This window comes from Sphingomonas sp. LH128, from assembly GCF_000293195.2.
Lineage (GTDB): Bacteria > Pseudomonadota > Alphaproteobacteria > Sphingomonadales > Sphingomonadaceae > Novosphingobium > Novosphingobium resinovorum_A.
Window position 1 is genome coordinate 1 of sequence record NZ_ALVC01000239.1, and the last position, 50,425, is coordinate 50,425.

45 protein-coding genes and 1 tRNA gene are annotated in these 50,425 nt (G+C 66.3%); 30 read left to right on the forward strand and 16 right to left on the reverse strand.

The genetic code is table 11. The annotated features are described in order from the left end of the window. The 3 genes from LH128_RS18815 (at position 1) to LH128_RS18825 (ending at position 1,380) form a co-directional block, all read left to right on the forward strand. Positions 1-75: transfer RNA gene (locus LH128_RS18815), tRNA-Asn, on the forward strand. Positions 76-161: 86 nt separating this feature from the next. Beyond that, positions 162-560, forward strand: a complete 399-nt coding sequence (gene apaG, locus LH128_RS18820; protein WP_008831267.1) for a Co2+/Mg2+ efflux protein ApaG — start codon at positions 162-164, stop codon at positions 558-560. 37 nt (positions 561-597) lie between these two features. After that, positions 598-1,380, forward strand: a complete 783-nt coding sequence (locus tag LH128_RS18825) for a LysR family transcriptional regulator (RefSeq protein WP_008831268.1) — start codon at positions 598-600, stop codon at positions 1,378-1,380. Between the two features lie 148 nt (positions 1,381-1,528). On the opposite strand, the gene rlmN is transcribed toward LH128_RS18825, so the two are convergent. Continuing rightward, positions 1,529-2,857, reverse strand: a complete 1,329-nt coding sequence (gene rlmN, locus LH128_RS18830; RefSeq protein ID WP_008831269.1) for a 23S rRNA (adenine(2503)-C(2))-methyltransferase RlmN — start codon at positions 2,855-2,857, stop codon at positions 1,529-1,531. Positions 2,858-3,147: 290 nt separating this feature from the next. Between rlmN and LH128_RS18835 the strand changes: the two genes are divergently transcribed. Further along, complete coding sequence (locus LH128_RS18835) at positions 3,148-3,819, forward strand: outer membrane protein (protein WP_037520291.1); 672 nt, start codon at positions 3,148-3,150, stop codon at positions 3,817-3,819. Between the two features lie 53 nt (positions 3,820-3,872). Here LH128_RS18835 and LH128_RS18840 read toward each other — a convergent pair whose 3' ends face one another. From LH128_RS18840 to LH128_RS18860, 5 genes are read right to left on the reverse strand one after another with little or no spacing between them, the layout of a single operon-like run. Further along, positions 3,873-4,367 carry a hypothetical protein gene (locus tag LH128_RS18840; RefSeq protein ID WP_008831271.1) on the reverse strand — a complete coding sequence of 165 codons (495 nt, stop codon included), beginning with the start codon at positions 4,365-4,367 and terminating at the stop codon, positions 3,873-3,875. Beyond that, the gene (locus LH128_RS18845; RefSeq protein ID WP_248005939.1) at positions 4,368-5,144 is read right to left on the reverse strand and encodes a TSUP family transporter; all 777 of its coding nucleotides are present in this window, start codon (positions 5,142-5,144) and stop codon (positions 4,368-4,370) included. Next, the gene (greB, locus tag LH128_RS18850) at positions 5,141-5,620 is read right to left on the reverse strand and encodes a transcription elongation factor GreB (protein WP_036523799.1); all 480 of its coding nucleotides are present in this window, start codon (positions 5,618-5,620) and stop codon (positions 5,141-5,143) included. Before greB ends, LH128_RS18845 begins: the two co-directional genes overlap by 4 nt. 30 nt (positions 5,621-5,650) lie before the next feature. Continuing rightward, positions 5,651-5,947, reverse strand: a complete 297-nt coding sequence (locus LH128_RS18855; protein WP_008831274.1) for a hypothetical protein — start codon at positions 5,945-5,947, stop codon at positions 5,651-5,653. A gap of 19 nt (positions 5,948-5,966) precedes the next feature. Next, on the reverse strand, positions 5,967-7,958 hold the full coding sequence (locus tag LH128_RS18860) for a lytic transglycosylase domain-containing protein (protein WP_008831275.1): 1,992 nt from the start codon (positions 7,956-7,958) through the stop codon (positions 5,967-5,969). A 100-nt stretch (positions 7,959-8,058) separates the two neighbouring features. On the opposite strand from LH128_RS18860, the gene dapA reads away from it, so the two are divergent. Then, positions 8,059-8,940 (forward strand): 4-hydroxy-tetrahydrodipicolinate synthase, encoded by an 882-nt coding sequence (gene dapA / locus LH128_RS18865; RefSeq protein WP_008831276.1) that lies wholly within the window; start codon positions 8,059-8,061, stop codon positions 8,938-8,940. A gap of 49 nt (positions 8,941-8,989) precedes the next feature. On the opposite strand, the gene LH128_RS18870 is transcribed toward dapA, so the two are convergent. Continuing rightward, positions 8,990-10,942 carry an alpha/beta hydrolase family protein gene (locus LH128_RS18870; protein ID WP_008831277.1) on the reverse strand — a complete coding sequence of 651 codons (1,953 nt, stop codon included), beginning with the start codon at positions 10,940-10,942 and terminating at the stop codon, positions 8,990-8,992. A gap of 225 nt (positions 10,943-11,167) precedes the next feature. On the opposite strand from LH128_RS18870, the gene smpB reads away from it, so the two are divergent. The 7 genes from smpB to LH128_RS18910 all read left to right on the forward strand — a co-directional run bounded on the left by smpB (position 11,168) and on the right by LH128_RS18910 (position 20,747). After that, positions 11,168-11,650, forward strand: a complete 483-nt coding sequence (gene smpB / locus LH128_RS18875) for an SsrA-binding protein SmpB (RefSeq protein ID WP_008831278.1) — start codon at positions 11,168-11,170, stop codon at positions 11,648-11,650. 6 nt (positions 11,651-11,656) lie between these two features. After that, positions 11,657-12,244: a DUF2062 domain-containing protein gene (locus tag LH128_RS18880; RefSeq protein ID WP_008831279.1), complete on the forward strand. Its 588-nt coding sequence runs from the start codon at positions 11,657-11,659 to the stop codon at positions 12,242-12,244. 13 nt (positions 12,245-12,257) lie between these two features. Continuing rightward, on the forward strand, positions 12,258-14,693 hold the full coding sequence (locus LH128_RS18885; RefSeq protein ID WP_008831280.1) for a hybrid sensor histidine kinase/response regulator: 2,436 nt from the start codon (positions 12,258-12,260) through the stop codon (positions 14,691-14,693). Positions 14,694-14,815: 122 nt separating this feature from the next. After that, positions 14,816-15,886 (forward strand): recombinase RecA, encoded by a 1,071-nt coding sequence (gene recA, locus LH128_RS18890; protein WP_008831281.1) that lies wholly within the window; start codon positions 14,816-14,818, stop codon positions 15,884-15,886. Between the two features lie 682 nt (positions 15,887-16,568). After that, positions 16,569-19,217 (forward strand): alanine--tRNA ligase, encoded by a 2,649-nt coding sequence (alaS, locus tag LH128_RS18900; RefSeq protein ID WP_008831283.1) that lies wholly within the window; start codon positions 16,569-16,571, stop codon positions 19,215-19,217. Further along, entirely contained in the window at positions 19,214-19,708 is a 495-nt protein-coding gene (locus tag LH128_RS18905) for a hypothetical protein (RefSeq protein ID WP_008831284.1), read from the forward strand. Before alaS ends, LH128_RS18905 begins: the two co-directional genes overlap by 4 nt. Positions 19,709-19,814: 106 nt before the next feature. Continuing rightward, on the forward strand, positions 19,815-20,747 hold the full coding sequence (locus LH128_RS18910; RefSeq protein ID WP_008831285.1) for a glutaminase: 933 nt from the start codon (positions 19,815-19,817) through the stop codon (positions 20,745-20,747). Positions 20,748-20,780: 33 nt separating this feature from the next. Here LH128_RS18910 and LH128_RS18915 read toward each other — a convergent pair whose 3' ends face one another. After that, complete coding sequence (locus LH128_RS18915) at positions 20,781-21,719, reverse strand: DMT family transporter (RefSeq protein ID WP_008831286.1); 939 nt, start codon at positions 21,717-21,719, stop codon at positions 20,781-20,783. A gap of 113 nt (positions 21,720-21,832) precedes the next feature. Between LH128_RS18915 and LH128_RS18920 the strand changes: the two genes are divergently transcribed. Further along, positions 21,833-22,309: an Lrp/AsnC family transcriptional regulator gene (locus LH128_RS18920; RefSeq protein WP_008831287.1), complete on the forward strand. Its 477-nt coding sequence runs from the start codon at positions 21,833-21,835 to the stop codon at positions 22,307-22,309. Here LH128_RS18920 and LH128_RS18925 read toward each other — a convergent pair. After that, positions 22,306-24,084: a cation:proton antiporter domain-containing protein gene (locus LH128_RS18925; RefSeq protein WP_008831288.1), complete on the reverse strand. Its 1,779-nt coding sequence runs from the start codon at positions 24,082-24,084 to the stop codon at positions 22,306-22,308. The genes LH128_RS18920 and LH128_RS18925 overlap by 4 nt on opposite strands. 100 nt (positions 24,085-24,184) lie before the next feature. On the opposite strand from LH128_RS18925, the gene LH128_RS18930 reads away from it, so the two are divergent. From LH128_RS18930 to ligA, 5 genes are all read left to right on the forward strand, one after another. Next, positions 24,185-24,979: an outer membrane protein assembly factor BamD gene (locus LH128_RS18930; RefSeq protein WP_008831289.1), complete on the forward strand. Its 795-nt coding sequence runs from the start codon at positions 24,185-24,187 to the stop codon at positions 24,977-24,979. A 443-nt stretch (positions 24,980-25,422) separates the two neighbouring features. After that, entirely contained in the window at positions 25,423-27,960 is a 2,538-nt protein-coding gene (locus LH128_RS18935; protein ID WP_008831290.1) for a TonB-dependent receptor, read from the forward strand. Positions 27,961-28,218: 258 nt separating this feature from the next. Continuing rightward, entirely contained in the window at positions 28,219-28,371 is a 153-nt protein-coding gene (locus tag LH128_RS33585; protein WP_156799812.1) for a hypothetical protein, read from the forward strand. 74 nt (positions 28,372-28,445) lie between these two features. Next, on the forward strand, positions 28,446-30,110 hold the full coding sequence (gene recN / locus LH128_RS18940) for a DNA repair protein RecN (RefSeq protein ID WP_008831291.1): 1,665 nt from the start codon (positions 28,446-28,448) through the stop codon (positions 30,108-30,110). A 509-nt stretch (positions 30,111-30,619) separates the two neighbouring features. Next, entirely contained in the window at positions 30,620-32,767 is a 2,148-nt protein-coding gene (ligA, locus tag LH128_RS18945) for an NAD-dependent DNA ligase LigA (protein WP_008831292.1), read from the forward strand. A gap of 114 nt (positions 32,768-32,881) precedes the next feature. On the opposite strand, the gene sciP is transcribed toward ligA, so the two are convergent. Then, positions 32,882-33,184: a CtrA inhibitor SciP gene (sciP, locus tag LH128_RS18950; protein WP_008831293.1), complete on the reverse strand. Its 303-nt coding sequence runs from the start codon at positions 33,182-33,184 to the stop codon at positions 32,882-32,884. 231 nt (positions 33,185-33,415) lie between these two features. Between sciP and LH128_RS18955 the strand changes: the two genes are divergently transcribed. Further along, entirely contained in the window at positions 33,416-33,691 is a 276-nt protein-coding gene (locus tag LH128_RS18955; RefSeq protein WP_008831294.1) for a hypothetical protein, read from the forward strand. 19 nt (positions 33,692-33,710) lie between these two features. On the opposite strand, the gene LH128_RS18960 is transcribed toward LH128_RS18955, so the two are convergent. Both LH128_RS18960 and bla read right to left on the reverse strand, forming a co-directional pair. Next, entirely contained in the window at positions 33,711-34,613 is a 903-nt protein-coding gene (locus tag LH128_RS18960) for a 50S ribosomal protein L11 methyltransferase (RefSeq protein ID WP_008831295.1), read from the reverse strand. After that, the gene (gene bla, locus LH128_RS18965; protein ID WP_008831296.1) at positions 34,610-35,506 is read right to left on the reverse strand and encodes a subclass B3 metallo-beta-lactamase; all 897 of its coding nucleotides are present in this window, start codon (positions 35,504-35,506) and stop codon (positions 34,610-34,612) included. The genes LH128_RS18960 and bla overlap by 4 nt, the downstream gene beginning before the upstream one ends. 150 nt (positions 35,507-35,656) lie before the next feature. On the opposite strand from bla, the gene sdhC reads away from it, so the two are divergent. The 6 genes from sdhC (at position 35,657) to LH128_RS18995 (ending at position 41,322) form a co-directional block, all read left to right on the forward strand. Next, entirely contained in the window at positions 35,657-36,052 is a 396-nt protein-coding gene (gene sdhC, locus LH128_RS18970) for a succinate dehydrogenase, cytochrome b556 subunit (protein WP_008831297.1), read from the forward strand. 12 nt (positions 36,053-36,064) lie between these two features. After that, a complete protein-coding gene (sdhD, locus tag LH128_RS18975) occupies positions 36,065-36,451 on the forward strand; it encodes a succinate dehydrogenase, hydrophobic membrane anchor protein (RefSeq protein ID WP_008831298.1) in 387 nt (128 codons plus the stop codon). Next, on the forward strand, positions 36,451-38,259 hold the full coding sequence (gene sdhA / locus LH128_RS18980) for a succinate dehydrogenase flavoprotein subunit (RefSeq protein WP_008831299.1): 1,809 nt from the start codon (positions 36,451-36,453) through the stop codon (positions 38,257-38,259). Before sdhD ends, sdhA begins: the two co-directional genes overlap by 1 nt. A gap of 209 nt (positions 38,260-38,468) precedes the next feature. After that, on the forward strand, positions 38,469-39,056 hold the full coding sequence (locus LH128_RS18985; RefSeq protein WP_008831300.1) for an HdeD family acid-resistance protein: 588 nt from the start codon (positions 38,469-38,471) through the stop codon (positions 39,054-39,056). 56 nt (positions 39,057-39,112) lie between these two features. Next, positions 39,113-39,511 (forward strand): BlaI/MecI/CopY family transcriptional regulator, encoded by a 399-nt coding sequence (locus LH128_RS18990; protein ID WP_008831301.1) that lies wholly within the window; start codon positions 39,113-39,115, stop codon positions 39,509-39,511. Continuing rightward, positions 39,508-41,322 carry a M56 family metallopeptidase gene (locus LH128_RS18995; protein ID WP_008831302.1) on the forward strand — a complete coding sequence of 605 codons (1,815 nt, stop codon included), beginning with the start codon at positions 39,508-39,510 and terminating at the stop codon, positions 41,320-41,322. The genes LH128_RS18990 and LH128_RS18995 overlap by 4 nt, the downstream gene beginning before the upstream one ends. A gap of 49 nt (positions 41,323-41,371) precedes the next feature. Here LH128_RS18995 and LH128_RS19000 read toward each other — a convergent pair whose 3' ends face one another. Genes LH128_RS19000 through ypfJ form a run of 3 tightly spaced genes read right to left on the reverse strand, consistent with a single transcriptional unit; the run spans position 41,372 to position 43,734 of the window. Further along, positions 41,372-42,109: a hypothetical protein gene (locus LH128_RS19000; protein WP_008831303.1), complete on the reverse strand. Its 738-nt coding sequence runs from the start codon at positions 42,107-42,109 to the stop codon at positions 41,372-41,374. A 10-nt stretch (positions 42,110-42,119) separates the two neighbouring features. Beyond that, a complete protein-coding gene (locus tag LH128_RS19005) occupies positions 42,120-42,848 on the reverse strand; it encodes a hypothetical protein (protein WP_309141564.1) in 729 nt (242 codons plus the stop codon). A gap of 10 nt (positions 42,849-42,858) precedes the next feature. Further along, positions 42,859-43,734 (reverse strand): KPN_02809 family neutral zinc metallopeptidase, encoded by an 876-nt coding sequence (ypfJ, locus tag LH128_RS19010; protein ID WP_008831305.1) that lies wholly within the window; start codon positions 43,732-43,734, stop codon positions 42,859-42,861. Positions 43,735-43,937: 203 nt separating this feature from the next. Between ypfJ and LH128_RS19015 the strand changes: the two genes are divergently transcribed. The 4 genes from LH128_RS19015 (at position 43,938) to LH128_RS19030 (ending at position 49,006) form a co-directional block, all read left to right on the forward strand. Continuing rightward, positions 43,938-45,491 carry a M28 family peptidase gene (locus tag LH128_RS19015; RefSeq protein WP_008831306.1) on the forward strand — a complete coding sequence of 518 codons (1,554 nt, stop codon included), beginning with the start codon at positions 43,938-43,940 and terminating at the stop codon, positions 45,489-45,491. A 194-nt stretch (positions 45,492-45,685) separates the two neighbouring features. Next, positions 45,686-47,143 (forward strand): IMP dehydrogenase, encoded by a 1,458-nt coding sequence (gene guaB / locus LH128_RS19020; RefSeq protein ID WP_008831307.1) that lies wholly within the window; start codon positions 45,686-45,688, stop codon positions 47,141-47,143. A 141-nt stretch (positions 47,144-47,284) separates the two neighbouring features. Continuing rightward, complete coding sequence (locus LH128_RS19025) at positions 47,285-48,451, forward strand: RsmB/NOP family class I SAM-dependent RNA methyltransferase (RefSeq protein WP_008831308.1); 1,167 nt, start codon at positions 47,285-47,287, stop codon at positions 48,449-48,451. Positions 48,452-48,463: 12 nt separating this feature from the next. Then, positions 48,464-49,006, forward strand: a complete 543-nt coding sequence (locus LH128_RS19030) for a tetratricopeptide repeat protein (RefSeq protein WP_008831309.1) — start codon at positions 48,464-48,466, stop codon at positions 49,004-49,006. A 180-nt stretch (positions 49,007-49,186) separates the two neighbouring features. Here the strand turns inward: LH128_RS19030 and LH128_RS19035 are convergent, their stop codons facing one another. Further along, complete coding sequence (locus LH128_RS19035) at positions 49,187-49,669, reverse strand: RNA pyrophosphohydrolase (protein WP_008831310.1); 483 nt, start codon at positions 49,667-49,669, stop codon at positions 49,187-49,189. Positions 49,670-49,922: 253 nt separating this feature from the next. On the opposite strand from LH128_RS19035, the gene LH128_RS19040 reads away from it, so the two are divergent. After that, positions 49,923-50,425 (forward strand): 2-oxoacid:acceptor oxidoreductase family protein (locus tag LH128_RS19040; RefSeq protein WP_008831311.1); only part of this gene is annotated, 503 nt, incomplete at its 3' end.

A 50,425-nucleotide genomic window follows, 5' to 3' on the forward strand; every position in this document is an offset into this window, starting at 1 on the left:
TCCCCGATAGCTCAGCGGTAGAGCATTCGACTGTTAATCGAATGGCCGTAGGTTCGAATCCTACTCGGGGAGCCAAAGTCCGATAGCGGAGCAGATTGCCGGAACCTGCTCACTTCTACACGGTTGTAGCCTGAAAGAATCGTGGTTAGGTTGCCCGTGTCATGAAGGAACTGTTCCAGCACTCCGCGATCACCGACGGCCTCACCGTGCGTGTGGCCGTCAATTTCCTGCCCGAGCAATCGCGTATCGAGGCGGGTAAATGGTTCTGGGTGTATCACATCCGGATCGAGAACGAGACCGACCACACGCTGCAACTGATGACCCGTCACTGGCGCATCACCGATGCCAACGGCAAAGTCGATGTGGTCGAGGGTGAGGGCGTCGTCGGGGAACAGCCGTTGCTCGAACCGGGCCGGAGTCACGACTACGTCTCGGGATGCCCGCTCTCGACGCCGCAGGGTTCGATGGAGGGGTATTACACCTTCCGCCGCGATGACGGCACCGAATTCCGCGCCAGCATCCCCTTCTTCCCGCTTGCTGCGCCCGCGACCGCAGGCTGATATTGCCCCGCGCGACTGTGGCGCTTAGGGAAGCGTCATGAAGCGCACGCACCTGCCCCTCAACGCCCTGCGCGTCTTCGACGCAGCGGCGCGCCATCTCTCCTTCACCCGCGCCGCCGACGAACTGGCGGTGACGCCCGCCGCCGTCGGCCAGCAGATCCGCGCGCTGGAAGACCTGCTCGGCGTGGTGCTGTTCCGCCGCACCAGCAAGGGGCTGGAACTGACCGAAGAGGCGGGTGCCGGTCTTGCCGCGCTGCGCAGCGGGTTCCTCCATTTCGAGGACGCCGTGCAGGCGATGCAGGCAGGGCAGTCGAGCCACGTCTACACCATCGCTTGTCCGCGCGAGTTCTTCGCCGCCTGGCTGGCGCCGCGCCTTGCCGCATTTCGCGCTGCTAATCCGCAAGTGCGATACGTGCTGGTCGATGGCGAGATGACGGATTTCACAGAAGCTAACCTCGACCTCGCGGTGCGCTGGACGGATGGGCCGGGCGATCTTGAGGGAGTGGCGCTCGGTAGCGCCGAATGGGTCGAAGTGGGCTCGGGCGACTGGATCGGCTGGCCGGGCGACCCCGAGCCGGACGGTGAGGGAGAAGAGGCCAAGCCGCCGGTCGTGGTGAGCGATGCCGGGCAGGCGATCGCCGCCGCGCTGGCCGGGATCGGCCGTGCGCGCATTCCGGCGCTGCTTGCGGCGGGCGTCGCCGGGCGCGATGCGGCTGTGGGTGAGCCAACGCCGAGCCGTCGTGGCTATTGGCTGGTCGCGCCGACGCCGCAGTGGCGGCAGAAGAAAGTCAAGGAACTCGTCGCGGCGCTGACGGAGTGAGTTGCCCACCCCGTCCGACTAACTCGCTGCGCTCGTAAGTCTCCCGGCCCTCCCGCAAGCGGGAGGGCAGAACAGACCTCTCATTCCCCTCCCGCTGGCGGGAGGGGGCAGGGGTGGGCTTTCATCATTCATCAGCGGTGGGCTTCCCTCAGCCCAGCAGCGCCGCTTCCTTCTCCGCCAGCAGGCGGTCGATCTCGGCGCGGCTCTTCTTTTCCGCTGCCGTCTTGAGCTGGCCGCAGGCCGCATCGATGTCGCGTCCGCGCGGGGTGCGCACCGGCGCGGAAATGCCGCCCTGGAACACGATCTCCGAGAACGAACGGATGCGCTCGGGCGTCGAGCATTCGTAAGGTGCGCCGGGCCAGGGGTTGAACGGGATCAGGTTCACCTTGGCGGGCAGCTTGTAGTGCTTGAGCAGGCGGACCAGTTCGCGCGCGTCGTCGTCGCTGTCGTTCTTGTCCTTGAGCATCACGTACTCGAAGGTGATGCGCCGGGCGTTGGAGGCGCGCGGATAGTCGGCGCAGGCTTGCAGCAGCTGCTCGATGCCGTACTTCTTGTTCACCGGCACGATCTCGTCGCGCACTTCCTTGGTCACCGCGTGAAGCGAGACGGCAAGGTTCACGCCGATCTCCTCACCGCAGCGTTCCATCTGCGGGATCACGCCCGAGGTGGAGAGGGTGATGCGGCGCTTCGACAAGGCGAGGCCGTCACCGTCCATCACCAGCTTGAGCGCATCGCGCACGTTGTCGAAGTTGTAGAGCGGCTCGCCCATGCCCATCATCACGATGTTAGTCAGCAGGCGGCCGCTAGGGTGGTAGCCGCCTTCCTCGTCATCGTCGTCACCGATGTCGTCCATCAATGCGGCGAGGCGGCGACTGTCTTCGGCGTTCTTGGGCCACTCACTGAGCGAATCGCGCGCCAACATGACCTGGCCGACGATCTCGCCCACGGTCAGGTTGCGCACGAGGCGCATGGTGCCGGTGTGGCAGAAGCGGCAGTTGAGCGTGCAGCCGACCTGCGAGGAGACACAGAGCGTCCCGCGATCGGCGTCGGGGATGAACACCATCTCGAAGTCGTGCGCGTCTGCCGTGCGCAGCAGCCACTTGCGGGTGCCATCGCTGGAATGCTGCGCCTCCACGATCTCCGGGCGGCCGATGACGAAGCGTTCGGCCAGCCAGGGGCGCATGGTCTTGGCGATGTCGGTCATCGCCTCGAACTCGGTCACGCCGCGGTGGTAGAGCCAGTGATAGACCTGCTTGGCGCGCAGCTTGGCGGCCTTCACGTCCAGCCCGGCGCCTTGGAACAGTTCGGCGATGCGCTTTTTGGGCAGGCCGATGAGGTCGATGCGCCCGTCTTCGCGCGGGGTCACGCCGTCCACCAGGGAGGGACGCGCCACGGTCATCGGGTCGACGTTGCCCGGGATCGGCGTGAGGCCGGCGGCGGTCGAGACCGCTGCGGTGGAGATGTGCTGCTCTGACATGATCGGCGGGCATATAGTGCATATCGCCCCGAAACGGAAGATGCGCGCCCGCGCGAGCCTGCGCGAACGGCGAGCGCTTTGTCAGGTTCCCGTCACACATCGCGCCACATACTCCATCCATCGACGCAGTGTTGCCGAAAAACATCAACGTTTTCGTTGTGTTAGGTTCAGGAAACTCCGGGCGGTCCATCCGCTTTTGACCAGTCCAAGGCGGGGCGACCCGCTTGCTGGAAGCCCGATGGGCAAGCGGGAACAGCCCGCCTCACGGGATCGTTTTTGGAGTACCGTTTATGAAGAAGATCCTTGTTTGTCTCGCCGCAGGAACCGCCATGGCCTCGGCCGCTCCGGCTTTCGCGCAGAACGTCGCACCGGTCGATCCGTTTTCGCAGTTCCACGTCGAGGCGCTGGGCGGCTACGACGCCACCAAGGCGGGGAGCAGCGTTGACGACGACGTCAACGAGGACAACAACAAGACGGTCGACGGGTTCACCTACGGCGTCGGCGCGGGCTACGACTTCCGCGCGGGCAACCTTGTGGTCGGCCCCGAGGCGGAAGTGACTTGGTCCACCGCCAAAACCCGCTTCAACGACGGCGAGTTCGAGGGCTTCGGCCTCGGCAACGTCAAGGCGAACCGTGATCTCTACGTCGGCGCGCGCGTCGGTTACGTGATCAGCCCGAAGACGATGCTCTATGCCAAGGGTGGCTACACGAACGCCAAGTTCGACGTTCGCAGCACCTTCGGCACGGTCGACACCAATCGCGACATCGATGCCGACGGCTGGCGCATCGGTGCGGGCGTCGAGCAGGCGGTGACGAACAACGTCTTCGCCAAGATCGAGTACCGCTACTCGAACTACAGCAAGGGCGAGATCGACTACACGAACGAGATCCCCGACAGCCAGCGCTTCAACCTCGACCTCGACCGTCACCAGGTCATGGCGGGCGTGGGCGTGCGCTTCTAAGGTTTCACGACCTCATGGCGAGGGAAGGGCGGGGCCGTGGCTCCGCCCTTCTTCTATCTGAGCCGGGCGCAGCCGATCAGCGCGGCGTCCATGGCTGAAGCCGCGCCGGGCAGGACATACGTATCGCCGAAAGGCAGCCCCCGGTCGTCGCGCGAACCGATGGTCATCGAGCGGGCCGAGCGCATGGCGGCGGTGATCGCGGCGTTGTCGGCATCGCTGCGCGGCCATGCGTCGCCGCCGCCGCCGGTCAGTTGCAGGCGCCTGTCACCGACGCGAAGGGTGATCACCGCATTCTGCGCGAGCTTGCGCGACAGCCGGAAATGCACCTGCCCCCGCGCTCCGCGACTCGGCCATGTGCCGATCGCCGCGTAGGGCTGGTAGTCACGCCGCTTTGCGCTCGGCTCGGCCTTGGCGATGGCGTAGCAGCGCGGGACGAGCGGATCGCGAAAGGCGCCCCATGTGCCGTAGAGGCCGAGGCTCTCGCGGGCGTGTGCCGAGGGGGCGAGCGCAAGGCATGACAGGGACAGGAGAGCCGCGAAGCGAAGCATTCAGAACAAGCTCCACAGCGGGTTCTTCGGGTCGGAGAGCAGCTTCACCGTTAGCGCGAAGGACATGACGACGAGCAGCGGCCGCACGCCCTTGCCGCCGTAGCGGATCGCGAGGCGCGCACCGACCTGGTTGCCCGCGACGTTCGCCGCCGCCATGCCCGCGCCCAGTAGCCACAGCACCTTGCCGCCCGCGATCATCGCCAGCAGCCCGGCGACGTTGGTGGACAGGTTCAGGAACTTGGTATTGGCGATCGCGCGCACGAGGCCAAGTCCGCCCAGCGCCACCAGCGCCGTCGTCAGGAACGAGCCGGTGCCGGGGCCGAAGAAGCCGTCGTAGAAACCGATGCCGGTGGTGATCAGCGTCAGCCCTAAGCGGCCGACGCGGGCGTGGCGATCGACCTCGCTCATCGGCGGGGCGAGCAGGAAGTAGAGGCCCATCGCGATCAGCAGCACCGGCACGAAGGCGGCGAGGAACTTGGGATCGACGAACTGCACCGCGGTTCCGCCCGCCACCGAGCCGACGAAGGCGCCGAGCGCCGGAAAGGCGAAGGCCTTGAGGTCGACATGCCCGGCGCGGTGGAAGGTCAGGAAGGCGGAGGACGTGCCGATGGTGCTCTGCAGCTTGTTGGTCGCCAGCGCAGAGACGGGCGGTATGCCCGCTGCCATCAGCGCTGGGATCGTCAGCAGCCCGCCGCCGCCCGCCAGCGCGTCGACCCCGCCCGCAAGAAAGGCGATGGCGATGAGGAAGCCGATCGCTTCGACGCTCAACTCCATCATGGGTAGCTCACCGCCATGATCTCCCACTCCTTCTCGCCGGACGGCAGGCGCACGATGCGCAAGTCGCCCACGCCTGCGCCGCGCAGGGCGCGGGCGATCGGGGCGCTCCAGCCGATGCGGCCGGTGGAGGCGTCCTGTTCGTCGTCGCCGACGATGGTGATGGTCAGGCGCTCGTCGTCCTCGTCGGCGAGTTCGACGGTGGCGCCGAAGAAGACCTTGCCGCGCTCGGTCTGGTCGGCGGGATCGACGACCCGCAGCGCCTTCATGCGGCGGGCGAGGAAGGCCAGTTCGCGGTCGATCTCGCGCATGCGCTTGCGGCCGTAGAGATAGTCGCCGTTCTCGGAGCGGTCGCCGTTGCCCGCCGCCCACGAGACGATCTCCACGATCTCGGGGCGCTCCTTGCCGAGCAGGTGGTCGTAGCGGGCGCGCAAGGCGGCCATGCCAGTGGGAGAGATGGGAGGACCGGCGGGTTTCATGTCGCCGCTGATAGGGCGAGTGCGGCTCGATTAGAAGCGGCGTTTGCGCGTCATCAACCATGCCAGCGCGCAGGTGCCGACGAGCGGGCCGATCCAGTCGATCCACTGGTCCAGCTTGGGCCAGACGCGTAAATCGAACGGTCCCCACCACGGCATGTTCGCGCGCAGGCCGTGGCCGAACTGCTCGATCCAGCGATACTCCGCCTGCGCTGCCTCGCGCCCGATGAAATAGGCGCTTGCGAGCGCCGCGCCGGTCCACCAGTTGCCGGTCAGGCGGGCGACGAGGACCTGCACCGCCAGCGCCAGCAGCAGATGTTCGAGGTACATCACCGGGCGGGCGTGGCGATCAGCCCGGCGCGCGCTTGCCCGGCATCAGCCGCGAGAGCTTGTTGGCGCCGTTGTAGTCCGACTTCTCCGGATACATCGTCTCGTAGACCACGGCGTTTTCCAGCACGCGCTGGACGTAGTTCTTGGTCTCGTAGATCGGGATCTGCTCCAGCCAGTCGAGCCACTCGACGGAGCCGGTGCGCGGATCGCCGTTGGCGCGCAGCCACTTGTTCACGTTGCCGGGACCGGCGTTGTAGGCGGCAATGGCCAGCGGCAGGGCACCGCCGAAGTAGTCCTTCACGCGGCGGAAGTAGGCGTCGCCCAGCAGGATGTTGTAGCTGGGATCGCTGATCAGCGCGCCTTCGTCATAGGCGAGGCCCATCTTGCCCGCCTGCTCGCGCGCGGTGCCGGGCATCAGCTGCATCAACCCGCGCGCGCCCGCGTGGCTGAGCGCGTTCTGGGCGAACTGGCTCTCCTGCCGGGCGAGGGCGTGCACCATCGTCCAGTCGGTGCCCTGCGGGGTCGGGACCAGCGGGAACGAGATCTTGCCGAACTGGTCGAACCCGCCCGCATGCGCGCTCTGGCCCATGATGACGGCGAGGTCGCGGCGGCCGATCTCACGCGCCAGATCGGCGACGAGCACGTAGTCCTCGGCGGTCTGCGCCTGGTTGGAGATCTCGCGGTAGAACTGCACGCCGGTGCGCCAGTCGGCGTCGCGGGCGACGTCGCGCACCGCCCGCGTGATCGGCAGCGAGGCGAACGAGGTGCGCTGGGCCATGCTCGGCACCGCGCTCGGCCGGGTGTCGAGGTTGGGGATCGGGCGGCTCAGCCGTTCGAGCGAAAGCTGGCCGTAGAAGTACTGCGGATACTGCGCCGCCATCTCGAAGTAGCGGTTGGCGCCCGCCGTGTCGCCGCCCATCGCGGCGGCGCGGCCAGCCCAGTAGAAGCCCTTGGAGCGCGTGCCCGGCGTCTGCGCGGCGGCGCCGTAGCGGTAGAACAGCGGTGCGGCCTGACGCGGGCTGGAGAGGCTCCACAATGCCTTGGTCCCGCCCAGCCACATCAACGTGGTGTAGTCGTCGCGCACCCGGAAGGACTGGCGGCTGACGTCGGTGCCGGGGGCGAAGGCGTCGTCGATCGAGGTGGCGATGCGCACCGCGCTCGATGCGTCGGCGGCTTTCGCGGCGGTGAGCAGTTCGCGCACCCACTGCTCGGGCTGGGCTACCGGGCGCGACAGCGGCGGGCGATTGGCGAGCAGGCTCACCGCACCCGCACTGTTGCCCGAACGGCGCGCCTGCACCGCGCGGTTGTAGATATAGCCGGGGTCGGACGCGATGCCGGAGGGCAGGCTCATCCCCAGCGTGCCCGGGGCGGAGCCTTGCAGCAGCGTCAGGCGCTCCATGAACTCGGCGCGGCGGGCGGCCGAGACGAAGGAAATCTGCCGCTCGGCCTGCGCGGTTTCGCCCTGCCACAGCAGCGCATCCATGCGCGCGTCGTGATCGGCGGCGGTGAACTGGCCTCGATAAAGGCCGAGGAGGGCGGCCTCGTCCGAATCGATCAGCGCCCCCATGCGCCAGGCGGCGACGGCATTGGTCGCGGCATCCGCGCGGCGCATCGTCGAGAGCGCCACGGCATAGCGGCCCGCCGCGCGGCTGCCGATCGGGGCGAAGCGGTCGAAATAGCCGATCACCGCCTGGGCCGAGGGCGATTCGGTCAGCAGCGCCTTTTCGGCATAGCCCCTGATCTTGTCCTGCTGCGGATAGCCCGGATACGTCAGCAGGAACGAGGTATAGGCGGCGAAGCCCATGCGGTCGTTGGCGCTCAGCAGCTTCCACTGGTCGATCGACTGGTGGACGTTCATGTCGTGCGTCTGCATCGACTGCGCCCTTGCCGCATCCCATTCGCGGCCGTCCGGCGTCCCGTAGGGCGACGTTGACTGGGCGAGTGCGGGAACGGCAAAAACGGTGAAAGAAATGCTCAGCAGCAGGTGGGGGGCGCGCAACATGCTGGACATTTTCTCAAGAGGCTCCTTATCAGGCGCTGAACGTGACGTTCGGCAAGCGGGGTTGTTCCCCGGCTGAGCGATCATTGAGCATCGCTAAGAGGTAAAGTCCATGTTCTCCGGCTCGATTCCCGCGCTTGTCACACCGTTTCGCGACGGGGCGTTCGACGAACAGGCTTTCCGCCGCCTCGTCGACTGGCAGATCGAATCGGGCTCCTCGGCGCTCGTCCCCTGCGGCACCACGGGTGAGAACTCGACGCTGTCCAACGCCGAACACCACCGCGTCATCGAAGTCTGCATCGAGCAGGCGGCGGGCCGCGTGCCGATCATCGCCGGATGCGGCAGCAACGACACGATGAACGCGCTGCTGCACATGAACTTCTCGAAGAAGTGCGGCGCGGCCGCCGCGCTGCTGGTCGCGCCTTACTACAACCGCCCGAGCCAGGCGGGCCTGCTGGCGCACTTCAGCTACCTTGCCGAGAACAACGACTTGCCGATCGTGCTCTACAACGTGCCCGGCCGCACCGTCACCGACCTGCTGCCCGAGACGGTCTGCGAACTCGCCCGCCGCTTCCCGGGGCGCTTCATCGCGATCAAGGACGCGAGCGGCGACCTCAGCCGCGTGACCGACCACCGCATGGGCATCGGCAAGGACTTCGTGCAGCTTTGCGGCGATGACGAACTGGCCCTGCCGTTCAATGCGGCGGGCGGCGTCGGCTGCATTTCGGTGACCGCCAACGTCGCGCCCGCGCTCTGCGCCGAGTTCCAGGCCGCCTGCGCCGCCAATGATCTGGAGAAGGCGCGCGAGTTGAACGACCGCCTCTACCCGCTGCACTACGCCATGTTCGAGGACAGCTCGCCGGGGCCGTGCAAGTACGCGCTGGCGCAAGTCCACGACTGGATCGAAAACGAACTGCGCCTGCCGCTCGTCACGTGCGGCGAAGCGGCGATGAAGTCCGTGGACGAGGCCTTGGTCCACGCCGGGCTGGTGTAAGGCTTCCGCGGGGCCCCGGCACAAGTCTGGGGCGCCGCGCCTTTTCGCCTCACTCCGCTGGATTGTGCTGCTGAACGAAGCGCATCGCCGCTGCCAGCATCTGCTTGCGGGTCTCCTCGCGCGAGAGCCAGTGGTCCTCGCCTGCCAGCGTGACCAGTTCGTAGGGCTTACCGGCATCCTTCAGCGCATCGGCCATGACCAGGCTCTGGCGGTAGGGGACGACCGTATCGTCCTTGCCGTGGATCAGCAGCACAGGCGCATCGGCCCGTGCGGCGAAGCGGCGCGGCGATGCGGCGTCGAAGCCCTTGCGGTCGCCGAGTTGCTCGACCAGTGAACGGCCCAGCATCTTGGACCCCCCGCTTTCGCGAAGATCGGTGTCGTACATCAGCTTGATGTCGGCGACGCCCGCCACCGAGACCGCGCACTTGTAGAGCCCATGCTGGATCGTCACCCCGGCCAGTGCGGCATAGCCGCCGTAGCTCGCGCCGACGATACAGGCCCGCTTCGGATCGACGATGCCGCGCCCGGCCAGTTCGGCGAGGCCGTCTGAAATATCGGTCTGCATCTTGCGGCCCCACTCGCCGTCACCGGCATGGCGAAAGGCGTCTCCGCGTCCGGTCGAGCCCCGGAAGTTGGGCTGGAACACGGCATACCCGCGCGAGGCGAAAGCCTGCGCCCACCAGTCGAACGCAGGCTTGTCGTAGGCGGCCGGGCCGCCGTGGGGCAGCACGACGAGCGGCAGTCCCTTGGCCTCGCGTCCCGGTGACAGCGTGAGGATGCCGTCCATCTCCAGCCCGTCCTGCGCCTTGTAGTCGATGGCCGAGATCGGTCCGACCTGCTCGGGAGCGATGCTTGGCCTTTCGTCGCCGACCGGATCGGCCCGGCGCTGCGCGACGTCGACGAGATACCAGGTGCCGCTGTCCTGGTTGCCGCTGGTGCGCAGCAGGACCTTGGAGAAGCCCGGCGTCCAGTCGATCAGGTCAACCTGCCTGCCCGCGAAGGCTTTGAAGATGCGGGTGATGGCGTGCTGCTGCACAGGATCGTCCATGACCGTGCGCGGCACTTCCTCCATCGTGCGGTAGCCGATGAGGATGCCGGTGGTGCGGTCTACGAAAAGGCGATCGATGGCGATGCCGGGCAGATACTCCTGAGGCGTTCCCCCGGCGAGGGGCACTTCGAACCAATGCTGGACGCCGTCCTTGTCCTCGATCTGGTAGATCACGCTCGCCCCGCCGCGCCCGAAGGCGACGAGGCTGACGTCGCCGGTCGGGTCGACGCCGCGCACCAGTTCCTTTCCGCGCAGCGTGTCGATCGTCCACAGGCCGCTTTCCTCCGCGATGTCGAGCGTGACCGAGACCGTGCCCGAGGCATCGACGAGCCAGTCGCGATAATGGTTTTCCGCGGCAGGAGGAGCGACCACGCGCGGTTTGTTGGTGGCGATGTCGACGGCGTAGAGCGTCGTGCGCCCGTGCTTCCAACTCGGCTCGCCACGGGTGGTGGTGTCGAGTGCGATGCCGCCGAAGAAACCTACCGTGCGCCCGCCGATGGTGCGCAGGCCATAGCGGCCGCGCGTGGCATTCACGATCGCGCGGTTCTTGCCGAAGACCAGCCCGGTCTCGTTGCCCGCCTTGAGCGGGATCAGCACGGTGCCGTTCATCTCCACCTTGTCGGCGGTGAAGCCGAACAGCGGCACGGTGGCGCTGTTGGTGAGGAGCACGGTGTCGGCATCGGCCCAGTCGATCCGCCGTATCTTGTTGGTGCCGCTGGCGGCGTTGAAGCGAACCTTGCCGTCCCGGGTGACCACCAGGATCCGGCGTTCGCCCTGGGACTGGGCGACGCTGGCGATGGAACCGCCGTCAGGCGAGAGGGCGGCATCCTCCACGCGGGGCAGTTCTCCATAGGCATTGAGCGGTGGCGGTTCGACCGTCGCCGCCGAAGCTGCCGGCAGCACTTGCAGGAGGAGAAGGGCGGTCGGAACGGCCGCCCGCAGGACTGTGCGCATATGAGAAATTCCCCCGAATTTGTACGCGATATTCCCGCAATTCCGGGCGTTTGCAACGCAAGGTTGATCCGGAAGGCGATGACAATCCGTTAACCGCGCCGTTCATTCGCGGGCGCGGCTGTCCATCCGGTTCGGCCGCTTCGTGGCGCGTGGAGGATTTCTCGCGCTGAACCGGATCAAAGGGGCGTTTTCTTTTCGCCGTCTTGTCCCTACATGCGGCTGATCATGGCACGCCCTCAAAACTCCGTATTCGACAAGTTCAAGACCGTTGCGGAAAACCGCAAGGCACGGTTCGACTATTATATCGAGGACAAGTTCGAGGCCGGCATCGCACTCACCGGCACCGAAGTGAAGTCGCTCCGTTTCGGCGAGGGTTCGATCGCTGAATCCTTCGCCGAGATTCGCGGCGGCGAATGCTGGCTGGTCAACGCCAACGTGCCTGAATTCAGCCACGGCAACCGTTTCAACCACACGCCCAAGCGCCCCCGCAAGCTGCTGCTGCACGAACGGGAAATCTCCCGTCTGCAGGGCGCGGTGGAGCGCAAGGGCATGACGCTCGTGCCGCTGTCGATCTACTTCAACAGCCGGGGCCGCGCGAAGGTCGAACTGGCGCTCGCCAAGGGCAAGAACGCCGCTGACAAGCGCCAGACGATCAAGGACCGCGACTGGAAGCGCGACCAGGCCCGCATCATGCGCGACCACGGCTGAGCCGGGATGAGCGCAATCCTCCACCGCATGTCCGTGTGGCTGCACCGGCAGATGCCCACTCACGCCCAGCTTGAGGGGAATCGCTTCACCGCGCCTTTCGCAAGGCGGCAGGAACTGTTCCGCTTCACCCGCCGCTCGGTCCCGCGCGGCATGGCGGTGGGCATGTTCATCGGCATCTTCGCGCTGATTCCGGGCGTACAGATCGTCGGCGCGGCGCTGATGTGCGTGCCGTTTCGCGGCAACATCCCGCTCGCGGCGGCGGTGACCTTCATCTCCAATCCGTTCACGACGCTGCTGATCATCCTCCCGCTCGCGGTCTCGATCGGCAACAGCTTCGGCTATCACGCCGACATCGCCACGGTGAACGCGATGGTGCGCGAAGGCGCGGGTTTCCAGCAGTGGTGGCACTGGCTGCTTTCCGATACCGCGCCCGCCGTGGTGATCGGCCTGTTCATCCAGTCGGTCATCGCCGCTTTCGTCAGCTATTTCCTGACCTTGTGGTTCTGGCGCTGGTGGATCGGCCACAAGCACCGCGCTCGTCGCCTGCGGCCGAAACGGGATCGCATCGAAACCCCCACGGAAACCCCCGCATGAATGAAGTCTCTGCATGAACTCTGGCATACAGCGCCCCGGACTGCGCACTGACGTCCTCGTCGTCGTCGGAGCCCTGCTTCTGAGCGCCGTGCTGATCTGGGTCGTCTCGGGCGACGTGCTGCTGATGGCGACGTTCCTCGCCGCAATCCTCGTGTTCGGTGCAGGCGCATGGGCGCTCGCCCGCCGCCGCGCGCCCGCCGCCGAGGTCGAGTTCGCCCAGCCCGACTGGTCGGTCACCGTCGCCGGGATCGAGCGCGCCGACATGGCGATCGCCGTCACCGACCGTGCCGGGCGCCTGACTTGCGCCAATTCCTGTTTCGAGAACTGGTTCGGCCCCGCTGCCGCGCCGCCCAGCCTGCCGGTTCTGCCGATCTCGCTCGAACGCCTCGCCGAAGCCACTCGTCGCGCCTGGCGCGACGGTCACGGCACGGCCGAGATCGCCAACGAGGACGGCGTCCACTGGCGCGCAGACGTGCGCCGCACCGGCAGGGGCGACGACTTCCTCGTCTGGCGCATCGGCGCCATCGGCTCCAGCGACCCGGTCGGCGAACTCGTCGCGCAGCTTGATGGCAAGCTGGGACGCGGCCTTTCCAAGGCGGGCATCGCCGCCGCGCTGGTCGATCCCGACGGCACTATCCGCGCCGCGAGCGCCGGTTTCGCCCTGCGCGCCACCGGTGATGCCCATGCCGACATGACCGGCGCCGACTTCGTCGCGCTGCTCGGCCAGGAGGAGGGCGAGCGGATCGGCTGGGCGCGCGATGGCGGACGCGGCGGCGCGCTGGTGCTCTATCACGTCCCCGTCACCGACCCTGACCGTACCGACGAGGCCGACCCCAACACGACCCCGTCGCTGATGCTCGTGGTCGAGGCCTCGCAGGGCATCGGCACCGGAGGCGGCGGCACCGGCTCCGCGCCGCATCTGGAGGCACTTCTCAGCCAGCTCCCGCTTGGCCTCGCCATGGCCGACCGCGACGGACGCCTCCTCTTCGCCAACCCGGCCTTCATGCGCGCGGCCGGCCACGAAGGGCAGGAACCGCCGACCTACCCGACCGACCTCGTCGTCAAGGATGACAAGCGCGCGCTGTCCGAAGCGATCCGTCGCTTCGCGCAAGGCCCGGCTGCGGCGGGAGACCTCGCGATCCGCCTGACCAGTCAGCCGGATGATCCCGTCTCGCTCAGCCTCGCGGGCGTGCGCGGCCTTGGCGATGCCGCCGTGTTGCTCGGGCTTACCGATACCTCTGAGGAAATGCGCCTCAAGCGTCAGGTAGCACAGGCCACCAAGATGCAGGCGGTGGGCCAGCTTGCGGGCGGCGTCGCGCACGATTTCAACAACGTGCTCACCGCCATTCTCGGCACCTGCGACCTCATGCTGATGCGCCATACGCCGGGCGATTCGGACTATGACGACATCCAGCAGATCCGCGCCAACTCCAACCGCGCCGCCTCGCTGACCCGCCAGTTGCTCGCCTTCTCGCGCCAGCAGACGCTCCGGCCCGAGGTAATCCAGGTGCCCGACGTCGTCGCCGACGTCTCGCAGATGCTGCGCCGCCTGATCGGCGAGAAAATCCAGCTTGCCGTCACCCACGACCGCGATCTCGGCCCCGTCCGCGCCGACCCGACGCAGCTCGAGCAGGTCATCGTCAACTTGTGCGTCAACGCCCGCGACGCCATGCAATCGCGCGGCGACGGTGCGGGCAAGCTGACGCTCGCGACCCGCCGCATCACCACCACCGACGTGCGCGCGATGCGGTCCGAGATCATCCCGGCGGGCGAGTACACCGCGCTCATCGTCGAGGATACCGGCGGCGGCATCCCGCCCGAAATCCTCGGCAAGATCTTCGAGCCGTTCTTCACCACCAAGGAGCAGGGCAAGGGCACCGGCCTCGGCCTCTCGACCGTCTACGGCATCGTCAAGCAGTCGGGCGGCTTCATCTTCGCCGAGACCGACGTGGGCCAAAATGGCAAAGGCGGCGGCACGCGCTTCACCGTCTATCTCCCGGTCCACCATGCGACCCCCGGCAGTCTCCCTGAAAAGGCGATCGTCGCCCCCACCCCGCCGCCGACGCAGTGGGCGGGCGGCGGTTCGATTCTGCTGGTCGAGGATGAGGACCCGGTGCGCATCGTCGCCGAACGCGCGCTCACCCGGCAGGGCTACCAGGTCACCTGCGCGCGCGACGGCGAAGAAGGCCTCGAACTGGTGGAGGAGGGCGGCCAGTTCGACCTCGTCGTCTCCGACGTCGTCATGCCCACGCTCGACGGTCCAGCCATGGCGCGCGAGATTCGCCGCTTCGCGCCCGACCTGCCGGTGCTGTTCATGTCGGGCTATGCGGAGGAGCAGCTGCGCAAGCAGATCGGCATCCCCAACGCCTGGTTCATGCCCAAGCCGTTCTCGGTCCAGCAGCTCTCCGAAAAAGTCGGGGAAGTTCTGGCGCAGACCGCCAAGGGCTGATTCCCGCGTTAAAAAACGGAAATCTGCCGAAGTTCCTATCTTGTTCTGGTGGAACGAAGCGAGTACAGGTCGCTTCGTGACGTTGACCTTTCCGGTCAGCTAGGTAGCAGGAGGTAAGTAATATGGCCGCTCAGCTCAAGCTGATCCAGGAAGGCAAGGAAAAGGACTCCATGGACCGTCAGAAGGCGCTCGAAGCCGCGCTCGCACAGATCGACAAGGCGTTCGGCAAGGGCTCCGCGATGAAGCTGGGCTCGAAGGAGACCATGCAGGTCGAAGCGATCTCCACCGGCTCGCTCGGTCTGGATATCGCACTCGGCGTCGGCGGCCTGCCGCGCGGCCGCGTGATCGAAATCTACGGCCCGGAAAGCTCGGGCAAGACCACGCTCGCGCTGCACTGCATCGCCGAAGCGCAGAAGACCGGCGGCACCGCCGCCTTCATCGACGCCGAACACGCGCTCGACCCGGTCTATGCCAAGAAGCTGGGCGTCAACATCGACGAACTGATCGTCTCGCAGCCCGACACCGGTGAGCAGGCGCTGGAAATCGTCGATACGCTGGTGCGTTCGAACGCGATCGACGTGCTGGTGGTCGACTCGGTCGCCGCCCTCGTCCCTCGCGCCGAAATCGAAGGTGAGATGGGCGACAGCCACGTCGGCCTCCAGGCCCGCCTGATGAGCCAGTCGCTGCGCAAGCTGACCGGTTCGATCAGCCGCTCGCGCTGCATGGTGATCTTCATCAACCAGCTGCGCATGAAGATCGGCGTCATGTACGGCAACCCGGAGACGACCACGGGCGGTAACGCGCTCAAGTTCTACGCCTCGGTCCGCCTCGACATCCGCCGCACCGGCGCGATCAAGGACCGCGACGAAGTCGTCGGCAACGCCACCCGCGTCAAGATCGTCAAGAACAAGGTCGCCCCGCCGTTCAAGCAGGTCGAATTCGACATCATGTACGGCGAAGGCGTCTCCAAGATCGGCGAAATCCTCGACCTCGGCGTCAAGGCCGGCCTCGTCGAGAAGTCGGGCGCATGGTTCAGCTACGATTCGATCCGCATCGGGCAGGGGCGTGAGAACGCCAAGACCTACCTCAAGACCAACCCCGAAGTCTGCGATCGTCTCGAGAAGGCGATCCGCACCAAGACCGACGGTCTGGCGGAGGAAATGATGGTCGGACCTTCCGAGGACGACGCCTGATCCGACAAAAAAACCCGGCAGGAATGTCGGGGTTTTTTGTTTCGGTAGGAAGTTGAAGGAGAAATGCGAGGGTTAACACCCTCGCGCTCCCGGGACTGTCGGCCTTGTGCCTTGCAGCGGCGTTGGGCTGTCGGGCAAAGTCCTCGTCATTGCGAGCGCAGCGAAGCAATCCATGGCGGTTTACGCGGCCTTGGATTGCTTCGCTGCGCTCGCAATGACGAATGATGGAAGAAATTAGAGGTGGGCCAAGGCCAGGATGGTACCGGCTACTGTCACGGCGGCGCCGATGCTCAGTTGGATGGGATTGGTCAGGCGCCGCAAGGGCAGGGCGAGGGATTGTTCGATCTTGGACATCTTCTGAATATACGACTGAAGCGCTTGCAGTGCTCACGCAGAGAATCGTTCACAGTCATGCGCTTTCCGCGGCGAAACCGCCTTCCATGTCGAAATGGCCCGCGGCACCATGATCCACGAAGGCAATGCGTACCCAAGACTGCTGCACGCGCGGCGACGACAGGTAACGGGGGTGCAGGGGGGCTATGCTCCCCTGCGTCTTCTTCCCTTCTTCCGTAACCCGCCCGCCACTATGGTGCAAAAACCGGCGTATCATCGCAATTCCCGACCAGTCTGACCGCAGACTCCCGCTTGCCGCCGCGCGCGGTGTCCATTATCGGCGCAAATCATGCAGACTACGAACGACATCCGCCGGTCCTTCCTCGACTACTTCGCCAGCAATGGTCATGAGGCCGTGCGCTCCGCACCGCTCGTTCCTTACAACGATCCGACGCTGATGTTCGTCAATGCGGGCATGGTGCCGTTCAAGAACGTGTTCACCGGCCTGGAAACACGCGCCACGCCGCGCGCGACGTCCTCGCAGAAATGCGTTCGCGCGGGCGGCAAGCACAACGATCTCGACAACGTCGGCTACACCGCGCGCCATCACACGTTCTTCGAGATGCTCGGCAATTTCTCGTTCGGCGATTACTTCAAGGAGCAGGCGATCACCCATGCATGGACGCTGCTGACGAAGGAGTGGGGCCTGCCGGTCGAGAAGCTGCTGGTCACCGTCTATCATACCGACGACGAAGCCTTCGACTTGTGGAAGAAGATCGCCGGTCTGCCTGAGCAGAAGATCATCCGCATCCCCACGAAGGACAACTTCTGGGCGATGGGTGACGAAGGTCCGTGCGGTCCGTGCTCGGAAATCTTCTTCGACCATGGCGACCACATCTGGGGCGGCCCTCCGGGATCGCCGGAAGAGGATGGCGACCGCTTCATCGAGATCTGGAACCTCGTGTTCATGCAGTTCGAGCAGTCTGCGGGCGAGATCGTCGGCAACCTGCCCAAGCCCTCGATCGACACCGGCATGGGTCTGGAGCGCATCTCCGCCGTCATGCAGGGCGTCCACGACAACTACGACATCGACACCTTCAAGGCGCTGATCGCCGCGTCGGAAAGCCTGACCGGCGTTCCCGCCGAGGGTGACACTCGCGCCAGCCACCGCGTGATCGCCGACCACTTGCGCTCGACCAGCTTCCTGCTGGCCGATGGCGTGCTGCCTTCGAACGAGGGCCGCGGCTATGTCCTGCGCCGCATCATGCGCCGCGCCATGCGCCATGCGCACCTGCTGGGCGCGCGCGATCCGCTGATGCACCGCCTGGTGCCCGCGCTGGTCGCCGAGATGGGCCAGGCCTATCCCGAACTCGGCCGCGCGCAGCCGCTGATCGAAGAGACGCTGGAGCGCGAGGAAGTACAGTTCCGCCGCACCCTGTCGAACGGCATCAAGCTGCTCGACGAGGCGACTGCCGGCATGGGCGAGGGCGGCGAACTTCCGGGCGAAACCGCGTTCAAGCTCTACGACACTTTCGGCTTCCCCTATGACCTGACCGAAGACGCCCTGCGTTCGCGCGGCATCGCCGTCGACAAGGCGGGCTTCGATGCCGCCATGGCGCAGCAGAAGGCCGCCGCGCGCGCTGCGTGGAAGGGCTCGGGCCAGGCCGCCGACAGCGAAGTGTGGTTCGACATCGCCGAGCGCGAAGGCGCCAGCGAGTTCACCGGCTACACCTCGACCACCGGCGAAGGCCAGGTCGTGGCGCTGGTGAAGGACGGCAAGGAAGTCCAGTCGGCGAGCGCGGGCGACGCGGTCGTCGTGCTCACTAACCAGACCCCGTTCTACGGCGAATCGGGTGGTCAGGAAGGCGATCGCGGCTCGATCTCCGGCGCGAACGGCCTCAAGATCACCGTGATCGACACCGCCAAGCCGCTCGGCCGCCTGCACGCGATGAGCGGCACGGTCGAGGCGGGCACGATCAAGGTCGGTGATGCCGTCGCCATGACGGTCAACGTCGAGCGCCGCGATGCGGTGCGCGCGAACCACTCGGCGACGCACCTGCTGCATGCGGCGCTGCGCGGCCGTCTGGGCGACCATGTCACGCAGAAGGGCTCGCTGGTCGCGGCCGATCGCCTGCGCTTCGACTTCTCGCACCCCAAGGCGCTGACCGAAGAGGACATCGCCGCGATCGAGGCCGAGGTTAACGCCGAAGTTCGCGCCAACGAACAGGTGCTCACCCGCCTGATGACGCCGGACGATGCCATCGAGGCGGGCGCCATGGCGCTGTTCGGCGAGAAGTACGGCGACGAAGTCCGCGTACTCTCGATGGGCCGCCATTCCGGCGATCGCACCTATTCGGTCGAGCTTTGCGGCGGCACCCACGTGCGCGCCACCGGCGACATCGGCGTGTTCCGCATCGTATCGGAAAGCGCGGTGTCCTCGGGTGTGCGCCGTATCGAGGCGATGACCGGCGAGGGCGCGCGCCAGTGGCTGGTTGGCCGCGAAGACGCGCTCAAGAACGCCGCCAGCTTGCTGCGCACGACGCCGGAGGACGTGGAAGCCCGCGTCGCCGCGCTGCTCGACGAACGCCGCAAGCTGGAGCGCGAACTGGCCGAGGCGAAGAAGGCGCTGGCTCTTGGCGGCGGCGGCGCGAAGGCCGAGGCGGCTGACGAGGACGTGAACGGCGTCAAGTTCTCCGGCCAGGTGCTCGAAGGGCTCGACCCGAAGGAACTGCGCGGGCTGCTCGATCAAGCCAAGCAGCGCCTCGGTTCGGGCGTGGCGGCGATCGTCGCGGTGAACGAGGGCAAGGCGAGCATCGCCGCTGCCGTCACTGAAGACCTCACCGGCACCGTCAGCGCCGTGGAACTCGTGCGCAAGGGCGTCGAGGCGCTCGGCGGCAAGGGCGGCGGCGGCCGCGCCGACATGGCGCAGGGCGGCGGGCCCGACGGTGACAAGGCGGCGGACGCCATCGCGGCGGTGAAGGCGGCGCTGGCGGGGTGATTCTGAAGGAGGGCGTCCGCAAGACTCTGGCCTTTGCAGGCTGCGGGTTGTGGCTGGCGTCCTCGTTCATGCCTTTCTTCGGTGGCTTGGCGAAGCATCAGGTTCAGTGTCGCGGGCGGAGCTTTACCGGCGATTTCGACGACTGCTTCAACGATTACATCCCGCTTCTGGAGCTTTCGGCGCCGTTGTTCGCACTGGCGGGGCTTTATATCTTCATGCGTCTGGCGTTCGCGATCTGGTCGCCGGAGCCGGGCAATCGCCGAATGCGGTGGCGCCTCGCCCCGAAAGACGGCATTGCGGTCTACCACCCCGGATATGCGGGGCTGGCCGTCATGGGCGGCCTTTGGGCATTCTGGAGGGCGACGCTCTATCCGCTTGATGGCGTGACCGCGCCGTTCATAGGGTTCTGGCTGAGTTTCGCCGTCTGGTTCCTCACCGGAGCATGCTGCGCGTGGCGGGCAGGCGCAGATGAGACGTCGCCCCGGACTTGATCCGGGACCGGTGGCGGTCTTTAGGTGAGACCGGGCTGCGCGCGCGGCAAGGTGGGTCGTTCACGGCCAGCGGTTCCGGGTCAAGCCCGGGACGACGGGAGATTACATGGAGCCGATTGCCCGGGTCGTCGCCGATATCGCCGAGGAAATGCGCGGCATTGCCGAGCGCGGCACCGTCGCCTCCTATATTCCGCCGCTCGCGTCGGTTCCGGCCGACAAGTTCGGCATCGCCGTGGTCACGGCCGACGGCACGGTTCACGCCGCAGGCGATGCGGACGAGGCGTTTTCGATCCAGTCGATCTCCAAGGTCTTCGCGCTGACGCTGGCATTGGGCGCGGTGGGGGACCAGTTGTGGAACCGGGTGGGCCGCGAGCCTTCGGGGTCGGCGTTCAACTCCATCGTGCAACTGGAAACCGAGCACGGCATTCCGCGCAATCCCTTCATCAACGCCGGGGCTATCGTGGTATGCGATGTGCTGCTTGGCCGGTTGCAGCCGCGCGAGGCGATCGGGCAGATGCTGCGTTTCGTGCGCGAACTGGCGGGCGACGACGATACGATCCGCATCGACGAGACCGTCGCCCGCGCCGAGCAGGAGACCGGCTTTCGCAACATGGCGCTCGCCAACTACATGCGCGCCTTCGGGAACATCCATGGCGACGTGGAACTGGTGCTGGGCACCTATTTCCACTTCTGCGCGCTGGCGATGAGCTGTCGGCAGCTGGCAATGGCGGGGCGCTTCCTGATGGGGGACGGGCGTGTGGAGGGGCACCGGGTGGTCACTGCACGGCGGGCGCGGCGCATCAATGCGCTGATGATGTCCTGCGGGCACTACGACAATTCGGGCGACTTCGCCTATCGCATCGGCCTGCCGGGCAAGTCGGGGGTCGGGGGCGGCATCCTTTCGGTGGCTCCGGGGATCGCCAGCATTGCGGTGTGGTCGCCGGGGCTGAACGAGGCGGGCAACTCGCACCTCGGGCAACTGGCGCTGGAACAGCTTGTCCACCGCACGGGATGGTCGGTGTTCGAGCCGAGGGGATAGGTCCTTGAGGTGGGGCTTTCCACCAATGACGAATCAGGGGCGGCGATGCGCCGAAAGGCAGGTGACCACGCTCGCTACGACTAGCGTGAAGGCCGCCAGTTCCATCGGCGTCGGCAGGCGACCTTCCCATGCGAAGCCGTAGATCAGCGCGAACAGCGTTTCGAACAGGATCATCTGGCCGACGAGGGTGAGTGGCAGCAGGCGGCTCATCCGGTTCCACAGCGCATTGCCGAGAATCGAGGCCAGGAGCGCGACGGCGACGCAGACGGCCGCGAAAGTCAGCCATTCGGGGGCCGGGCGGCGCCAGTCCTCCAGCACGAGCGAGACGGGGAGGAGGAGCAGGGCCTGCGCTCCGGTGACGAGGCCGGTCAGCAGGTTCCACTCATAGACCGAGACTTTGGTGCGCACGAGGCAGCGGGCATTGCCGATCGCGAACGTGGTCCACGAGGCGAGGGCACCGACGGCGCAGGCGAGGCCGGTCAGTTGCGCGGTCGTCGATCCGGAGGCGGGCGAGGCCAGCGCCTGCCAACCGATGCAGACCGCTCCTCCGGCGCAGAGCAGCAGCGAGGGTGCAAGGCGGCGCAGCGGCACGGCACCATGGTCGCGGCTGCCCACGATGGTCACCGCTACGGGCAGGAAGCCGATCACCAGCGAGGTCATGGCGACCCCGCCTGACTGCACGGCGCTGGCGAGGAACACGAAGTAGGCGGTGTTGCCGAGCACGGCGAGCCAGGCGAGGCTCCACCACTCGCGCCGGGTCAGTGCTGAGAAGACCTGGCGGCGGCGCGGGGCGATCAGCACGGCTGATGCGGCTCCGTAACACAAGTAGCGGCCGATGCTCAGCTGGAGGGGGGAGAAGCTGCTCGCCAGTTCGGGGGCGAGGAACACGAGGCCCCACAAGGCACCCGCGCCGATGCCGCAGAGCACGCCGGTCAGGCGGTTGTCAGTGGGGATTGCCGTGCCTGTGGTCATCGTGTGGTAGCTTTATGTGCCGCTGAGTGCCGTTATGTGCCGTGAGCGAATATCACTTGGGCAGCGGGTTGTGCGCTCTTGATTTAGCGGTGAAACGCAACAAAAACTCGCATATGCCCAAGAAGACCGCCCCGCTCGACGCCTTCGACCGTGAAATCCTGCGAATCCTGCAGCGTGACAACAAGACGCCGCAGCGCGCGATCGGGGAGGCGGTGAACCTCTCGGCGGCGGCGGTGCAGCGGCGAATCGCGGCGATGGAGCAGTCGGGTACGATCGCCGCCAACGTCGCGCTGGTCGATCCGGCGGCGCTCTCGCTGACGGTCACCGCGATCGTCGAGGTGTTCCTGCGCGACGAGCGAACCGCCAGCATAGACCGCGCCAAAGCGCTGTTCCGCGAGACGCCCGAAGTGCAGCAATGCTACTATACGACCGGTGGCACCAGCTTCGTTCTGGTGGTCGTCACTACGGACATGAGCGCCTACGAAGTGCTGACGCGGCGGCTGTTTTCCGACCACGAATGGGTGGCTAGCTTCCGCACGCTGGTCGCCCTCGACCGGGTCAAGAGCGGCGCGGAAGTGGTTGTTCCCTAAGCTCTTTCCGCCTCACGCAGCTGGCCGGATTTCAGCGAGGGCTTCTCCGAAAGGCCGCCGCGTTCCATGATCATCTCGCGGAATTCGTCGCGCTTTTCGTGGATCGAGGCGATGATCGGTCCCATCGCGACGCCGGTTTCGACGAGCGCGGCCTCGGAAAGTTGCAGCGAACTTTCCAGCGTTTCGGGCACGGCATAGCTGGCTCCGGCGCGGTAGAGCTGGGCGGCATGGTCGGCGTCGCGGGCGCGGGCGAGAATCGGCAGGTCGGGGAACTGCAGGCGCAACTTGCGCACGATGCGCTGGGCGGTGACGGGCTCGTCCATGGTGAGGATCACCGCCGCCGCCTCCGCCGCGCCGAGCCGCACCAGGGCGTCGCCGCGACCCGCGTTGCCGAAGGCGACGGTGTAGCCGAGGCGCCGGCCGTGGGCGACGAGGTCGGCGTCGCTGTCGATCGCGAGATAGGGCCGCCCGTGCCGGGTCAGCATGTCGGCGACAAGGTGGCCGACGCGGCCGAATCCGACGATCAGCGTGCGCGGCCGCGTGGCATCGTCGGCGGGACGGTGCGGCGTCTCGGCCCCGTCCACGCGCTTGCCCATGACCTTGCCGGCCATTGCCAGGAGCGGGGTCACCGTCAGGCCGAGCGCGGTGACGATCTGCCAGAACTGCGCCGTGCCGGGCTGGATCAACTGGGCGGTGCTGGCCGCGGTCAGCACGATCAGCGTAGTCTCCGAAGGGCTCGACATGAGGATGCCCGCTTCGGTCGCAGTGCCGCGCCGGGCGCCCATCACCCGCAGCATCACGCCGGTCACCACCGATTTGAGCACGATGACCACTACTGTTGCGATCAGGATCGAGGCGAGGTTTTCCCAGACGACATAGAGGTCGATGCTCATGCCGATGGTGATCAGGAAGACGCCGAGGGCGAGGCCCTTGAACGGTTCGGTGATCTGCTCGACCTCGGAATGGTACTCGGTCTCGGCGATCAACAGCCCGGCGACGAGGGCGCCGACTATGGGGGAAAGCCCGGCGGCGGCGGTCGCCAGCGAGGCGACGATCACCACCAGCAAACTCGCGGCGAGGAACAGTTCGGGGCTCTTGGTGCGAGCGGCCTGCGCGAACAGTGGCGGCAGCAGGTAGCGGCCGAAGATCAGCAGGCCGCCGACCACCACGGTGCCCCATAACAGGGTGTTGAGCAGGTCGCTGACACCGTCCCCGGTGTGCGGGCCGAGCGCGCCGAGCAGGAAGATGATGGGGACGAGGGCGATATCCTCGAACAGCAGCATCGCCAGTGCGGCCTTGCCGACCGGCGTGGTCGTCTCGGTGATCTTGAGCACCAGTGCGGTGGACGACAGCGCGAGCGCGAGACCCAGCGCCATGGCGCCCGAGAAGCTCTGGCCGATCGCCGCGAGGATGAAGGTCAGCGAGGCGGCGATGACGATCAGTTCGAGCGAGCCCAGCCCGAAGACCATGCGCCGCATCTCCCACAGGCGGGCGAAGGACAGCTCCAGACCGATCGAGAACAGCAGCAGGATGATGCCGAATTCGGCGAAGATATCCAGCCCGTCCGGGTCGGTGATGGTGATGTAATGCAGCCAGCGATGGTCGAACACATGGCGGCCGAGCCCGAACGGACCGACCAGCAGGCCGACGAGAATAAAGCCGATGACGGGCGTGATGCGGAACCGGTTGAACACCGGGATGACGATGCCTGCCGCGCCCAGGATCACCAGGGCGTCGGACATCATCGGGGAATAGAGATCGCTGCTGCCTGCCATGCGGGAAGCCTAGAGGTTGTAGCGGCTTGCGACAATTGCGCTGTCCACTCTTGCGCAACTTCACTTGGCGTTCAGCGAAGCGCTGGTTATAGACCCGTCCATGTTCGCACGCTCGTCGCTCAAGACCGCCATCCTCGCCGCCGCTACCGGGGCGATCGTTCTCACTGCCGGTTGCGGGGGACGGGCGAAGAATCGCGATACCGCCTACGTCGCGCGCGACGTCGATACGCTCTACGCTGCGGCTCAGCAGCGCCTGGAAACCGGGCGCACCAAGCAGGCCGCCGCGCTGTTCGACGAAGTCGAGCGCCAGCACCCTTATTCGCCCTGGGCACGCCGCGCCCAGTTGATGAGCGCGTTCAGCTATTACGCCGCGCGTGACTACAACAAGGCGATCCAGTCGGCGCAGCGCTTCCTGTCGATCCACCCGGGCAACAAGGACGCGCCTTACGCCTACTACCTGATCTCGATCTGCTATTATGAGCAGATCAGCGACGTCACCCGTGACCAGAAGACCACGCAGCAGGCCAAGCAGGCATTGACCGACGTGATGCGCCGTTACCCCGGCACAACGTATGCGCGCGACGCCAAGCTCAAGATCGACCTCGTCGACGATCACCTCGCGGGCAAGGAAATGACCATCGGTCGCTCGTACGAGCGCAGCGGCAAGTGGCTGGCGGCGACGCTGCGCTTCCGCAATGTGGTCGATAACTTCCAGACCACCAGCCACACGCCCGAGGCGCTCTATCGCCTCGTCGAGGGCTACCTCTCGATGGGCGTTCCCGAAGAGGCGCAGAAAGCGGCTGCGGTGCTGGAGCACAACTACCCGAACAGCGACTGGTACGGCCGCGCCTACAAGCTGATGGAAAAGCACGCGCCGCAGAACGTCGCGGCCTGATCTTCGCCCCTCTTTCCGGGCTTGCTCGGAGGAGGGGGCTCAATTCATCCATTTATCTTTCTCAAGCGGCCCGCCTCCCCGGCGCGGCCGCTTTTTCGCGTGTGTTTGTCGTGGGGGGACACGCCGCCGCGATGCCTCGCCTCGTCGCTGCGCAGTTTCGCTTTAGCGCCTGATAGCTGAAGTCTATTGTCCACCAATTAAGTTGAGATTAGAAAAGCTCAACAAGAGGCGAAACGGCCTGGAGGGCAAATCACATGAGGGCGACGCGGTGCGGCCGCAGGCATTCCATGATCCCTTCCGGCCGGACCTGCAAGCGGCGCATTCGACCACGAAGCGCCGCGTGCAAGCCTCGAGCCATACCTGCCGGCCCTGAAGGGGGCAGGCCGACCAGGTGCACACCGGATCGCCGGATGCATTCAATTCCCTGACAGAGGATTTGAATAATGACTTCGTTCGTCCGCCGGACTCTTCTGGCAACCACCGTACTCGCCTCGGCGACGATCGGCTTCTCTGCGGCGCATGCCGAGGATACCGCTCCCGCCGCCGCAACCACGACCGCTGCCGCAGATGAGCAGGACAACCCCACTTCGGTCGGCACCGGCGCGCGCGATCGCGGCGCCGACATCGTCGTCACCGCGCGGCGTCGCCAGGAATCGAGCCAGGAAGTGCCGCTCGCAATCTCGGTCGTCGGCGGTGAGCACATCGATTCGACCGGCTCGTTCAACGTCGGCCGCCTGCAGCAGCTGACGCCGACGCTTCAGTATTACTCATCGAACCCGCGCAACACCGCCGTCAACATTCGTGGCCTCGGCGTTCCGTTCGGGCTGACCAACGACGGCATCGAGCAGGGCGTCGGCATCTACGTCGACGACGTCTACAACTCGCGCGTGGCCTCGGCGACGTTCGACTTCCTCGACGTGGCGCAGGTCGAAGTGCTGCGCGGCCCGCAGGGCACGCTCTACGGCAAGAACACCACGGCAGGCGCGATCAACATCACGACCAACCAGCCGACCTTCGACTTCGAGGGCAAGGCCGAGGTCTCGATCGGCAATTACAACTTCAAGCAGGCCAAGGCGGCGATTTCCGGCCCGCTGACCGAGAACCTTGCAGCGCGCATCGCGGTGTCCTCCACCAGCCGTCGCGGCACGATCTACAACGTCACGACGAACGAGCACATCCAGAGCCAGGACAACCTCGGCCTGCGCGGCCAGCTGCTGTGGAAGCCGACCGATACCATCGACGTGACCCTCGCGGGCGACTTCAGCAACCAGGACGCCAACTGCTGCGGTTCGGTCTACGTGCGCACGGGCCTGACCCAGCGCGCCATCAACCGGCAGTTCGAGGCGCTTGCGGCCGCTCAGGGCTACCAGCCGGTCAGCCGCAACCCGTTCGACCGTCTCACCGACCTCGACACGCCGCTCAAGGCGAAGAACAAGATCGGCGGCGCTTCGCTGCGCGTGAAGTGGGAACTGGGCGAGGGCACGCTGACCTCGATCACCGCCTGGCGCTTCTGGGACTGGGATCCCTCGAACGACCGCGATTTCACCGGCTTGCCGATCGTCGCGCTGTCGCAGAATCCGTCGCAGCAGGACCAGTACACGCAGGAACTGCGCTACAACTACAGTAGCGACAAGATCGACTTCGTCGTCGGGGCTTTCGGCTTCTATCAGCGCATCGACACGCAAGGCACCGAATCGCAGGGCTCGGCCGCGAGCCGCTGGAGCATCAATCCGGGCACCGTCGCCGCCGTTCCGCCGGGTTCCTCGGGCTGCGGTCCGACCGCGTCGAACCAGCTTGCCTGCGATCCCACGGTGCTTGACGGCCTCGTCGCCTACAACACGCAGTACCTCAAGAACACCAGCGCCGCGCTCTACGGCCAGCTGAGCTGGCACATCACGCCCGAGCTGACCCTGCAGCCCGGCGTTCGCCTCAACTACGACAAGAAAGAAGGTTACTACCAGCGCCGCGTGTTCGACGGGCAGGGCAACGAACTGCTGCTGAACGACGGCATCAGCAATATCCGCAAGACCGCACAGCTGGCGATCTATACGCCGCAGGAAATCTCGCCGACGTTCAGCGACTGGAACTTCAGCTACGACTTCACCGCCAGCTACAAGGTAGCGCCGGACGTACTGCTCTATGCGACCTATGCGAAGTCGTTCAAGTCGGGCGGCATCAACCAGAACGGCGTTCCGGTGGACGGCAGCAACAACCCGATCCTGGCGACCGCGACGGTCAAGCCCGAGTCGGTCCACCATTACGAAGCGGGCATCAAGACCCAGTTCTGGGACCGCAAGGCGACGCTCAACGTCTCGATCTTCCGCACCGATATCGCCAACTACCAGGCTAACGTGAACAACGGCCAGTACGGCGTGCTGCGCGGCTACCTCGCCAACGCGGGTGCGGTGCGTTCGCAGGGTGTCGAGGCGGACTTCTCGGTCCGTCCGAGCGAGCGGTTCAACGCCTACGTCAACGGCGCCTATACCGACGCGACCTATCGCAAGTTCACCGACGCACCGTGCCCGCCCGAGCTTTCCGGCGGCACCACTGTCACGTCGACCACGACCGTCAGTCCTGCGGGCACGCCGGGCGGCATCAGCCCCGAGAACTGCGATATCTCGGGTCAGCGCCTGCCGGGCGTCTCGAAGTTCTCGTTCTCGTTCGGTGCCGAGGTCAACGCCCCGGCCAAGCTGCTCGGCAAGGAGGGTGAGGTCTACTTCGGCTACGACGGTTCCGTACGGTCGAACTTCTCGTCCAACCCTTCGCCTTCGGCCTACACCTGGATCGATGGCTATAGCCTGCACAACTTCCGCGCAGGTTTCCGAACCGAGAGCGGGTTCGACGTCTACGGCTGGGTCCGCAATGCCTTCGACCAGAACTATTTCGAGCAGCTGATGGTTGGGCCGGGCAACACCGGCCTGATCGCCGGTCTGCCGGGCGATCCGCGCACCTGGGGTTTCACGATCAAGTCCGCCTTCTGAGAATCACCCGTCGACCCGTGCCCCCGCGCCGCTCGAGCAGCGCGGGGGCATATTTATTTCGTCCAGCCGGGAACTTTTTGCGACGGGCTGATCTGAAAAACCGCTTAAATCGATTGCACTGTGAACCTTAAGTAATTTCTCAAATCCGATGATTATCCTTATGGTGGTTTTTACCAACTAAGGTGAGCCTACGTAGAGGGAACCCGGAGAAAGCCGGATGAACCGACAGGCTGGGGATGGGTCGCATAATCAATGGATATGAAGCACGATTTTCCGTTTGAGCCCGACATCCGCGTGGAGGCTCTCCAGCCGAGATCGTGGCGGCCTGAACTCGTCGCTATCGTTGCCATCTTCATTACCGTGTGGGCCGCGCTCCTCGTGCATTACCTGAGCGACAGTACCGGCTGGTAAGCCGGACTTGTGCTCAACCTGAGTGCGAAGCGGGGTGACGGGCGTTCGCGCATCCGCTAGAACGCTTCGCGAACATGCTTAGCCAGCTTTCCATTCGCAACATCGTGCTGATCGAGGCGCTCGACCTCGATTTCGCTCGTGGCCTCGGCGTCCTCACCGGTGAAACCGGTGCGGGCAAGTCCATCCTGCTCGATGCGCTGGGTCTCGTGCTCGGCAATCGAGCGGATAGTGGACTTGTGCGCGGGGGAGAGGACCGGGCCAGCGTTACCGCCAGCTTCGATGCTTCGGCGTTGCCCGCTTCGGTGCTGGCGATGATCGACGACGCCGGGTTCGAGCTTGAACCGGGCGAGCCGCTCATCCTCAAGCGCCAGCTCAAGGCCGACGGCGGTTCCAAGGCGTTCCTCAACGACCAGAGCGTCGGCGTCGCCCTGCTGCGCGAGATCGCGCCCGCGCTGGTGGAAATCCACGGCCAGCACGACGATCGCGGTCTGGTCAATGCACGCGGCCACCGCGCGCTGCTCGATCGTTTCGCAGGCGGCGAGGTCGCCGGCGTCGAGGCGGCGTGGAAGGACTGGCGCGGCGCGCAGGATGCATTGGACCTTGCACGCGAACGCGTCGCCCGCGCCGCCGAGGATCAGGACCTGTTGCTCGCGCATCTCGCCGAACTGACCACGCTCGCCCCCGTCGAGGGGGAGGAGGACGAACTCGCCGGTGCCCGCGCGCAGATGCAGAAGGGCGAGAAGCTGGCCGACGACCTCGCGGCCCTGCAGCACTTGTGGACCGGCTCGGACTCGGCGCTCGCGCAATTGCGCACCGCTTCGCGCCGCCTCGATCGCATCGCCGGAGAGCACGAACTGCTGGAAGAAGCGCTGGCCGCGCTCGACCGCGCCGTGATCGAGGCGAGCGAGGCCGAGGACAAGCTCGACAAGGCGGCCGAAGCGCTCGCCTTCGACCCGGCCGAACTCGACCGCATCGAGACGCGCCTTTTCGACTTGCGCGCCGTTGCCCGCAAGCAAGGCTGCCAGGTCGATGACCTGCCCGCGAAGATGACCGAGATGCGCGCCGCGCTCGACGACATCGAAGGCGGTAACGAGCATATCGTCGAACTGGAAAAAGCGGCGCAGAAGGCCGCGCTGGCCTATCGCGATAAGGCGGGCGCGCTCCACGATTTGCGGCGTGCGGCGGCGAAAAAGCTCGACGCAGCCGTGGCGACGGAACTGGCGCCGCTCAAGCTGGATGCCGCGAGGTTCCAGACCTCGGTGGTGCGTCTTCCCGAGGAGCGCTGGGGCGCTTCGGGCATGGATGCGGTGGAATTTCTCATCAGCACCAACCCCGGCTCGGACTTCGCGCCGCTCGGCAAGATCGCCAGCGGCGGCGAATTGTCGCGCTTCATCCTCGCGCTCAAGGTCGCGCTGGCCGAGGAGGGCGGTGCGGCGACGGTGATCTTCGACGAGATCGACCGCGGCGTCGGCGGTGCAGTGGCCGACGCCATCGGCGAACGCCTCTCGCGCCTTGCGTCCAGCGGGCAGCTGCTGGCGGTGACGCACTCGCCCCAGGTCGCGGCGCGGGGGGACAAGCATTACATGATTGCCAAGTCCAGCCAAGGCACCGTTACGCGCACCTCGGTGACGCCGCTTTCGGATGCCGAACGCAAGGAGGAGATCGCCCGCATGCTCTCCGGCGCGCAAGTGACCGACGAGGCGCGCGCGCAGGCGGACAGGCTGCTGGTGCGGGTGTGAAGCGAGGCGCCACCGTCGCCGTTTGCTTCGCTACGCTGAGCGCCTGTTCTCCGCCTGTGATGTTTGCTGTGGCAGTGGATGAGCCGATCAAAGGTGGGATGCTTACCCTGAACGGGAGGTCAGCGGCTTTGATACATAACGTCGATGGTGCCTATTGGGGCAAGTGGACCGGACCAGATGCCGATGGTCGCATCGAAATCCGGTATCCCGATGGCGCGGTTGTACACTGTGCTTTGGGCTATGTGACCCCGGGCATGGAGGCGCAGCGCTTCTCCGTCACACGTCGCGTATGTTTCACGGTCAGACGTTAGGTGGCAAGCGTGGTCGGCAAGTTGACGAGGCTGGAGGATTGTTTCCACGGCCAAGTCGAGCGCTGCTGGCTATCGCATCGGCTACAAAGTGATCGATAAGCGCCTCGTTATCCTCATCGTTGCAGTGGGCGAGCGAGACTTTGCGAAAGTGGTTGTCTACATGGCGGCAATGACCCGCCATCGCCAAGCAGATGACCTATGATTGATACCTTGCCCTCCGGCCTGCCGTCCGAAGCCGAAGCCGCCAACGAACTCATGCGGCTTGCGCGCCAGATCAACCGCGCCAACCGCCTCTACCACGCCGAGGATGCGCCGGAGATCACCGACGCCGATTACGACGCGCTGGTGCGGCGTAATGCGGAGCTGGAAGCAGCGTTCCCGCATCTTACGAGACCCGATTCGCCCAGCAACAAGGTCGGCCACGAAGTCGCCGCCTCACCGCTCGGCAAAGTGACGCACGAGGTTCGCATGATGAGCCTCGACAATGCCTTCACCGACGAGGAAGTCGGGGAGTTCCTGACGCGCGTGCGGCGGTTCCTGTCACTTGCCGCCGAGGAACCACTGGTGATGACGGCGGAGGACAAGATCGACGGCCTCTCCTGCTCGCTGCGCTACGAGCACGGCAAACTGGTGCGCGCCGCCACGCGCGGGGACGGGCAGGTGGGCGAGGACGTTACCGCCAACGTCGCGCATATCGCCGACGTCGTGCAGGAACTCGAAGGCGAGGACATTCCCGAGGTCTTCGAGGTGCGCGGCGAAGTCTACATGGAAAAGGGGGCGTTCCTCGCCCTTAACACCCAGTTGATGGACGAGGCGCGCGCGCTGGCCGACAGCAAGGGCGAGGCGTTCGACGACAGCAAGGTCCGCCAGTTCGCCAACCCGCGTAATGCGGCTGCCGGCTCGCTGCGCCAGAAGGATGCCAGCGTCACCGCGAGGCGCCCTTTGCGCTTCTGGGCGCACGGTTGGGGCGCCGCCAGCCATGTGCCCGGCGCGAGCCAGCACGAGGTCATCCGTCGTATCGAAAGCTGGGGCTTGCCGGTCTCGCCGCAATTCCGCCAGTGTCACTCGCTCGAAGAGATGCTGGCCGCCTACCGCGCCATTCGTGATGGCCGCGCCGCGCTGCCGTTCGAGATCGACGGGGTGGTCTACAAGGTGGACCGGCTCGACTGGCAGCAGCGGCTGGGCTTCGTCGCCAAGGCGCCGCGCTGGGGCATGGCGCACAAGTTCCCCGCGGAGCGAGCGGAGACCACGCTCGAATCGATCGATATCCAGGTCGGGCGCACCGGCAAGCTGACGCCGGTGGGACGCCTCAAGCCGGTGCTGGTGGGCGGCGTGACGGTCACCAACGTGACGCTCCACAACCGCGACGAAATTGCCCGCCTCGGCGTGCGTCCCGGTGACCGGGTGGTGCTCCAGCGCGCGGGTGACGTCATCCCGCAGGTGGTGGACAACCTCTCTCGCGAGGAGGAGCGCGCCGCTTACGTGTTCCCGGATGATTGTCCCGAATGCCAGTCCGAGGCTGTAGCGGCCGAGGGCGAGGTGGACGTGCGCTGCACCGGCGGCCTGATCTGCCCCGCGCAGCGGACCGAGCGTCTGAAGCACTTCGTCAGCCGCGCCGCACTCGACATCGAGGGGTTGGGCGAAAAGACCATCGACGAATTCTTCAAGGCTGGCTGGCTCGAAAGTCCGGCCGACATCTTCCGCCTGCGCAAGCGCCGCGAGGAGATCCTGGCCCTCGAAGGGTGGAAGGACAAGTCTGTGGACAACCTGTTGGCAGCTGTGGAAAGCAAGCGTCAGCCCGACGCCGCCCGGCTCCTGTTCGGCCTCGGCATCCGCCACGTCGGCGCCGTGACCGCGCGCGATCTCCTCAAGCGCTTCACGACGCTTCCTGAATTGCGTGCTCTCGCCGAGCAGGCGCAGGTCAAGCAGGGCGAGGACGAAGTGAAGGCAGCAAGCGACGCCTATGCCGAATTGATCTCCATCGACGGCGTCGGCCCGGTGGTGGTCGAGGCGCTGGGGGACTTCTTCCACGAGGAGCACAACCGTGCTGTCTGGGACGACCTGTTGAGCGAGGTGTCGCCGCCGCCTTACGTCGTCGAGACTAAGGAAAGCGAAGTCTCGGGCAAGACCGTGGTGTTTACCGGCAAGCTGGAGACGATGAGCCGTGACGAAGCCAAGGCACAGGCCGAGCGGCTGGGCGCCAAGGCTGCCGGATCGGTATCGCCAAAGACGGACATTCTGGTCGCGGGACCGGGGGCGGGCTCGAAATTGAAGAAGGCGGCCGAGCTGGGGATTCGGGTGCTCAGCGAAGAAGAATGGGCCGAGATCGTTCGCGCGGCGGGATAAGGTAAAGCAAAGCCCTCCCGCGAGCGGGAGGGCCGGAAGGCTGGCCCCGAAGGGCTGGCCGGAATGCTTCTCAGCTACGCGCGACGTGCAGGGGGATACCGCAGCGCGATAGGCTCAACTGTAACGGCCGCGGCGCTCGTGCACCTGACGGTAATGCTGGACGCGCGTGGCGCGCAGACCAGCCATTCCTTCGCGTTCGATCGAGCGCTGCCAGGAGGCAAGCTCTTCGAGCGTAAGATCGTAGCGCTCGCACGCTTCCGCGATGGTCAGCAGTCCACCGCTGACTGCGGCGACCACTTCCGCCTTTCTGCGAACCACCCAGCGTGAAGTGTTGGGCGGCGGCAGGCTGTCTATGCTCATCGGTTCGCCGAGCGGACCGGTGATGACCGTCGGACGGTCGTTCTTAACGTCTTCCATGGTTGGCCTCGTGAAATCTGGCTGCCAACCCCCTGTCGATGTCTATTCTGCGTATTAAACCTTAACTTGAGGCAATCGCGGTTGGTTAATTGATATTTACGATGTTTTACATATTCTCGGGGAAAAATTCATAAAAATGCAATCGATACAGCCGCCAAATCTTTACTGACCGTTTACCAGTGTTAATTACCTTTACCTCCAGACCAGATCCATTGCTCAAGAGAGGTAAACGTGCAGAGCCGCCGCAAGCTGTCGACGCATGCTTCCGCCGTGGCGCGGCACGTGACTTCGGACGGCTGCCAGTTCGTGATCGAGCGGGCAGGCGTGGCTGCGGGACAGTGCTTCAGCTTCGTGGTGGACGATTATCCGCCGGTGCGCGGCACCGTGCGCTGGGTGGTCAAGGACCGCATCGGCTTCGCCTTCGACCGGCCGATCTCACGCGACGCACAGGCCGCGATGCTGCGGCGCAGTCGCGTGGTCCAGGGGCTGGAACTGCTTCTGGTGTGAGATTTGGGTCAGGGGCGCGTTAACGCCCCCGCTTGCGCATCCACAGGATCGACCAGTCGCCGTTGACCATGCGCGCGGCGAGGCGCAGGCCCGCCTTGCGGCAGGCGGCGCGCACGGCGGCTTCCTGCGTTTCCAGCAGGCCCGCCAGCAGCAGGTGCCCGCCCGGAACCAGCGCCTTGCCGAAATCGGGGGCGAGGTGGACCAGCGGCCCGGCGAGGATGTTGGCGAGGATCAGGTCATAAGGCCCGCGGGCCTCCAGCACCGGATGGGCCATGCCGTCCGCCACCGTCATCACCAGTTCGCCGCGCCGGGCGCCCATGGTCACGCCGTTGGCCCGGGCATTGTCTTCGACCACATTAACGCAAACGGCGTCGATGTCGCTCGCCGTCGCCAGCGCGCGGGGCCAGAGCGAGAGCGCAGCGAAGGCGAGAAGGCCGGTGCCGGTGCCGATGTCGGCGCAATTGCGCACGACGAGCCCCTGCGCCTTCATATGGGTCAGCATCGCCAGGCACCCGGCGGTAGTGGCGTGATGGCCAGTGCCGAAGGCCTGGCTGGCGGGGATCGCGAAGTCGAAGACGCCGGGCTCGTCCACCGCCGGGTGATCGGGGGTGTGCACGTGGAAGCGGCCCGCGCGGATCGGTTCCAGCCCTTCCTGGCTGGCGACGAGCCAGTCGGTTTCAGGCAGTTCCTCGGCGATCAGCTTGGGTTTCGTGTCTGCAAACAGCGCCGTGATCGCGACGTTGTCGGCCTTGCTGGGCTTGCGATCGAGCCAGGCTTCGAGAACCCAGTCCTCGGGTTGGTCCTCGGCGACTTCGCGGCCGGAGAGAACGATCTCGTGATCCCAGTCCCAGGCGTCTTCATGCGCGACGAGAGCTGCCTCGATGACGGGGCGGGCGGCGAAGACGGTGACTTTCCAGCTCACTTGGCATTTTCCTTGGCAAGACGCTGGGCAAGGCGCCCCTCCGCGAATTTCGCATAAGCGGGGCAGGCGTTCTTGTCCGCGAGCGGCTTCGTTCCGGCGAAGCGCTCCATCATGTCGCTCTGGCCGGGATGCGGGGTGAGCAAGACGTCGCAGGGCAGGGCGGCCATCACCGGCAGGCCCTTGCGGATCGCCGCGACACGCGCCGGATGGTCGGTGAAGCGGTAGCCGTCGGACGAGATCGTCGAGGAACTGTCGGCATAAGCGATCTTTCGGCACCCGGCCTTGGGCGCGCAGGAAGTCCAGGTCCAACTGGTCGAGCCGGGCGCGTGAACCGGCGTCGCATGGGCGGTCAGGACAAGATTGCCGACAGTGACGGTGTCTCCGTCCTTCAACACGCGATCGACGCGGACCGGAGCGATCGGGTCGAGACCGGCGAACTGCGGGTCGTCGGCACTCGGCTTGCCGCTGGCGAGAGCCGCTTTCTGCGCGGGCAGGGCTGCAACTTTTGCACCCGTTGCCTGCTGCAGTGCGGCAAGGGCGCCGACATGGTCAAAGTGCTCGTGACTGGCGACGATCCAGCGCACGTCTCTGGGGTTGAACCCGGCGCGCCGGATGTTCGCCAGCACCAGCGGGGCAGCCTTGGTCACGCCCGCGTCCACCAGCACATGTCCCTTGTCGCCCGTCACCAGGATCGCGGAAATGCCGCAGGTTCCCACGTACCAGGTATTCGCGAAGATGCGCGCAGGGGGAGCGGGGTCCGCCCATTCGTCCTTGCCCTCGCATGCCTTGGCGAGCGTCGCAGGCGTTACCGCTCCTTGCTCTGCGGCGCGGGCCACGAAAGGAGAAATGGCCGTCAGGGCAGCCAGCGCGATAGCCAGGGAGGTGCGACTCATGCGCGATGCTTTACGGCGCGCCTGTAAGATAGGCCAGTCCACCACGCAGATGTTGCGCCGCAGAACTTGCACCGTCCCTCGATTTGTCTAAGGGGGCTTGCAATAGGGCAGTTCATGACACTGCCGCAGGCAAGGGGATTCGTAAGCGCCATGGCAAACGCCGGGACCAAGAACCGTCCGCTCTCGCCGCACCTCCAGATCTGGAAGTGGGGCCCGCACATGTTCGTGTCGATCCTCCACCGCGTCACCGGCGATGGCATGGCATTCGCCGGCCTCGCTGTGCTGCTGTGGTGGCTGGGCGCGCTCGCCGGAGGCCCGGCCTCCTACGCGACGTTTGCGTGGGCGATGACGACGCCGATCGGCTATCTGGTGCTCGTGGGCATCTCGTGGGCCTTCTTCAGCCACATGGCGAGCGGCATCCGCCACTTCTTCCTCGACGTCGGCGCCGGCTTCGAACTGCAGGCGAACCGCCTGTGGTCGATCCTGTGCCCGGTCCTGGGTGTCGTTCTCACCGCCGCCTTCTGGGCGCTCCTGCTGCTTCGCTGAGGGTAACGAACAATGGGTAACGGAACCTCCATCGGCCGCGTGCGCGGCCTCGGCTCGGCAAAGGGCGGCGTCCACCACTGGCTGCTGCAGCGCTTCACCGCGATCGGCAACCTGATCTCGGTGCTGTTCCTGATCGTCTCGCTGGTGCTGCTGCCGGACTATTCTTACGGCACCATCGTCGAGTGGATCGCGCGTCCGGTCCCGGCCGTGATGATGATCCTGCTGGTCGTCACGACTTTCTGGCACGCACGCCTCGGCCTGCAAGTGCTGGTCGAGGACTACCTGCACGACCACGCCAACAAGTTCGCCGCCATCGCCGCGCTGAACCTTGCCGCTTGCGGCGGGATCGCGTTCGGCGTGTTCTGCATCGTCCGTATCGCGCTGGGAGCACACGCCTGATGTCCGCGCCTGCCTACAAGATCATCGACCACACCTACGACACCGTCGTCGTCGGCGCCGGGGGCTCGGGCCTGCGCGCCACGATGGGTTCGGCCGAAGCCGGCCTGAAGACCGCGTGCATCACCAAGGTGTTCCCCACACGAAGCCACACCGTTGCGGCGCAGGGCGGCATCGCCGCGTCGCTCAAGAACAACACGCCGGACCACTGGACCTGGCACATGTACGACACCGTCAAGGGGTCGGACTGGCTGGGCGACCAGGACGCCATCGAATACATGGTGCGCGAAGCTCCCGCAGCCGTGTACGAGCTGGAGCACGCAGGCGTGCCCTTCAGCCGCAACGCCGACGGCACGATCTACCAGCGTCCGTTCGGCGGCCACATGCAGAACATGGGCGAAGGCCCGCCGGTGCAGCGCACTTGCGCCGCCGCCGACCGTACCGGCCACGCCATGCTCCACGCGCTGTACCAGCAGTCGCTGAAGTACGACGCGGACTTCTTCATCGAATACTTCGCGATCGACCTCATCATGGACGGCGGCAAGTGCGTCGGCGTGATCGCGCTGTGCATGGATGACGGTACGATCCACCGCTTCCGCTCGCAGGCCGTCGTGCTCGCGACCGGCGGCTACGGTCGTTCGTACTTCACCGCGACGTCTGCCCACACCTGCACCGGCGACGGTGGCGGCATGGTGCTGCGCGCCGGCCTGCCCCTGCAGGACATGGAGTTCGTCCAGTTCCACCCGACCGGCATCTACGGCGCCGGCGTTCTCATCACCGAGGGCGCACGCGGCGAAGGCGGCTACCTGACGAACTCCGAAGGCGAGCGCTTCATGGAGCGTTACGCTCCTTCGGCCAAGGACCTTGCCAGCCGTGACGTCGTGTCGCGCTCGATGGCGATGGAAATCCGCGAAGGTCGCGGCGTCGGCCCGCACAAGGACCACATCTACCTGCACCTCGATCACATCGATCCCAAGGTGCTGGGCGAGCGTCTGCCGGGCATCACCGAGAGCGGCAAGATCTTCGCGGGCGTGGACCTTACCCGCCAGCCGTTGCCGGTCGTCCCGACCGTGCACTATAACATGGGCGGCATCCCGTGCGACTATAACGGCCGCGTGATGACCATCGGCCCCGACGGCGATCCCGAAACCGTGGTTCCGGGCCTGTTCGCGGTGGGCGAGGCGGCTTGCGTCTCGGTTCACGGCGCCAACCGTCTGGGCTCGAACTCGCTGATCGACCTCGTGGTGTTCGGCCGCGCGACCGGCCTGTACCTCAAGGAAAACCTGACGCCGAACGGCACGCAGGCGGAACTGCCCAAGGATTCGGCCGATCTGGCGCTCACCCGCCTCGACCACTTCCGCAATGCCAACGGCTCGTCCTCGACCGCGGAAATCCGCACCGAGATGCAGCGCACCATGTCGCTCCACGCGGCGGTGTTCCGCACCGACGAACTGATGGTCGAGGGTAAGGAAAAGCTCGCCGCGACCTATCAGAAGATGAACGACATCAAGGTCACCGATCGCGGCCTGATCTGGAATTCGGACCTGGTGGAGACGCTGGAGCTGGACAACCTGATCTCGCAGGCCACCGTGACCCTGCACGGCGCGCAGAACCGCAAGGAAAGCCGCGGCGCGCATGCGCACGAGGACTTCCCGAACCGCGACGACGTGAACTGGATGAAGCACACCGCGACCTGGTTCGACGGCTGGGGCGGCAAGGGCGGCAACGTTCGCATCGACTATCGCCCGGTGCACGAATTCACGCTGACCGACGACGTCGAGTACATCAAGCCCAAGGCCCGCGTGTACTGATATCGGCGAAAGCTGAATAACGAGAGGAGGGCGGCGCAGCGGCAAGGCTGCGCCGCCCTTTTTCGTTTTTGCAAAGGCCCACCCCCAGCCCCTCCCGCAAGCGGGAGGGGAGCGAGACTTGGGCCGCAGGCCCTAGTCGCAGCGGGGTGGGCGCGTCGGCACGCAACTCTTCGTGCTTCCACGCATTGCAGCGGGTGAAAGGAACCCCCATGCAACGCACCGACGTCGATCCCCTGCTCGAGCCCAACGTGCACCGCGACCCGCTGGTGCGCGAGATGGAGCGCGCGCCCGGCAGCACCTGGGGCTGGGTCATGGCCTATGGCGTGCTGCTGATCCTTGCCGCGTTGATCGTGTTGCTCAATCCGCTGGTGGCGGGCGTGGCGACCGGGCTGATCCTCGGCGTAATCCTCATCGTCGCAGGCGTGGCAGCCGTTGCGGCGGGCTGGACCTCGCTGTCGAGTCGCGCGCGGTGGACGGAGATCCTGCTCGGCGTTCTCGCGCTGCTGGCGGGCATCTTCGCCGTGGCAGACCCGGTTGCGGGCGCACTGTCGCTGGTCATCGCCATCGGGCTATGGCTGGTCGTCTCCGGCGTGTTCCAGATCGCCTTCGCGCTCAAGGCCCGCCACGACAAGGGCTGGCGCCTGCTACTCGGCGTGCTCGACGTGGTGCTGGGGATGGTGCTGCTGTTTTCGAGTGCGGCGACGGGCCTCGCTTTCCTCGCTATCATCGTCGCGATCAGCCTGACGGTGCGTGCGGTTTTCCTGATCCAGCTGGCCCTGCTCCTCAAGCGCAGCTGAGTTGACATTCACCCACCGTTCATGTTTACAGACGTAGTCGATTACGTGTGTAGACGATGGAGAAATGGGTGTCCGAGTCCCCTGAACAGCCCGACCGCATTTCCGAAGCCGAGCATGCGGTGATGGAGGCGCTGTGGCAGCGCTCCCCGCTTACCGCCCAGGAAGTGTGCGAGGAAGTCTGCGGTCCGCGCGGCTGGAGCCTCGCCACGGTCAAGACGCTGCTGTCGCGCCTCGTCGCCAAGCAGGCGGTCGAGACCGAGCCTGACGGCAAGCGCTTCCTTTACTCCCCTCGCATCGCGCGTACAGTCTATATCGGTGCGGAAAGCCGCCGCTTGGTAGATCGCCTGTTCGGCGGCCGCGCGGCGCCGCTTTTCGCGCATTTGGCTGAGAGCGAACAACTCAGCGACGACGACATTGCCGAGATTGAAGCCCTGCTGAAGGAGCTGAAGTCATGACCGAGTGGCTTACCGATACGCTTCTGGCGACCGGCGTGCTGATGGCGCTGGTGCTGCTCGTCCGCCGCCCCGTCGCGCGCTGGTTCGGTCCGGGCGCGGCTTTTGCGCTCTGGGCGCTGCCGATGATACGGTTGGTGCTGCCTCCACTGGCGCTGCCCCGCTTCATGGAGCATGGCTTACTGTCCAATCTTCGCTTCGGTGTAGAGCCGATCACGGCGTCTGCCGCAGGGTTTCAGGCTGCGACGCCGGTCGAGACGGTGCTGCTGCCAGCAGCCGGCCCGGTTGCGGAAGGCGCTGCCGCGCTGCCCACCGCTAAGGTGCTGACGGCCGCTCCGATCGAGCCGGGGCTGCTGGCACAAGTGCCGTGGGCGACAGTCGCCCTGGCCGTGTGGCTCGGCGGTGCGGCGCTGTTCCTCGTTTGGCGGACGGTGACTTACCGCTGGATGCGCCGCGATCTGCTTGATGGCGCGCGCGTGGTTGCTCGATCCGACACCGTGCGGATCGTCGAAACGCCCGCGATCACCGCGCCGCTCGCCTTCGGGGTATTCGACAAGGTCGTCGCTCTGCCGCAGGGATTTCTGGCGGAGGCTGACTCCGAAACCTCCGACTTCGCCATCGCGCACGAGATGGAGCATCACGCGGGCAGCGACCTGCTGGCGCTGATCGCGATGCAGCCTCTCTTCGCGCTGCACTGGTTCAATCCGATCGGCTGGGCCGGTTGGCGCGCTGTGAGGGCTGATCAGGAGGCCTTCTGCGACGCCCGGGTCATGGCTGGCCGGCCCCGTGCCGAGCGCGCCCGCTACGGCCGCCTGATCGCTTCGATGGCTGGGGGGACGCGGCTCGGCCTTGCCGCGCCGATGGCCGGCCCGCTCTCGGGAGAGAAGCCGATAATCCAGCGTCTGAAGGCACTGGCGGCGGCCGACGTCAGCCCGACGCGTCGCGTGCTCGCCCGCAGCCTGTTCGCGCTGGCCGTCGTCGCGGTGCCTGCTACGGCGACGGTCAGCTATGCCGCGATGGACGAGGCGGAAGCCGATCCCGTCTCCGCGCCGGAAGCAGCCCCGCAGGCGCAACATTCGCGGGTGCCGCACGCTCCACAGCCGCCGGTGCCGCCTGAGGCTCCTGAAGCTCCTGAAGCACTGGCTGAGGCCGAACTGCCGGAGCCCCCCGAAGCGCCCGAGCCGCCCGAAATGCCGGAAGTCGACGTGGCTGAAGGTATCGCGCCGCCGGTGCCGCCGGTTCCTCCCGTACCTCCGGCTCCCCCCGCCGCCCCCTCCGCTCTCGCCGCACCGGCGCCTCGTCCGATGCCGAACGCCCGAGTCACGATGCGCAAGACGATGACGGTCGACGATGTTCGCCAGATGCACGACCGCTTGCGCAGCGCGGCGGATGCCCAGCGCAGCGTGGCCGATGCACAGCGCCGTTCGACGGAAGCACAGCGCATGGCCGCAGAAGCCTTGGCGCGCGCGCCCAAGGTGGAGGAATCGGTCTCGGCCGATGGCAAGCGGCATACCATTCGCATCGTGCAAAAGGACGGCTCGCGCGTTTCGACTCGGACCATGGTGCTCGACGAGAATTGCCCCGCCGACAGCCGCCGCCGCGAGGCGAGCCGCGAAAGCAACGGGTCTAGTGCATCGGTGGTCATCTGCACCGGCGAGCCCAGGGCCGCGAAATTCGCGGCAGTGAATGCCTTGCGCAGCGCCCGCGCCTCGATCGCGGCAGACCGTGCGCTGGATGCGAAGGTCCGCTCGGAAATCCTCGCCGACCTCGACGGAGAGATCGCCGACGCCCATCGCGAGGCGAACGCTAACTGACGCTCATAATGCGGGAGGCCGGCAGCCGGGGGCTGCCGGCTTTCTTACGTCAGGCCGGTCGCAGCTTCGCCGTCGTGATGTGCCAGCCTTGCGAGATGCCCATGCCGCGATTGATCTGGCGCAGATCATAACTGCCGGTGAATCGCTGACGTCGGCCGTCGTCGAGTTCTGCATCGACCGTTACCGGGACGGTGACGTAGATCGACCCGGCGCCGCCCTCGACGTCTGACACCTTGCCGATATCCACGTGAACGCGGCGGGTATGGGCGTAACCGTCGCTGAACGCTTGCAAGGTCTGGCCACTGGGGCCGCCATCCGGCCCCCACAGGGTCCATGCCGAGGCATAATCGCGCGCGTTGATTGCGGCGTAGTAGCGCTTCACCATGTCGGCGGCGGCTTCCTTGCCGATGGGATCTATTCCGCCGCATTCAGGAGTTTTTGCCGCGTCCTCGCCGAGAATGGCGCATCCGCGGGCCACTTCGTTGCGGATCATCGCGCAGGAGTTTGCGGCGTTGCACGGCGGGCGCGTCGCGGGAGAGACGGCAATGCACTGCGCGACCAGCTTGCGCGCTGCCGCCTCCCCGATTTCGGACGAGCAGGCGATCGATCCGGCATCGGCGGCAGGGGAGGAGGGTGCGCTTTGTGGCAGCGCTTCGATGGGGGCCGCGCTCACCGTTTCAGGAGCGGGTGAGGAAGGCGCCTCGCCCGTCGCCGTGGCAGCCGGCTCGCCGCCGCATGCGGACAGCAGCAGCACGAGCGCGCTCGCCGCAGGAAGTGCCCGAAGCATCAAGCAGCCGTCAGTTCTTGGGAGAAGGCTGGCGGGCGTCGGGCTCGGTCTTGAAGGCGAGATCCCGGTCTGACTTCGCATCGGCTTTGGCCTCGGACTTCGCCTTCTTCTTCGCGTCCTTTTCCTGCTCCATCGCCTTGAGTTCGTTCACGCGGGCCTGGACGACGCTCGCGGGGGCGGGGGATGCGGGATAGCGGCAGCCCTTGGCGGAGCCGACACCCTTGAGGAAGCCGCGACGGGTCAGGCCCGCCTGGATCGCCGCATTGACCTTGCGGTCCTGCGCATTGGCGCCCGAGACTTCGCGGATCAGGCCGCGAAACGGGATGAACGAGGCGACCACCCACTTGCCCACGCGCCCGGCGCTGATGCGGTCGCGCTCTTCGGCGGGGAGGTCGATGTCGGGGCCGAGGACTTCGTCGAGCTGCTGGATCGCCCCGGCGATCTGGCGGCATTTTGACAGGCCGTGCAGCGTGTAGGGCTCCGTCGTGGCATTGACGAGGAGGGGGGGGATTTCCCCGTCGCGCCCCACGTTGAGGTCGGTCATCGGCGTCTTCGCCACGTCCACCGCATCGGGATCACGCGAAGTGATCGGCTTTTCATCCTGCCTGGCCGCTGCCGGAGCAGCCAGTGTACCTGCACTCAAACTCGCAACGACGATCGCACCCAGCCACTTGCGGCTCATGTCCCTGTTCTCCTGTCCCCGGCGCGCGGTCGCCGATCCGCCACCGGGTCCGCTCACGCCTGTGATGTCATCCTGTTGAAGAGAACGTGTCACATGCGTCCTCGTTCCCGGTTTCGAGGCCGCGCTTGAGCCAGCGCATGCGTTCGGCGCTGGAGCCGTGGGTGAAACTCTCCGGCGTCACCGCCTGTCCGGCGTTCTTCATCAGCGTGTCGTCGCCGATCGCGCTGGCGGCGGTCAGGCCTTCCTCCATGTCGCCTGGCTCGATGCGGTCGCGGTTCTTGGCGGCCCAGACGCCCGCGTAGCAGTCTGCCTGCAGTTCCATCTTCACCTGCAGGGCGTTCTCCTGCCGGGGGTTCTGCTGCTGCGCCTTGCGGACCTGCTGGTCGAGGCCGGTGAGGTGCTGGACATGGTGCCCGTACTCATGCGCCATCACATAATAGCGCGCGAAGTCGCCCCGGGCGCCGAGTTGCTTGTCCATCTGGTCGTAGAAGCTGACGTCGATATAGATGCCCTGATCGGCGGGGCAGTAGAACGGCCCCATTGCGCTGCTCGCCGCGCCGCAGCCGCTGCGGGTGCCGCCGGTGTAGAAGTGCAGCATCGGCTGCTCGAAGGGCACGTTGGCCTTCTGGAACAGCGGCTGCCAGGTCTTGTCGAGCGAGGACAGCGCATTGCACGATTCGCGCGAGTAGGCATTTTGCGTGCAGATCTCTGTCGCGCTGCGCGAGCCGCCCACCGGTTGCTGCGCGGTGGTCGGCGTCTGCTGCTGCACGTTCTCCAGCGTGCCGAGCATTTGTCCCGGGTCCACGCCGAAGACTAGGGCGCCGATCAGCACGATGATCAGGCCGCCGCAGCCCAGCTTGCCGCCGCCGAGGGAAAAGCCGCCGCCGCGGCTGCCGCCTTCGGTGACCTTGATGTTGTCGGGGTCGAAATCGTCCAGCCGCATGGGTGCCGTATCCTCTTTTCGCCGTTGCCGGGCAGCGTCTCGCGTGCAGATCAATTCGCAGAACTCGGGGGTGTTCCGCAAGTCTCCCGAGTGTTGCGCGGCTGCGTCATTATCGCCGGATGAAGCGGGAAATGTTGCAACTGCACGCGATTGGAGGAAATTTTACAACCGTGCTCGAAAATGTGTCGTATAGGTGCAGCGCAATGAAGTCGGGCATCCGGGCAGTGGGACGCGCAGCAGGGAAAAGTGCGTGGAGGACGGCAGCGTTCTTCGCGCTTTTCGCCGTAGGAGTTCCCATCGGCGTCGTTGCCGCCAGCGTCAGCCGCGCCGACCGCGAGATCGAGGACCGGCTGCGCGCGCATATCCAGATCCTCGCCAGCGACGATTTCGATGGCCGTGAACCCGGCACCGATGGCGAGGCGAAGACGCTGCGCTACCTTGCCAAGCAGTGGTTCGACATCGGCCTTGTCTCGGGCACAAATGATCCGGGCAATGAGTGGTTTGCGCCGGTTACTGTCGTCGCTCACGAACCGTCGAGCGGTTCCGCCCGCTTCCTGCGCAAGGGCTTCCGCGCCACCATTGCGCCTAGCGACGTACTGGTCTTCACCTCTGGCAAGCGTTCGCTGGTGCGCAATGCGCCGCTGCTCTTCGTCGGCCGCGCGCGCAGCCAGGACGTCACGCGCAACGAACTGGCCGGCCGCATCGCCGTAGTGCTCGACGGGAATACGCCCGACAGTGCGCGCCAGAACGAACTGCTCGCGCTGGGCGCCTCGGCCGTGCTGACCGTGCTCGACGGCGAGCGCACGCTGGACGAGGTAGCGGCCCGGCGTCGGCGTTCGGGCTACGCGCTCTCGGACGAGGCGCTGGGCGGCGACCTTGAGGCGTTCATCGGCCGCGCGACGATGGAAAGCCTGCTCAAGGGCACCGCGCATACTTTCGATGATCTGGAGCAGGCGGCAAGCAAGGACGATTTCGCGCCCATCGTGCTGGACGTCACCGCCTCGCTGGAAGCCGCGACGGACGAGACGACGATCCGAACGCATAACCTGATCGGCAAGCTGCCGGGGCGCAGCAAGCAGGCGGGCGCGGTGCTGTTCGTGGCTCATTGGGACCATTTCGGAGAATGCGGCGAGCCTCCCGCCGAGGACGTCATCTGCAACGGCGCAGTAGACAACGCTAGCGGCGTCGCAGCGTTGACCGAAGTGGCGCGCCGTCTGTCGCGCAGCCCGCAGATGGACCGCGACGTCTACTTCCTCGCCACCACGGCGGAGGAACTCGGGCTGCTGGGCGCGCACGCCTTTGCCGAGAGCCCGCCGCTGCCGCTGGAGCGGATCGTCGCGGCCTTCAATATCGATTCGATCGCCATCGCGCCGCGCAAGACGCCCTTCGCCATCGTCGGACGCGGCATGACCGGGCTCGACAAGGACATCGCCAAGGTCGCCAAGGTGGAAGGCTTCAAGCTGCGCGAGAACAACGACGCCAACGAATACGTGAAACGGCAGGACGGCTGGACCTTGCTGCAGCACGACATTCCCGCCGTCATGGTGACGACGTCCTATGGCGACATCGAGCGGATGCGCGCTTTCTTCGACGGCGACTATCACCGGCCGAGCGACGATCTGTCCCACCCGATCGAGCTTGGCGGGGCCAGCGACGACGTGAAGATGCTGACTGCGTTGGGCCGCTGGTTCGCCGATACGCGCAAGGTGCCGGTGGACGCTGCCGTGTCAGGCCCACCCCGTCCGGCTAAGCGATAAATCGCCAAGCCTTCCGGCCCTCCCGCGAGCGGGAGGGCTATCCGTTCTCCCCTCCCGCCTGCGGGAGGGGGCGGGGGTGAGCGGCATCGTAAACCGCATCCGCGAAAAACATGGGATTCGCCCCCTAGCCCAAACCGCCCCCTTTGATTACATGAGCCGCCACGATTCTCCCCTCGAAGGCATTGGTGGCGCACATGGATATCCAGCTCGGACTCACTTTCGACGACGTACTCCTGCGTCCCGCCAAGTCCGACATCGTCCCCACCCAGGCCGATACCCGCTCCATGCTGACCCGCACCATCGGGCTGAACATTCCCGTGATCTCCTCCGCCATGGACACCGTGACCGAGGCGCAGATGGCGATCGTCATGGCGCAGATGGGCGGCATCGGCGTGCTACACCGCAACCTGTCGATCGAGGAGCAGGTTGCCGCCGTCCGCCAGGTCAAGCGCTTCGAAAGCGGCATGGTCGTCAATCCCATCACCATCGGCCCCGATGCCACGCTGGGCGAGGCGCAGGCGCTGATGACCGCGAACCGCATCAGCGGCATCCCGGTGGTCGAGGCGTCGGGCAAGCTCGTCGGCATCCTCACCAACCGCGACGTGCGTTTTGCCGCCAACGCCGCGCAGCCGGTGCGCGAACTGATGACGCATGAGAACCTCGCAACCGTGAAGGTCGGCGTGGATCAGGACGCAGCGCGCCGCCTGCTGCACGCCCGCCGCATCGAGAAGCTGCTTGTCGTCGATGAGGGCTTCCACTGCGTCGGCCTCATCACCGTCAAGGACATCGAGAAGGCCGTCCTCTTCCCCGAGGCCACCAAGGACGAGGCGGGCCGCCTGCGCGTCGCCGCCGCGACCACCGTGGGTGACAAGGGCTTCGCCCGCACCGAGGCGCTGCTGGCGGCCGAGTGCGACGTCGTCGTCATCGACACCGCGCATGGCCACAACCGCGACGTCGCTCTGGCGGTCGAGCGGGTGAAGAAGCTGTCGAATTCGGCGCAGGTCATCGCCGGCAACATCGCCACTGCCGAAGCCGCCAAGGCGCTGATCGACGCGGGCGCCGACTGCGTGAAGGTCGGCATCGGCCCGGGCTCGATCTGCACCACGCGTATCGTCGCGGGTGTCGGCGTGCCGCAGCTCACCGCCGTGATGGAAGCCGCCGAGGAAGCCGAGAAGGCGGGCGTGCCGGTCATCGCCGACGGCGGCCTGCGCACCTCGGGCGACGCTGCCAAGGCGCTTGCCGCCGGTGCTTCGACGATCATGGTCGGCTCGATGCTGGCCGGCACCGAGGAAGCGCCGGGCGAGACGTTCCTGTACCAGGGCCGCGCCTACAAGTCGTACCGCGGCATGGGGTCGGTGGGCGCGATGGGCCGGGGTTCGGCGGATCGCTACTTCCAGGGCGACATCAAGGACCAGATGAAGCTGGTGCCCGAGGGCATCGAAGGCCAGGTCGCGTTCAAGGGCGCCGCCAAGGACGTCATCCACCAGCTGGTGGGCGGCATCAAGGCGGCGATGGGCTACACCGGCTCGGCGACGATCGAGGACCTGCGCAAGAACTCGAAGTTCATCCGCATCACCAATGCGGGCCTGCGCGAGAGCCACGTCCACGACGTGACGATCACCCGCGAGGCACCGAACTATCCGACGCGCTGAGGCAGCTAACCCCCTCCCGCAAGCGGGAGGGGTAGCGAGACTTGGGCCGCAGGCCCTTAGTCGCAGCGGGGTGGGCACTGACGCCGACCTCGCGTTCTCACGCGCCCACCCCCGGCCCCTCCCGCAGGCGGGAGGGGTGAATTGACCCCCGCAGCCCGCATTCAGGCAGCCATTGAGGTGCTCGATCTCGTCATCGAGGCCGCGCGGTCCAACGGCGCGCCTGCCGACCGCCTGATTTCCGAGTGGTTCCGGGCCCGCCGCTGGGCAGGCAGCGGAGACCGCCGAGCGGTACGTGAACTCGCCTACCGCGCCATCCGCGCCTGTGGCGAAATTCCCGAGACCGGTCGCGCCGCGATGCTGCGCGTCGCGGATTCCGACCCGCAACTCGCCGCACTGTTTGACGGATCGCGCCACGCGCCCGCTCCGATCGACGGGGCTGAGCCGATGGCCGAGGCCGGTGTCGCTCCGGCATGGCTGATGCAGCGCCTCGCCGACAGCGGCGTCGAACATCCTGAAGCCCTGCTGGACCGCGCGCCGCTCGACATCCGCGTCAACACGCTTAAGTCCGGCAGTCTCGACCTCCCCGAAGGCGGGGAGAAGACCGTCGCCGCGCACGGCTGGCGCTACCCGCCCGAGACGAAGATCGAGCAGTCGCCCGCTTACCTCGAAGGCATGATTGAGGTGCAGGATGCGGGCTCGCAACTCACCTGCGAGGTCGTGGCCGCGCGGCCGGGCGAGACGGTGATCGACTTGTGCGCCGGGGCAGGGGGCAAGACCCTCGCGCTCGCCGCAGCGATGGAGAACGTCGGGCGGCTGATCGCCTGCGACGCCGACCGCGCGCGCCTGCAACGCCTGCCGCCCCGCGCCGAGCGGGCCGGGGCGACCGGGATCGAGACTTTGCTCCTCGACGCCAACCGCGAGATGCAGGCGCTTGAGCCTTTCGTCGGCGCGGCCGATGCGGTGCTCGTCGATGCGCCGTGCTCGGGTGCCGGCACCTGGCGCCGCAACCCGGAAGCGCGCTGGCGCCTGACCGACAAGCAGCTTGAACGCTACGTTGCGATCCAGTCGCGCCTGCTCGACATCGCGGCGACGCTGGTGAAGCGGGGCGGGCGGCTGGTCTTCGTGACCTGCTCGCTGCTCGACGCGGAAGGCGCGGATCAGGCCGAAGGTTTCTTGACCCGCCATCCCGACTGGCGCGCCGAACTGCCTGTTTTGCCCGCCGGAACCCCGCGCGGCGCCGGCCTGCGTCTCTCTCCCTCGCGCGATGGAACCGACGGGTTTTTCGTCGCGCGCTTCGTCAGGCTGTGATAGCGTCACGTCATGATGAGGACGAAAACCTCGGCCAAGGACCTGCTGATGCGTTATACGCCCGTTGCCGTTGCCCTTTCCCTGCTAGCCGCCACGTCCTCCAGCGTCCTTCTGTCGCAACCGCCCGAGCAACTCGATCCGCGCGCCAGCATGCTGCTGAGCGAGGGCCGCGCTGCCGCTGCGGCGGGCAACATTGACGGGGCGATCGACGCCTATGAATCGGCGCTGACGGTCGAGCCCGGCAGCGTCACCGTGCTGCTCTCGCTTGCCGACGCCACGCGCCGTCAAGGCATGCAGGGCAAGGCGCTGCATTACTACCGTGTCGCGCTGACCAGCGATCCGCGCAACGTCACGGCGCTTGCCGGCGAGGGCATGGCGCTGGCCGAAAAGGGCGCGACCGAGAAGGCCAACCGCAATCTCGCGCGGCTCCAGACGCTGTGCGGCAAGGACTGTGCGGAAGCGCAGTCGCTGGCGGGCGCGATCGCCAAGGGGCCGACGCCGCGCATGGTGACCGCCGATGCGGTGACGCCCAAGACGGCGGTTTCGGAAAACTGAGGAGCGGCGCTATCTGCGCGGGGGCTTCGACAGGCTCAGCCTGAGCGGGTTTGCCATCTCCGTCGTCCCGGACTTGATCCGGGACCGGTGGCAGTCTTTAGGTGTGAGCGTGTTGCTCGCGCAGCAAGATCGGTGGTTCACGGCCACCGGTCCCCGATCAAGTCCGGGACGACGTAAGCCTCAGATCAGCGTCTTGAACTCTTCCAGAACAGCACGATAGACACGCTTCTTGAAAGGCACGATGAGGTCCGGCAGCAATGCCGCCTCGACCCATTTCCAGTCGCAGAACTCGGCTGGCTTGTGCGCATTCAGGTCGATGTCGGCATCGCTTCCTTCGAACCGGGCGAGGAACCAATGCTGGCGCTGCCCCCGATATTTGCCCTTCCACAGCTTGCCGACAAGTTCAGGCGGCAGGTCGTAGAGCAGTTCCTCGCGGGTCTGCGACAGCAGCTTGACATGCTTCCTGGTGACGCCGGTTTCCTCGTGCAGTTCGCGAAAGGCGGCTTCCTTGAGGTCTTCGCCGTCGTCGACGCCGCCTTGCGGCATCTGCCACCAGTCGCCTTCGCGCGTGTCGATCCGCTTGCCGACGAAGACCTTGCCGTCGGCGTTGACGAGCATGACCCCGACGCAGGGGCGATAGGGCAGGGACGAAAAATCGTTCATCGAGATAGGCGAATCCGAATTGAAGGGGAGGGGCTCTCTACGCGATTCGACAGGAATTGCACCCATGTCTGCCTCATGGCCACAGGATGGCGGAACCACCGGCGCTTGACTAGCCCGCATTGAGGTCCACACTCCTCCCCATGGCGGCAAACGCGAAGTTTGTTCGCTCAAGAGAAAACTAATTTGTCATTGGGAACCTGAGTCCGCAGCCTCGACGCAGAAACCGGCGCGGACCGGCAGCAGAGGATAGACCATGGCGACACTGGCCGGAGAGCACGATACCGACGCGTCCGGCGTCGAGACATCGCCCGTAGAAGCGGTCGTCGTTCGCTTCGCGGGCGACTCGGGCGACGGGATGCAGTTGACCGGCGGCCAGTTCACGCTGTCCACGGCGCTTGCCGGCAATGACCTTGCCACATTCCCGGACTTTCCCGCCGAGATCCGCGCGCCGCAGGGCACGCTGTTCGGAGTCTCCGCCTTCCAGATCAATTTCGGCTCGCAGGAGATTACCACCGCAGGCGATGCGCCGGACGTTCTGGTGGCGATGAACCCGGCGGCGCTGAAGGTGAACGTCGGCGCGCTCAAGCCCGGCGGCCTCGTGATCGCCGACACTGGTGAGTTCAACAAGCGCAACCTCGAAAAGGCGAAGTACGCAGAAAACCCGCTGGAGGACGGCAGCCTCGCGAAGTGGGACGTGCTGGCCTTCGACATCTCGGCGTTGACGCTGGAGGCGGTGAAGCCCTTCGGCCTCGGCAA

Coding starts and splice junctions, on each gene's coding strand:
- apaG (WP_008831267.1), top strand. CDS start 162: ATGAAGGAACTGTTCCAGCACTCCGCGATCACCGACGGCCTCACCGTG.
- LH128_RS18825 (WP_008831268.1), top strand. CDS start 598: ATGAAGCGCACGCACCTGCCCCTCAACGCCCTGCGCGTCTTCGACGCA.
- rlmN (WP_008831269.1), bottom strand. CDS start 2,857: ATGTCAGAGCAGCACATCTCCACCGCAGCGGTCTCGACCGCCGCCGGC.
- LH128_RS18835 (WP_037520291.1), top strand. CDS start 3,148: ATGAAGAAGATCCTTGTTTGTCTCGCCGCAGGAACCGCCATGGCCTCG.
- LH128_RS18840 (WP_008831271.1), bottom strand. CDS start 4,367: ATGCTTCGCTTCGCGGCTCTCCTGTCCCTGTCATGCCTTGCGCTCGCC.
- LH128_RS18845 (WP_248005939.1), bottom strand. CDS start 5,144: ATGATGGAGTTGAGCGTCGAAGCGATCGGCTTCCTCATCGCCATCGCC.
- greB (WP_036523799.1), bottom strand. CDS start 5,620: ATGAAACCCGCCGGTCCTCCCATCTCTCCCACTGGCATGGCCGCCTTG.
- LH128_RS18855 (WP_008831274.1), bottom strand. CDS start 5,947: ATGTACCTCGAACATCTGCTGCTGGCGCTGGCGGTGCAGGTCCTCGTC.
- LH128_RS18860 (WP_008831275.1), bottom strand. CDS start 7,958: ATGTCCAGCATGTTGCGCGCCCCCCACCTGCTGCTGAGCATTTCTTTC.
- dapA (WP_008831276.1), top strand. CDS start 8,059: ATGTTCTCCGGCTCGATTCCCGCGCTTGTCACACCGTTTCGCGACGGG.
- LH128_RS18870 (WP_008831277.1), bottom strand. CDS start 10,942: ATGCGCACAGTCCTGCGGGCGGCCGTTCCGACCGCCCTTCTCCTCCTG.
- smpB (WP_008831278.1), top strand. CDS start 11,168: ATGGCACGCCCTCAAAACTCCGTATTCGACAAGTTCAAGACCGTTGCG.
- LH128_RS18880 (WP_008831279.1), top strand. CDS start 11,657: ATGAGCGCAATCCTCCACCGCATGTCCGTGTGGCTGCACCGGCAGATG.
- LH128_RS18885 (WP_008831280.1), top strand. CDS start 12,258: ATGAACTCTGGCATACAGCGCCCCGGACTGCGCACTGACGTCCTCGTC.
- recA (WP_008831281.1), top strand. CDS start 14,816: ATGGCCGCTCAGCTCAAGCTGATCCAGGAAGGCAAGGAAAAGGACTCC.
- alaS (WP_008831283.1), top strand. CDS start 16,569: ATGCAGACTACGAACGACATCCGCCGGTCCTTCCTCGACTACTTCGCC.
- LH128_RS18910 (WP_008831285.1), top strand. CDS start 19,815: ATGGAGCCGATTGCCCGGGTCGTCGCCGATATCGCCGAGGAAATGCGC.
- LH128_RS18915 (WP_008831286.1), bottom strand. CDS start 21,719: ATGACCACAGGCACGGCAATCCCCACTGACAACCGCCTGACCGGCGTG.
- LH128_RS18920 (WP_008831287.1), top strand. CDS start 21,833: ATGCCCAAGAAGACCGCCCCGCTCGACGCCTTCGACCGTGAAATCCTG.
- LH128_RS18925 (WP_008831288.1), bottom strand. CDS start 24,084: ATGGCAGGCAGCAGCGATCTCTATTCCCCGATGATGTCCGACGCCCTG.
- LH128_RS18930 (WP_008831289.1), top strand. CDS start 24,185: ATGTTCGCACGCTCGTCGCTCAAGACCGCCATCCTCGCCGCCGCTACC.
- LH128_RS18935 (WP_008831290.1), top strand. CDS start 25,423: ATGACTTCGTTCGTCCGCCGGACTCTTCTGGCAACCACCGTACTCGCC.
- LH128_RS33585 (WP_156799812.1), top strand. CDS start 28,219: ATGAAGCACGATTTTCCGTTTGAGCCCGACATCCGCGTGGAGGCTCTC.
- recN (WP_008831291.1), top strand. CDS start 28,446: ATGCTTAGCCAGCTTTCCATTCGCAACATCGTGCTGATCGAGGCGCTC.
- ligA (WP_008831292.1), top strand. CDS start 30,620: ATGATTGATACCTTGCCCTCCGGCCTGCCGTCCGAAGCCGAAGCCGCC.
- sciP (WP_008831293.1), bottom strand. CDS start 33,184: ATGGAAGACGTTAAGAACGACCGTCCGACGGTCATCACCGGTCCGCTC.
- bla (WP_008831296.1), bottom strand. CDS start 35,506: ATGAGTCGCACCTCCCTGGCTATCGCGCTGGCTGCCCTGACGGCCATT.
- sdhC (WP_008831297.1), top strand. CDS start 35,657: ATGGCAAACGCCGGGACCAAGAACCGTCCGCTCTCGCCGCACCTCCAG.
- sdhD (WP_008831298.1), top strand. CDS start 36,065: ATGGGTAACGGAACCTCCATCGGCCGCGTGCGCGGCCTCGGCTCGGCA.
- sdhA (WP_008831299.1), top strand. CDS start 36,451: ATGTCCGCGCCTGCCTACAAGATCATCGACCACACCTACGACACCGTC.
- LH128_RS18985 (WP_008831300.1), top strand. CDS start 38,469: ATGCAACGCACCGACGTCGATCCCCTGCTCGAGCCCAACGTGCACCGC.
- LH128_RS18990 (WP_008831301.1), top strand. CDS start 39,113: ATGGAGAAATGGGTGTCCGAGTCCCCTGAACAGCCCGACCGCATTTCC.
- LH128_RS18995 (WP_008831302.1), top strand. CDS start 39,508: ATGACCGAGTGGCTTACCGATACGCTTCTGGCGACCGGCGTGCTGATG.
- LH128_RS19000 (WP_008831303.1), bottom strand. CDS start 42,109: ATGCTTCGGGCACTTCCTGCGGCGAGCGCGCTCGTGCTGCTGCTGTCC.
- ypfJ (WP_008831305.1), bottom strand. CDS start 43,734: ATGCGGCTGGACGATTTCGACCCCGACAACATCAAGGTCACCGAAGGC.
- LH128_RS19015 (WP_008831306.1), top strand. CDS start 43,938: ATGAAGTCGGGCATCCGGGCAGTGGGACGCGCAGCAGGGAAAAGTGCG.
- guaB (WP_008831307.1), top strand. CDS start 45,686: ATGGATATCCAGCTCGGACTCACTTTCGACGACGTACTCCTGCGTCCC.
- LH128_RS19030 (WP_008831309.1), top strand. CDS start 48,464: ATGATGAGGACGAAAACCTCGGCCAAGGACCTGCTGATGCGTTATACG.
- LH128_RS19035 (WP_008831310.1), bottom strand. CDS start 49,669: ATGAACGATTTTTCGTCCCTGCCCTATCGCCCCTGCGTCGGGGTCATG.